Origin of the sequence: Paenibacillus sp. PAMC 26794, assembly GCF_000316035.1 — a bacterium.
In the GTDB taxonomy this organism is placed as follows: Bacteria; Bacillota; Bacilli; order Paenibacillales; family Paenibacillaceae; genus Paenibacillus.
On the sequence record NZ_ANHX01000022.1, the window covers coordinates 1 to 57671 of the forward strand.

At 47.1% G+C, this 57671-nt stretch carries 57 protein-coding genes (1 of these 57 running past the window's edge); 9 read left to right on the forward strand and 48 right to left on the reverse strand.

Annotation, left to right across the window (positions count from 1 at the left end):
• Nucleotides 1–229: 229 nt before the first annotated feature.
• The 8 genes from D829_RS0111540 to D829_RS0111575 all read right to left on the reverse strand — a co-directional run bounded on the left by D829_RS0111540 (nucleotide 230) and on the right by D829_RS0111575 (nucleotide 6956).
• Nucleotides 230–1021, reverse strand: a complete 792-nt coding sequence (locus tag D829_RS0111540) for a hypothetical protein (RefSeq protein WP_017689047.1) — start codon at nucleotides 1019–1021, stop codon at nucleotides 230–232.
• A gap of 170 nt (nucleotides 1022–1191) precedes the next feature.
• A complete protein-coding gene (locus D829_RS0111545; protein WP_017689048.1) occupies nucleotides 1192–1689 on the reverse strand; it encodes a hypothetical protein in 498 nt (165 codons plus the stop codon).
• A gap of 292 nt (nucleotides 1690–1981) precedes the next feature.
• Nucleotides 1982–3079: a Gfo/Idh/MocA family oxidoreductase gene (locus D829_RS0111550; RefSeq protein WP_017689049.1), complete on the reverse strand. Its 1098-nt coding sequence runs from the start codon at nucleotides 3077–3079 to the stop codon at nucleotides 1982–1984.
• Between the two features lie 58 nt (nucleotides 3080–3137).
• The gene (locus D829_RS0111555; protein ID WP_017689050.1) at nucleotides 3138–4310 is read right to left on the reverse strand and encodes a Gfo/Idh/MocA family oxidoreductase; all 1173 of its coding nucleotides are present in this window, start codon (nucleotides 4308–4310) and stop codon (nucleotides 3138–3140) included.
• Nucleotides 4307–5221 (reverse strand): sugar phosphate isomerase/epimerase family protein, encoded by a 915-nt coding sequence (locus D829_RS0111560; protein WP_026081132.1) that lies wholly within the window; start codon nucleotides 5219–5221, stop codon nucleotides 4307–4309. Before D829_RS0111560 ends, D829_RS0111555 begins: the two co-directional genes overlap by 4 nt.
• A 347-nt stretch (nucleotides 5222–5568) precedes the next feature.
• Complete coding sequence (locus tag D829_RS0111565; RefSeq protein ID WP_017689052.1) at nucleotides 5569–6066, reverse strand: metallophosphoesterase; 498 nt, start codon at nucleotides 6064–6066, stop codon at nucleotides 5569–5571.
• A gap of 35 nt (nucleotides 6067–6101) precedes the next feature.
• Entirely contained in the window at nucleotides 6102–6536 is a 435-nt protein-coding gene (locus D829_RS0111570; protein ID WP_017689053.1) for an Rrf2 family transcriptional regulator, read from the reverse strand.
• Between the two features lie 42 nt (nucleotides 6537–6578).
• Nucleotides 6579–6956 (reverse strand): DivIVA domain-containing protein, encoded by a 378-nt coding sequence (locus tag D829_RS0111575; RefSeq protein WP_017689054.1) that lies wholly within the window; start codon nucleotides 6954–6956, stop codon nucleotides 6579–6581.
• Between the two features lie 199 nt (nucleotides 6957–7155).
• On the opposite strand from D829_RS0111575, the gene D829_RS0111580 reads away from it, so the two are divergent.
• Nucleotides 7156–7722, forward strand: coding sequence for a TraR/DksA C4-type zinc finger protein (locus tag D829_RS0111580; RefSeq protein WP_017689055.1), 567 nt, complete (start codon nucleotides 7156–7158; stop codon nucleotides 7720–7722).
• Nucleotides 7723–7912: 190 nt separating this feature from the next.
• Here the strand turns inward: D829_RS0111580 and D829_RS30890 are convergent, their stop codons facing one another.
• The 7 genes from D829_RS30890 to D829_RS0111615 all read right to left on the reverse strand — a co-directional run bounded on the left by D829_RS30890 (nucleotide 7913) and on the right by D829_RS0111615 (nucleotide 14317).
• Nucleotides 7913–8605, reverse strand: a complete 693-nt coding sequence (locus D829_RS30890) for a helix-turn-helix domain-containing protein (RefSeq protein ID WP_017689056.1) — start codon at nucleotides 8603–8605, stop codon at nucleotides 7913–7915.
• 133 nt (nucleotides 8606–8738) lie between these two features.
• Nucleotides 8739–10028 (reverse strand): MFS transporter, encoded by a 1290-nt coding sequence (locus tag D829_RS0111590; protein WP_017689057.1) that lies wholly within the window; start codon nucleotides 10026–10028, stop codon nucleotides 8739–8741.
• 249 nt (nucleotides 10029–10277) lie between these two features.
• Nucleotides 10278–10553, reverse strand: a complete 276-nt coding sequence (locus D829_RS0111595) for a barstar family protein (RefSeq protein ID WP_017689058.1) — start codon at nucleotides 10551–10553, stop codon at nucleotides 10278–10280.
• Between the two features lie 14 nt (nucleotides 10554–10567).
• Nucleotides 10568–11008, reverse strand: a complete 441-nt coding sequence (locus D829_RS0111600) for a ribonuclease (RefSeq protein WP_017689059.1) — start codon at nucleotides 11006–11008, stop codon at nucleotides 10568–10570.
• Nucleotides 11009–11277: 269 nt separating this feature from the next.
• Nucleotides 11278–12285 (reverse strand): Gfo/Idh/MocA family oxidoreductase, encoded by a 1008-nt coding sequence (locus D829_RS0111605; RefSeq protein WP_017689060.1) that lies wholly within the window; start codon nucleotides 12283–12285, stop codon nucleotides 11278–11280.
• 2 nt (nucleotides 12286–12287) lie between these two features.
• A complete protein-coding gene (locus D829_RS0111610; protein WP_017689061.1) occupies nucleotides 12288–12662 on the reverse strand; it encodes a helix-turn-helix transcriptional regulator in 375 nt (124 codons plus the stop codon).
• Between the two features lie 506 nt (nucleotides 12663–13168).
• On the reverse strand, nucleotides 13169–14317 hold the full coding sequence (locus D829_RS0111615; RefSeq protein ID WP_017689062.1) for an acyltransferase: 1149 nt from the start codon (nucleotides 14315–14317) through the stop codon (nucleotides 13169–13171).
• Nucleotides 14318–14389: 72 nt separating this feature from the next.
• Here D829_RS0111615 and D829_RS0111620 point away from each other — a divergent pair, with 72 nt between their 5' ends.
• The gene (locus D829_RS0111620) at nucleotides 14390–14782 is read left to right on the forward strand and encodes a DUF202 domain-containing protein (RefSeq protein WP_017689063.1); all 393 of its coding nucleotides are present in this window, start codon (nucleotides 14390–14392) and stop codon (nucleotides 14780–14782) included.
• 177 nt (nucleotides 14783–14959) lie between these two features.
• Here the strand turns inward: D829_RS0111620 and D829_RS30895 are convergent, their stop codons facing one another.
• The 11 genes from D829_RS30895 to D829_RS0111680 form a co-directional block, all read right to left on the reverse strand.
• Nucleotides 14960–15565, reverse strand: coding sequence for a general stress protein (locus D829_RS30895; protein ID WP_017689064.1), 606 nt, complete (start codon nucleotides 15563–15565; stop codon nucleotides 14960–14962).
• An 863-nt stretch (nucleotides 15566–16428) separates the two neighbouring features.
• The gene (gene hrpB / locus D829_RS0111635; RefSeq protein ID WP_017689066.1) at nucleotides 16429–19032 is read right to left on the reverse strand and encodes an ATP-dependent helicase HrpB; all 2604 of its coding nucleotides are present in this window, start codon (nucleotides 19030–19032) and stop codon (nucleotides 16429–16431) included.
• Between the two features lie 153 nt (nucleotides 19033–19185).
• Nucleotides 19186–19992, reverse strand: coding sequence for an SDR family NAD(P)-dependent oxidoreductase (locus D829_RS0111640; RefSeq protein WP_017689067.1), 807 nt, complete (start codon nucleotides 19990–19992; stop codon nucleotides 19186–19188).
• A 373-nt stretch (nucleotides 19993–20365) separates the two neighbouring features.
• Nucleotides 20366–21208 (reverse strand): protein phosphatase 2C domain-containing protein, encoded by an 843-nt coding sequence (locus D829_RS0111645; RefSeq protein ID WP_017689068.1) that lies wholly within the window; start codon nucleotides 21206–21208, stop codon nucleotides 20366–20368.
• A 10-nt stretch (nucleotides 21209–21218) separates the two neighbouring features.
• Nucleotides 21219–21971, reverse strand: a complete 753-nt coding sequence (locus tag D829_RS0111650; RefSeq protein ID WP_017689069.1) for a vWA domain-containing protein — start codon at nucleotides 21969–21971, stop codon at nucleotides 21219–21221.
• A 33-nt stretch (nucleotides 21972–22004) separates the two neighbouring features.
• A complete protein-coding gene (locus D829_RS0111655; RefSeq protein WP_017689070.1) occupies nucleotides 22005–24083 on the reverse strand; it encodes a hypothetical protein in 2079 nt (692 codons plus the stop codon).
• Nucleotides 24084–24241: 158 nt separating this feature from the next.
• Complete coding sequence (locus D829_RS0111660; RefSeq protein WP_017689071.1) at nucleotides 24242–24517, reverse strand: WXG100 family type VII secretion target; 276 nt, start codon at nucleotides 24515–24517, stop codon at nucleotides 24242–24244.
• 186 nt (nucleotides 24518–24703) lie between these two features.
• The gene (locus D829_RS30900; RefSeq protein WP_017689072.1) at nucleotides 24704–25252 is read right to left on the reverse strand and encodes a WXG100 family type VII secretion target; all 549 of its coding nucleotides are present in this window, start codon (nucleotides 25250–25252) and stop codon (nucleotides 24704–24706) included.
• A 6-nt stretch (nucleotides 25253–25258) separates the two neighbouring features.
• Nucleotides 25259–26089, reverse strand: a complete 831-nt coding sequence (locus D829_RS0111670; RefSeq protein WP_017689073.1) for a hypothetical protein — start codon at nucleotides 26087–26089, stop codon at nucleotides 25259–25261.
• 16 nt (nucleotides 26090–26105) lie between these two features.
• Nucleotides 26106–30110 carry a type VII secretion protein EssC gene (gene essC / locus D829_RS0111675; protein ID WP_017689074.1) on the reverse strand — a complete coding sequence of 1335 codons (4005 nt, stop codon included), beginning with the start codon at nucleotides 30108–30110 and terminating at the stop codon, nucleotides 26106–26108.
• Between the two features lie 54 nt (nucleotides 30111–30164).
• Complete coding sequence (locus D829_RS0111680; RefSeq protein WP_017689075.1) at nucleotides 30165–30485, reverse strand: hypothetical protein; 321 nt, start codon at nucleotides 30483–30485, stop codon at nucleotides 30165–30167.
• Between the two features lie 422 nt (nucleotides 30486–30907).
• On the opposite strand from D829_RS0111680, the gene D829_RS34030 reads away from it, so the two are divergent.
• On the forward strand, nucleotides 30908–31147 hold the full coding sequence (locus D829_RS34030; RefSeq protein WP_074094612.1) for a hypothetical protein: 240 nt from the start codon (nucleotides 30908–30910) through the stop codon (nucleotides 31145–31147).
• Between the two features lie 122 nt (nucleotides 31148–31269).
• Here the strand turns inward: D829_RS34030 and D829_RS33695 are convergent, their stop codons facing one another.
• From D829_RS33695 to D829_RS0111710, 6 genes are all read right to left on the reverse strand, one after another.
• Entirely contained in the window at nucleotides 31270–31422 is a 153-nt protein-coding gene (locus tag D829_RS33695) for a hypothetical protein (protein WP_017689076.1), read from the reverse strand.
• A 242-nt stretch (nucleotides 31423–31664) separates the two neighbouring features.
• Nucleotides 31665–33140, reverse strand: coding sequence for an aldehyde dehydrogenase family protein (locus D829_RS0111690; RefSeq protein WP_017689077.1), 1476 nt, complete (start codon nucleotides 33138–33140; stop codon nucleotides 31665–31667).
• A 169-nt stretch (nucleotides 33141–33309) separates the two neighbouring features.
• Nucleotides 33310–33849, reverse strand: a complete 540-nt coding sequence (locus tag D829_RS0111695; protein ID WP_017689078.1) for a GNAT family N-acetyltransferase — start codon at nucleotides 33847–33849, stop codon at nucleotides 33310–33312.
• 162 nt (nucleotides 33850–34011) lie between these two features.
• Nucleotides 34012–34350: a L,D-transpeptidase gene (locus D829_RS0111700; RefSeq protein WP_017689079.1), complete on the reverse strand. Its 339-nt coding sequence runs from the start codon at nucleotides 34348–34350 to the stop codon at nucleotides 34012–34014.
• A 56-nt stretch (nucleotides 34351–34406) separates the two neighbouring features.
• Complete coding sequence (gene rsgA, locus D829_RS0111705; protein ID WP_017689080.1) at nucleotides 34407–35516, reverse strand: ribosome small subunit-dependent GTPase A; 1110 nt, start codon at nucleotides 35514–35516, stop codon at nucleotides 34407–34409.
• A gap of 446 nt (nucleotides 35517–35962) precedes the next feature.
• Nucleotides 35963–36556, reverse strand: coding sequence for a metalloregulator ArsR/SmtB family transcription factor (locus tag D829_RS0111710; protein WP_026081135.1), 594 nt, complete (start codon nucleotides 36554–36556; stop codon nucleotides 35963–35965).
• Between the two features lie 178 nt (nucleotides 36557–36734).
• Between D829_RS0111710 and D829_RS0111715 the strand changes: the two genes are divergently transcribed.
• The 3 genes from D829_RS0111715 (at nucleotide 36735) to D829_RS0111725 (ending at nucleotide 38888) form a co-directional block, all read left to right on the forward strand.
• The gene (locus D829_RS0111715) at nucleotides 36735–37733 is read left to right on the forward strand and encodes a YpdA family putative bacillithiol disulfide reductase (RefSeq protein ID WP_017689082.1); all 999 of its coding nucleotides are present in this window, start codon (nucleotides 36735–36737) and stop codon (nucleotides 37731–37733) included.
• A gap of 5 nt (nucleotides 37734–37738) precedes the next feature.
• A complete protein-coding gene (locus tag D829_RS0111720; RefSeq protein ID WP_017689083.1) occupies nucleotides 37739–38182 on the forward strand; it encodes a DUF441 domain-containing protein in 444 nt (147 codons plus the stop codon).
• Nucleotides 38183–38375: 193 nt separating this feature from the next.
• Entirely contained in the window at nucleotides 38376–38888 is a 513-nt protein-coding gene (locus tag D829_RS0111725; protein WP_017689084.1) for a hypothetical protein, read from the forward strand.
• 96 nt (nucleotides 38889–38984) lie between these two features.
• Here the strand turns inward: D829_RS0111725 and D829_RS0111730 are convergent, their stop codons facing one another.
• Nucleotides 38985–39434 carry an NUDIX domain-containing protein gene (locus D829_RS0111730; protein WP_017689085.1) on the reverse strand — a complete coding sequence of 150 codons (450 nt, stop codon included), beginning with the start codon at nucleotides 39432–39434 and terminating at the stop codon, nucleotides 38985–38987.
• A gap of 74 nt (nucleotides 39435–39508) precedes the next feature.
• Complete coding sequence (locus tag D829_RS0111735; RefSeq protein ID WP_017689086.1) at nucleotides 39509–39805, reverse strand: HesB/YadR/YfhF family protein; 297 nt, start codon at nucleotides 39803–39805, stop codon at nucleotides 39509–39511.
• A 486-nt stretch (nucleotides 39806–40291) separates the two neighbouring features.
• On the opposite strand from D829_RS0111735, the gene D829_RS0111740 reads away from it, so the two are divergent.
• On the forward strand, nucleotides 40292–42037 hold the full coding sequence (locus D829_RS0111740) for an ABC transporter transmembrane domain-containing protein (protein ID WP_017689087.1): 1746 nt from the start codon (nucleotides 40292–40294) through the stop codon (nucleotides 42035–42037).
• 12 nt (nucleotides 42038–42049) lie between these two features.
• Entirely contained in the window at nucleotides 42050–44140 is a 2091-nt protein-coding gene (locus tag D829_RS0111745) for an ABC transporter ATP-binding protein (RefSeq protein ID WP_017689088.1), read from the forward strand.
• Nucleotides 44141–44324: 184 nt separating this feature from the next.
• Here D829_RS0111745 and D829_RS30905 read toward each other — a convergent pair whose 3' ends face one another.
• From D829_RS30905 to D829_RS0111785, 8 genes are all read right to left on the reverse strand, one after another.
• Entirely contained in the window at nucleotides 44325–44951 is a 627-nt protein-coding gene (locus D829_RS30905) for a YdcF family protein (protein WP_017689089.1), read from the reverse strand.
• A complete protein-coding gene (locus D829_RS30910; protein ID WP_017689090.1) occupies nucleotides 44948–45493 on the reverse strand; it encodes a hypothetical protein in 546 nt (181 codons plus the stop codon). The genes D829_RS30905 and D829_RS30910 overlap by 4 nt, the downstream gene beginning before the upstream one ends.
• A gap of 99 nt (nucleotides 45494–45592) precedes the next feature.
• Nucleotides 45593–46303 (reverse strand): hypothetical protein, encoded by a 711-nt coding sequence (locus D829_RS0111760; protein WP_017689091.1) that lies wholly within the window; start codon nucleotides 46301–46303, stop codon nucleotides 45593–45595.
• Nucleotides 46300–47355: an ABC transporter ATP-binding protein gene (locus D829_RS32425; protein ID WP_017689092.1), complete on the reverse strand. Its 1056-nt coding sequence runs from the start codon at nucleotides 47353–47355 to the stop codon at nucleotides 46300–46302. Before D829_RS32425 ends, D829_RS0111760 begins: the two co-directional genes overlap by 4 nt.
• 5 nt (nucleotides 47356–47360) lie before the next feature.
• Entirely contained in the window at nucleotides 47361–49091 is a 1731-nt protein-coding gene (gene argS / locus D829_RS0111770; RefSeq protein WP_017689093.1) for an arginine--tRNA ligase, read from the reverse strand.
• Between the two features lie 279 nt (nucleotides 49092–49370).
• Nucleotides 49371–49505 (reverse strand): hypothetical protein, encoded by a 135-nt coding sequence (locus tag D829_RS34260; RefSeq protein ID WP_017689094.1) that lies wholly within the window; start codon nucleotides 49503–49505, stop codon nucleotides 49371–49373.
• Nucleotides 49506–49626: 121 nt separating this feature from the next.
• Entirely contained in the window at nucleotides 49627–49962 is a 336-nt protein-coding gene (locus tag D829_RS0111780) for a four-helix bundle copper-binding protein (RefSeq protein ID WP_017689095.1), read from the reverse strand.
• A 73-nt stretch (nucleotides 49963–50035) separates the two neighbouring features.
• Nucleotides 50036–51154 carry a GTP-binding protein gene (locus D829_RS0111785; protein WP_017689096.1) on the reverse strand — a complete coding sequence of 373 codons (1119 nt, stop codon included), beginning with the start codon at nucleotides 51152–51154 and terminating at the stop codon, nucleotides 50036–50038.
• A 171-nt stretch (nucleotides 51155–51325) separates the two neighbouring features.
• On the opposite strand from D829_RS0111785, the gene D829_RS0111790 reads away from it, so the two are divergent.
• The gene (locus D829_RS0111790) at nucleotides 51326–51844 is read left to right on the forward strand and encodes a molybdenum cofactor biosynthesis protein B (protein WP_017689097.1); all 519 of its coding nucleotides are present in this window, start codon (nucleotides 51326–51328) and stop codon (nucleotides 51842–51844) included.
• Nucleotides 51845–51912: 68 nt separating this feature from the next.
• Here the strand turns inward: D829_RS0111790 and D829_RS0111795 are convergent, their stop codons facing one another.
• The 6 genes from D829_RS0111795 to D829_RS0111820 all read right to left on the reverse strand — a co-directional run.
• The gene (locus D829_RS0111795) at nucleotides 51913–52467 is read right to left on the reverse strand and encodes a hypothetical protein (protein ID WP_017689098.1); all 555 of its coding nucleotides are present in this window, start codon (nucleotides 52465–52467) and stop codon (nucleotides 51913–51915) included.
• A 74-nt stretch (nucleotides 52468–52541) separates the two neighbouring features.
• The gene (locus tag D829_RS0111800; RefSeq protein ID WP_017689099.1) at nucleotides 52542–53561 is read right to left on the reverse strand and encodes an oxidoreductase; all 1020 of its coding nucleotides are present in this window, start codon (nucleotides 53559–53561) and stop codon (nucleotides 52542–52544) included.
• Nucleotides 53562–53672: 111 nt separating this feature from the next.
• On the reverse strand, nucleotides 53673–54323 hold the full coding sequence (locus D829_RS0111805) for a hypothetical protein (protein ID WP_017689100.1): 651 nt from the start codon (nucleotides 54321–54323) through the stop codon (nucleotides 53673–53675).
• A gap of 478 nt (nucleotides 54324–54801) precedes the next feature.
• Complete coding sequence (locus D829_RS0111810; RefSeq protein WP_017689101.1) at nucleotides 54802–56256, reverse strand: nicotinate phosphoribosyltransferase; 1455 nt, start codon at nucleotides 56254–56256, stop codon at nucleotides 54802–54804.
• A 197-nt stretch (nucleotides 56257–56453) separates the two neighbouring features.
• Entirely contained in the window at nucleotides 56454–57011 is a 558-nt protein-coding gene (locus D829_RS0111815) for an isochorismatase family cysteine hydrolase (protein ID WP_017689102.1), read from the reverse strand.
• A gap of 67 nt (nucleotides 57012–57078) precedes the next feature.
• Nucleotides 57079–57671, reverse strand: the 3' portion of a protein-coding gene (locus D829_RS0111820) for an NUDIX domain-containing protein (RefSeq protein WP_017689103.1). Its footprint extends 211 nt past the window's final position; only the last 593 of its 804 coding nucleotides appear in the window; its start codon lies beyond the right edge, outside the window — the gene reads right to left on this strand; it ends in the stop codon at nucleotides 57079–57081.

Consider the following 57671-nt stretch of genomic DNA (forward strand, 5'->3'; position numbering starts at 1 on the left):
GATTTTTATTATTTCTTCGATAATATTGCACCCATTTCGAGAAAGTGATATTCATTATTTGCTCCTAAAATGTAATAGGTTTATGTCAGATAACGTTCATGTATTCACGAACCCCGAAGGGGTTGTCTGCTGAAAAGCCTCTTCGAAATCCACCTCGCAGACCAAGGCTCCGAAGGGCCGCTGCTTGAATATTATGTTAGGCGATGCCAGCCTAAATTCCTCCTCACAATTAATTCCTTGTCCATGTTGCTCGGGTATATCCTATTCTCATACCCACTCTTTCCATATTCCGATGGCTTTGCGAGCCAAATGAGCACTGACTAACAATGAGATTACAATTGTTGTAGGTATCATGAATTCGTCTAAGTAATAAATTTGTTTGAAATCCTTTATTTCGATATTCAGGTAGTGTTGTCGCAAATGTTAATGAAGCAACATTGTTCTCTATATACATTACAGCTACTGCAACTGGATAGCCCTGATCCAACCCCAAATAATAGTGCCATCCAGGACGGGAAAACAGTACTCGGTTATTTGCAGCTACGTGTTCTTTCCCATCAAGTGATAATCCTGTACCTAAACAATGAATTCCTGCATATGTATCGAACTCATCTTCGAGTAGTTCACGAATTTCCAGTTTATGATGATCAAACGAATTTAGATTTCCAGGTTCACAAAAAAGCGTTGTATGAAAACCTGATTGATAAAAGCCTATATTATGGAGTTTTTTCATAACTTCTTGATTTATATTACCCGGGATGACTTGAATCTCAAAATTCCTTTCCCGCTCATTATAAAAGTCTAAGATATCTTCAATGACATCTTCAGAAATCCTTCCCTTTACATTATTAAAAAGACCCCATGGCATCGTTTTACTATAAAACGCCGTGCTCTCCCCGAATCGTTTTATTTCAATTCCCTCAGGGTTTCCTTCTCGTTCTCTAATTGCAGTCATTCGATCAACCATATAATTAATTTCAGATTTTTCTAAAATATCCGCTAGTTCCAAATTCAATATCATTCAATTTATCCCCTTCCTTGATCCGCATATAATTATACAATTACTCCTGAGTGGTTTCGTATAACGTTCCTGTATTCACGACCCAGCATATGCTGGGTGTCCGGCGAATGCCGGACCAAGGACGTATGTCCGCAGCGTGAATATTATGTTAGACGAAGTAGACTGTAGGCTCACATACTAAGAGCCTCCCTCATAAATTGGTTTGGAAATTTTTTTAGCTTTACTAAGGGAGTCGCGTTGTTCATTTTATTTAATTCGATGATGTTCATTTCTTGTATGGGTAAATAGTCTTCAATCATGAATTCAGTCATTTTAACCATGTCTATCATTGATCCAATGACGCTTCTATCATACGTTTTCATGAACTTAATGCTGTTTGCATGACTGATATAGTTGTTAATTAAAGGTTCAGAGATTCCTTCTGCTTTTAAATTTTCTATCAGTGCATGGAGAAATATCTCTTTAAAGTTTTTATAGTGCTCTTTTCTTATTCCAAACAAAATAAAGCAATACCTTGTCTTATTATTCATAATAATTAAATTATTCTTTTTAGCCATTCGAAATACATTGGCATGCCACTTGTAGAGTTCGTCCTCTAATTCGTTGTCTGGTTCTTCGACAAAAGAACTAGCATCAAATAGCTTCTTGGTACATGAGATTGTTATCATATATATATGCCCTTTCACAGTCTATTTCGTCTAACATTATATCTACGAACTTCGTAAACACCTCTCTTTTCAAACAATATCCGAACTACATATAATATAACCCAAATTAATCCATATGCGAAGTCACGAACATACTCAAAAAAAGCAGCCCCATTGCGAACTGCTCCATTTGTTAGAAAAGACTAACCTGTTGGATGCAGTTTAACATTTGGGCTGCTCTTTCTTCACTCAACAATAGAAGATTACCGATATCCTTCAGTGATCAACCTTTGCTCCCCTTCACCTAAAACATTTACTTCGCTCCGCTACTCCACACCACACGCTCACTCATGGCTTTGTGCTGTGCAATCAGACAGAGTTCTGCCGCTTTGAATGCATGTTCCTGTGTCATGGCGGTCTCGGTCCGGTCCAGACAATCGCGAATGAGCTGACCGAAGAACGGATAACCGACCTTCCCCTTCACGCTGTAGCGAAACTCGCCTTCATGGTTTACCAGATAGACCTGATCTCCTTCCGGTTCTCTCGCTACATCGATGTACTTCCGCAGCTCGATATAACCGTCCGTTCCCAGAATAACTGTACGCCCATCGCCCCATGTGCCCAGACCATCCGGTGTGAACCAGTCCACTCGGAAGTAACCGGACGCTCCGTTGTCCCCGATCAGAGAAGCTTCGCCGAAGTCTTCCAGTTCCGGGAACTGTGGGTGATTGAAGTTATGCACACGACTGAACCCTACCTCAGCGTCCGTACATGATGCAAACGTCAGAAATTGTTCGATCTGGTGACTCCCGATATCACAGAGAATACCGCCATACTGCTCATGTTTGAAGAACCAGTCGGGTCTTCCTCCAGCATTCAGGCGATGCGGGCCTGTGCCCATAACTTGCACTACTTTGCCGATTGCCCCTTGTTCGATGAGCTGCCCCGCATAGATCGCACTTTCTACATGCAGTCGTTCACTGTAATACACCATGTACTTTTTGCCTGTTCGCTTCACTTCTTCTCGTGCAAGCTTTAATTGCTCCAGCGTGGTAAATGGGGCTTTGTCTGTAAAATAATCCTTGCCTGCGGCCAGAACTCTCATGCCAAGCGGTGCACGATCTGAAGTGATCGCTGCACTTGCCACCAATAACACCTCATCATCGGCGAGCACTTCGGCTTCCGATCCAGCGACTTGAGCCTGTGGGAACTGCTTCTGAAATGCGGCTACCTTCGCCGGGTCTGGATCATATACCCACTTGAGGGTAGCTCCAGCCTCCAACAATCCCCCAACCATACCGTAGATGTGTCCATGATCCAGTGCAACAGCAGCAATCGTGAACTCACCCGGACCACATACGACCTCTTTTGTAACACTTTTCGGTGCATAAAACATCCCGTCTTTAGCCATGTCATCCCATCCTTATTATAAAATGTTGATTACAATGAACTCTTCTTATATGACATCTTCATTTAAACGTCTGACTCAGATCAGCAGGTTGACTGCCACTGAATGCCTTGTCTTTCTTCGTCGTTGAACCAGCAATGCGTTCCTGCAGATGCTCGTAGAACAGATCCTCATCGATCGGCAGATCCACCCAGTTATCCGTCCAGGTGGACAGCAACATAGCGTTCGATAACGTCAATCCGTGTATACCATCCTCACCGGGAGCAATAAGTGGTACGCCTGTACGAATCGCATCAACCCAGTTACGAATCAGACCCGGGTGACCCGTTTCCACACCTGTAATCGGAATCTCGCATTTCCAGCATTCTGGCTGTCCAAAACCTCCGGTAAACCGCTGATTGAATTCAGGCTCAGATTCCCGAAGTCGCCAGAACGTAAGTTTTCCGTCTTCGATCACAATTTTACCTCGGTCTCCGTTGACCTCAAATCGGTTCGTACCCGGTGCTTCACCAGTAGTCGTTACAAAGACACCTGTTGCTCCATTTTCATACTCCACATAACCTGTTACATCATCTTCCACTTCAATATTCCGATACTTGCCAAACGAACAGAAAGCACGCATTCGTACCGGCATCATGCCGATGGTCCACTGCCACAGATCCAGTTGATGCGGGTCCTGGTTAATCAGTACACCGCCACCTTCTCCTGCCCAAGTTGCCCGCCAGCCGCCGGAATCGTAGTAACTTTGGGATCGGTACCAGTTCGTAATAATCCAATTGGTACGCCGTACCTCTCCAAGCTCCCCTGAAGCAATCAAGTCTCTCAGTTTAATGTAGAGTGGGTTGGTCCGCTGGTTGTACATCATGGAAAAGACTTTGCCGCTGGCTGCGGCCGCTTCATTCATCTTGCGTACCTGTTTCGTATACACACCAGCCGGCTTCTCGATCATGACATGCAAGCCATGCTGGAAAGCCTGAATGGCCTGTTCCGGATGATCATAATGCGGCGTTGCAATAATGACTGCATCAATTGTACCCGAAGCCATCATCTGCTCAGCATCCTGCCAATAGGTTACCGTTTCCGGAAGATGACTGGATACCCAGCTCTCCATCTCTCTTCTTACATCACATACAGCGACCAGCTCTGCACCGGGTACTTCTCCAGCCACCAACGTTCTGGCATGTGCTGCTCCCATGTTTCCAATACCAATAACCGCTACTCGTACGATACTCATGACTGCTCCTCCTCGTCCACACGACGCTCAATTTCGGCGAAAACGTCTGCAAAATGCTGTAACATCGCCTTGGATTCCAAGGCACCACTAAAGTCCTCTATTCCGTAATATCCGTTATACCCGACGGCACGAAGATCCCGCACCATCTGTACCCAATCCACCATGCCTTCAGTCAGCGGCGTCCAGTGACATTTCCAGGCTGTATTCAGAGCCACTCCGCTGCTCTTCTCAGTCACATTAGCCTTTTGCGAATCTTTCCCTTTTGCTTCAAACCACCCGGCATTTTTCACATGTACATGAGCCAGATAAGGGCCCAGCAACTCAAGTCCCATTCGATGATTCTCATATCCTTCATGTACCATATTGCCTGGATCGTACAATACACCCACATGCTGCGGGTCGAGCGATTGCACAAGCCGATAGGCCAGCGATGCCGTCGGTGCTATCGTCTGATGATGCGTCTCTACAATCGCCTTGATGTTGTACTGTTTGGCCAAATCCTGTACTTCACTCAGATATTCAACGGCTTTACGATACAACTCAGGATAACTGGTCTTGCGATCATATCCAGGAACACCCACACGCATCATAGATGCTCCTAAACCAGCCGCAGCCTGAAACGCTTGCTTGGTGGCAGACAGATCTTCACAGTTCAGATACGGTACAAGTGCGATGGATTTTCTACCTTGCCCTAACGCTGCTTCACGAAAAACAGGAACCTGTTCCTCCCAGCGGCTCGGATCTACCGAGCATCGATTATTTCTCCAGTAAGAAGGCTCTTCAGATATAGCATCTTCAGGAATTCCACGGAATCTCCACTCAATTCCATCAATCCCCGCTGCTGCCGCAGCCGATGCCAATTCTTCTGCATTCAGATCAGGGGTAGCCACGGTGAATACAGACAGTTTCATCATGATCCATCTCCTCATGTAAACGTATTCATTTTATGTCGTAAAGGCATTGTATCACTCCACTGAACGTCACCATAGGGGAAAACGCCAACAGATGAATGACAGATAACGAACAGAGCACATTCCCCATTCAGAGATAACTTCCAAGAAGAATGATGTGATCAAAAGCAAAAAAGACATCGATGGAACAGATTTGAATTCTGCTCAAAGATGCCTTGTACAATAATCATATATATAAGATGAAATTTAAGGAAAAGGTTCCCTTTCAGTTATCCAGTCGCCACTTCAGTAGCTGGTTCTGGTTCTGGCTCTTGTACTCGTCCAACTTGCAACCAGCGCATATCTCTCTAATCCCGATCAAAGAATACGTGTTCAGCCTGTATTTTACCCTGATCTATTGTCATGATGCCAAATGAGTATTGCTTCTGAAAACGCCGATCCGTAGGCGACCCCGGATTAAATACCAGTGTGTTTTCGACGGTATGCATCACCGGGATGTGTGAGTGTCCGTAGATCACAGCATCCACATGCTGGCCTGCAAAGGTATGAATTGCATTCTGCTCCGTACCCTTTGATCCCAGATGACCGTGCACAAGCCCCAGACGAAGTCCTTCCACTTCAACAATACGGGAATATCCCAGTTTTTCAGCGATTTCGGACGGGTCCGTATTACCAGCTACACCTTCAACTGGTGCATACTCACTAAGCAATGGGTATACGCTCCAATCTGACCAGTCACCAGCATGAAGAATGAGATCGGCACTGGGCAGTACATCAAGAAGCCTAGCCGGTAATTTCCGTGATTTACGTGGACAATGCGTGTCGGAGATTACTACAATTTTCATATAACAACCCACCTTTCCTTCGTCCTTATTACAATCTACTCTGTCTGTGATGGAACAGCTTGCATCTGAGTACAGGAGCGTTCCATATCTTCAAGTGTAATGGATGCAAAGAACTGCTCCACCTTCGCCTCGGCAACCTGATACAGATTGGTCAGCAAGCTGTCTATATGCAAGCCCACTTCACAATCCGGGTTACAATTGCCGTGAATCGGGAACAATGGACCTTCATCCTTGGCAGCCTGATAGATCATAGCTAATGTGATTTCACTTGATGGCTTCGCTAAGTAGAAGCCTCTTGTTCCAGGAGAGGAGTTCACCAATCCTGCCTTTTTCAGCCCGCCCAGAATACGTCTGACGACGACAGGGTTGGTATTCACGCTACCTGCAATATGTGCAGACGTGATTCGTTCAGGCGCGCTGAGTGACAATAACAACAAACAATGCACACTGACCGAAAAATGAGTACTCATGATTAACCACCTTTATTTAATATAATCCAGGACATGCTGACGTTATTCAGAGAACAGATCCTTTTCGGGACGTGCTCTGATCTTGAGCTGTCGCACACTGTATTCCAGTTGTTTCACAATATCATCCAGTTGTTTGCGATCAATCTTGGTCGGATCTTCCACCGGTTTCGCGGACGACTTGAGATCGCGGATCGTTAACTGCTGTTCTTGCCATTTGTCCATCAGATCTGCAATATTGGCATAGAAACGTTCGTAATCTTTGATGACTAGGTCAAGATAAGCATCTACCTCATCCGGATCATAACCACGAAGTTTATAATTAAATTGTTTTTCATGTATCGATAACGCATCTAGCTGCACACCCAATTGTTTGAACAATTGTCTCTGTTTATCCAATCTTCGTTTCATATGTTCATCCATATTGACAACCTCCATTATAAGCCAAGCCGTGTTTCTATTTCCTGTGAAGAACATACGGCATTTTCTCTCTCTATTTTTTATAACACATAATCCGTCAGATATAAAACGATACAGCCCTATTCCTCACGAAAATGATTGCTTTTCATCCAATTCGGGTAAAGACTCACTACACCCCACAACGGGAAAGGAGCATGTCCTTATGAGTACATTAACTAAAGATCAACATCAAATACTGAAAAACGCCCTTTTGGAGCAACGTGAAAACTTGCAGCGTCATTTTGAATCCAGCATGGAAGACGGTGCTCCGGCCCAGTCGCTGAAAGATTCAACCGGTGAGCTGTCCTCCTATGATAATCATCCGGCAGATGCTGGTACAGAAACATTTGAACGCAGCCGTGATCTGGCGATTGACGATACATTAACAGGCGAATTCAATCAAGTGAACGACGCATTGGAACGTATGGAGCAAGGTACATATGGAACCTGTGTAACGTGCGGAGAAGATATTCCCTTCGAACGACTTGAGGCTATCCCTTATACCGCTTACTGTATTGACGACACACCTAATCGGGAGATCAGCAACGATCGACCCGTTGAAGAAGAAGTAATGACCATGCCTCCGAGTGGTGCTGGAGAAGGAAGACAGCAGCGGGCCGGCAAGTTCGACAACGCAGATGCCTGGGAAGCGGTCGAAGAATATGGTACATCTAATTCACCCGCAACCGCAGCCAAACGTGATGTGAAGGGCTACGATGAGAACATGTAACTTCGTTATGAACTGAAACGGTAAGCGTCAAAATTGAATTGGATTCAATAGGCTGCTCCACCATTTGCCTTCCTTATCACGCATTAAAAAGCCGCCATTGGGCGGCTTTTTCTAGTTTTCTCCAAAACGTCTCTCACGTCTGCCGTTACTTGCTTCCAGCGATAACGCTGAACCCATATATTCCGTTCGTTTATTCTTCCGACTCACTATCAGATGATGCAGATTCCTGCCGCTTAGACACAGATCGAGACGTTTTCGGAGTTGCTTTACCCTTACTGGAAGTAGCTTTCTTTTTCTCTTTTGCATCTGTCTTAGAAGCAGGTATTTTCACTATAGGTTTGGAGAGCGCTGAGAATAACTGAAAGACCTCATGTTCACCTTGTCGATTCTCTTTTGTTGTATAGGGTTCACAGAGTTTTATGATGTTTTTATACAACAGCTCTACTTCCTCACGGGTTGCATACAGCGTGATGTCCGAGAGAAACATCCGATCTTCATTTTTCGCATGATACATGAATCGCTGACGACTTTGTTCGAACATCTCATTTAATAATTTGAGCGTCTCAGATCGAAACACCTGCTTCAATGGTGAGTTTTCCTTGTCTTCATCTTCGTGACGGAGATGGATCTCTCCGGTGAATGGTTCGTAGTATTTTGCGATAATCCCATTAATCTCACGTGTGGAAACGATCGTCAGCAGACCAATTTTCTCCAGCTTTTTTACATGATAGTGAACTTTGGCTGGCACCTCACCCATCTGGTCGGCGATTTCTTTGACAGTGGATGGTCTACCCTGCTTGTTAAACATATTCATAATCTGTATCCGATACGGATCGGAGTAGATTTTAATTTCTTCAATTGTTGAAAGAACCTTGTGCTCCATCCCTGTATCCTCATTTCCGGGGTACCTGTTGTCCATCGATGTCTCTATTATACTGCTGCGTAAGGACTTCGGTCAAAACGAGCCAGAAATGACTTGATGCAGAAAATCGGCTAATGATCACATCTGAGTATCTTCACAGAGCACTTCTAAAACTTTTGCTAAATAACAGCATACCTGCTGACATGGCTAGCATAATACCGAAGACAATAAACAGAACAGGCATGGTCATCCAATCTGCAAGTGCTCCCGAAGCCAGACTCCCAAGGGGTGCAACACTCAAGACGAGCATACTCTGAAGGGCATACACTCTGCCCAGCATCTCCGAAGGGGTAACTTCCATAAGATAGGTGGCCAGCGGTGTTGTAGCCAGCGGAATCCCCATACCCATCAGTAGACAAAAGGCCGCTGCAACCGGCAGTTGGAAGGAAGTCATATAAGCGGGTAATGCCGTCATCGCATAACTGAGACCCAACATGACAATACCGCTGATGACCAGCACACTTTTACGATAATTCGCTCCCCTTTGTGTCAACCATACACCACTAAGCAACATACCTCCCACCATCAGCCCACTGAGCAGACTTAATCCCCCAGCGCCAGCATGCAGCGTTTCAATGACATAGGGTGTACGAAGAACATTAAACGGCATCAGGCAGAAATTAACGAAGGCAAACAGGATGGAGACAATTAACAGTAAGGCATGTTTACGGAGAAAATGAAAAGCTTCCGCCATTTCGGAAAATATGCTACTTTTGTCGGATGAAAGAGAATTCATTTCAGTTGATGTTTTATTTTCATTGTTAGCAGATGTTAAAACTTCAGGGTAGCCTACTCGGCTCATAATTAAAGCACTTAGCGCAAACAACCCCGCATCAATCAGGATCGTCCAGGCAATGCCTATTGTAGCAATAAGGGCACCAGCCACTGCAAGTCCTGCGAGTTCGGCCACTCTGGTTGCGGAAGAGGACATCGCATTACCTGAAAGCAGCATTGATGGGGGAAGCAATCGGGGGACACTGGACACTTCTGCAGGACTAGTGAAGCATTCCAGCAAAGAATTCAGAATCGTCATGACAAACAGATGCCAGACTTCAAGTTGGCCCAATCCAAACAGTAGAGCTGTAATACCCACCAACAACCCGCGACCCGTATTCGTAATCACAATCACTTTTTTGGGAGACATGCGATCAACCAAAGCCCCGGCGAACAGTCCCAGAAGGATATTGGGCAAAAAATTCACCGCCAGCAACGTACCCATCAACACTTTCGAACCGGTTAGAATGTATACCATCCAACTGTAAGCAATCGAATCAATCGAATCACCAAATCTGGATACAACTTTACTAAGCATAAATTGCATGTACGGTCTGATTCGTATTAACTCACCCATACCTTGCTTGCCAACCGCTGTGTTATCGCTCATCCCTTTTCACTCCTCAACGTTAAAATATTTTTCATGTTAATTTTATTTTAACGTAAGTTATGAAGAAATCAATACCTCCGTGAAAATAATTTTAACGACAAGTAAGTAAAGTAAAAAATCCGCTCTGCTTTCAGAAGATTCGTAATCAACACAAGGACTTTTTGAACAAGCTCCTATAACAAAAAAAAACAGACCACAAGTGGTCTGCTCGGCTGGACGGATTGTATTAGAACTGCCTTTATTTGCTGCCTACTTCTCAACACGCAATTGAAACGCAGACTGTTCAGCCTGTACCTCCAACATCAAATCACGTACCCGGACTGCTTCATTCCCTAGTCGTTCTTCGCTGATTTGAAAGTTGGTCCATTTTAACTCTAGTGGAAGTTCAATCGTACCCGTCAGGCAATCCCACAGAGCGTCGAGATTACCGCCATAAAAATCCGGCAGCTTCAGCTTGTCCTTTAATTGTTGATGAAGTTCAGCGCTACTAGCAAAGTCTTCTCCATCCAGAATCACGGTATTCATCGCTGCTCCTTCCTCTATTTCAAACGTGTAAATGATGCATAGTGATCTGTCGTTTTGTAGATGAGTCCATCATTGGAGTACACAATCCGATCCGAATTACGGAAGCCGGAAGTATAGTTAATATCCGCTTCGCGCCATGTACGTCCACTTGCTGAAGGCAGAAGCCCCTCGCGATTGCCAAATACGTCTCCGCCGATGCTTTTCCCAGGAGCGACGACAGCCAAGTTTCCTTGTGAAGCTACCCAGCCGAGTCCTGTTGCTTGTGATTTGGTAATAAAGTTACATGGCAACGTTCCGTTTGCACTCAAATAATTTGCTACACCCGTAAACGTATTGATGATGGTACATGTTGCAGCAGATGCCTTCTGCTGTCCGACTGGAGTGAACTGTGAACCTGTGAGGAAAACAAACGTTAACAACAATGCCAGTAATGCGGTGGATATCAACTTTTTCATCAATCCGGCCTCCCGATCCTTCAAAGTAGATGAACGTTGTCACGATATGCATTCTACAAGCTGAAACTCTCTAGTTGTACGTCCTGCTAGATTATAGTAAACAAGTCATCTCATGACTATTTATATCACATCATTTTGGTAGAAATATCAAATGAAGACGTTTAAATTGTAAAATATTATAATTATAACATTTTAAGATAGAAAAAAGACTCTCATCCCTGAAGATGGAGTCTGTATTTACTAGTATGTTTAAACTGACTTGATCTAATCTAATCGATCAGTTGCACACGTTGACGAGTTCGAGCCGATTCCAGGCACGCATCAATCACGCGCATGTTTTGAATGGTATTTTCCGGACTGAAAGGTAGAGCTGCTCCATCAAGCACAGCCGTTGCAAACGTCTCTACCTGAAGCACATAGGAATTCGATACCGATACACGCTCCTCACGGCTGACCGAATCAGTGTGTACAATAATCTGAGGTGGAATATCACTGTTCTCCCAGCCAAACACTTTTGGAAGTTCAATCCGCCCTTCCGTCCCGAGAATCTCCATCTCCGCTCGTCCTGAAGCCCACATGCCACAGTCAAACGTTAAGGCTACCGAATTCGGAAATTCTACCAGTCCCGACGCCATCATATCCACTCCATCATGCTCGTCCGAGAATAGAGCGTGTACGGTCACCGCTTCCGGTTCCTGTCCCAGATACATCCGGGCTGCCGAGATCGGATACACGCCAAGATCGAATAATGATCCGCCGCCCATCTCTCTTTTGAACCTTACATTTTCCTTGTCATCAGCGGTATTACAGGTAAAGTTACCATGGATGGCTCTGACAATGCCAATCTCTCCACTAGCTATAATCTCTTGCACACGTCTGTGCTTGGGATGATAACGATACATAATTGCTTCTGCAAAAAGAACACCATGCTGCTCACACGCCTCAATCATTTCTGCGGATTCATCTGCATTCAGGGCAGCTGGTTTCTCACACAACACGTGTTTGCCAGCCTGTGCCGCTTTGATGGTCCATTCTTTGTGCATATGGTTAGGCAAAGGAATATAGACGGCTTCAATGTCCGGATCAGCGATGAGCTCTTCATAACTGCCATATGATCTGGCAATGCCCAGTTCTTCGGCAAGGGTTTCCGCCTTTTCCTTGCTGCGGCTGGCAATCGCCAACACCTCACCACGTTCAGACTGCTGGATTGCCGGAATGACTGCATTTTTGGCAATGGTTGACGTACCGAGTACCCCCCACTGTAACTGTCTGTTCATGCTCATCTTCCTTTCATACCGTAATTGTCCTCTTCTGCCTTGTGTAACATGCCGAGACAACGATCCAGATCCGTTTTGACCTGTTTCTTGTATAACTCAGCTTTTTCCGCACCATCATCCGTGAAATGATATAAAACGATTTCCTGAAAATCGACCTTTGGATCATTACCTTTAAGTTTCTTCGTGCGATAAAAAACACCTTGCTGTACCAATTCATGCAGTGCCCGATATACCTCGCTCTGGGGTGGTACGTAACCGTAGTCTTTGAATTCCTGCTTCATCGCCTCCAGCATCTCGTAACCATACCCCCTGTGCTGTTCAACCATCGTAATCAGATACAGCTTGATAAATGCCCGCTGTGCAATCATAAAAGCCACGTTCATTCCCCTCCTGTCAGAACCTATATATCTAGTATTATAAAACTTATGTTCGGGTTCTGCCATCTTTCTCCGCTTTGCCTCCCTTTTATCCAACTTCAAAGAAGGTGAGAAAGAAATCGTGTGGATACGAAATAACCTGAGGAAGCACGGAAAAAGGTTTTCTGTTGTGAATTTTTCATGTAATGAAATTTTAATTTTTATTCAAAAGAATCAATTTCATAATACCTTTAGCTGCTTAAATCAAGGCTGGATATAGATCGAAACGGTTCAATTTGTCTATATCCAGTTACAGAAATCCATTTTTAGTGAGGTATGAAATTGATTCAAAAGTTTGTGTATTTCAGGGCTCAGGGAGTCGTGCGATCGAATTTTAATGACAAGAAAGTCTGTGCAAAAGCTGTAATACCTGTGCTCCTGTATCTTGTGTTCGTATACTCTCGTACTCCCGTACACTTCTGTGCGGCTGTGGTGATCTATTATGAATTTTTCATATGTTGATATATTCATTTGTCGCGGACAGACTTCGGTACGGTTCCCACAATCCATTTCCCCCAGCTCACGCGAGAGATAAGCCATGTCAGTACACAGGATAATGTGAGAGCCAACAACCAGGTAATAATCATTCGAACGACAGGGTTCCAACCCATAGCAACATAAAACAGTTCATCCGGAATGTAGCTATACCGCAGCATCAACATATGCATCAGATATCCGCCATACGATACACCACCAATCCATCCCAGCAATTGTGTAACCCTGAGGTTATGAAGTTTGCCAGCCAGCTGGTACATGACCATGATCGAAGCAATCAGAAAGAGCGCCATATCAGGCCGGATCAGGCTGACTGTGTAGAATGTAATTTTGATTCCTTCCGGCTTCTGAAACTCCAGCATTAATAAATAAGTAAACCGCAGACCCAGAACAATAAACACTGTCCAGTATATCCAGCGCAATCGATGAATCCATTCATTCCAGTGCTGGACGGATAACCCCGCGGCTGCACCTAGCACAAAATAAATAAAAAAATAGAGGAAATTGCGGTCTGCATACGTTGTAAAAGCATCTGTCAGCACCGGGATATTCAGCCGTTCCATGAATTTGGCGATGTTTCTTAATTGATCCGCAAGTACAAGATACACCACACCAGAAATCAATAATGCGATCAAGCGCCCCTTGGCCTCATATCGGTTATATACATAACGAATGGCACGCAAGAAGAGCGGAAATAACAGATAAAACTGAATCAACATAATGATGTACCAAAAGTGTGAAGTCGTTTTGCCCGTAAGCAACTTCAGGCCTAGGTCTGGAATGTCATTCCATCCGAATCCGGTCCAGCCCCGCGGTGCAAGTGTAAAGTATATGAGTGACCAGATGAGATAAGGCACGATCACGTCGTTTACTCTTTTTCTCATAAACTGGCCATAATGCAGCTTGTCTCCCGTGTTATAAAACAGCACCATACCTGTTATGAATATGAACAAAGGAACGGCAAATTTGGAGAGCATCAGCAGTATGGCCAGTAACACGCCATCCTCCAGTCTCGTTTCCGGGACCAGAGAGTAATGTGCGATGGAATGCTGGAGAACCACCGCTCCAAAGGCAATTCCCCTTAAGCTTTCTAATTCTGTAATTCGTTCTTTGCGAGGCATACCTTCAGCCATCCTTTCTTGGTTTTACGATAAAAACAAAGTACAATGAAACCGTATATTTAATGAACGGGGTTGATTCACATTTCTTTAACAGACAAAGACGTAACCACTACCGATTCCAAGTATGTCCAACAACATCTGGCTAACGAGCGAACTTTTCTGGCCTGGGTACGCACCGGTATTGCCATGGCGGGCATCGGCTTTCTTGCTGCCGGATTCGGTTTCAATTCGTCGGCATATGATCGACTTGCACATATTGCGGCGATTATTACGGGTATCACTTCTCTGATTGGCGGCATATCCATCATTGTGTATTCGGCAGCAGCGTATCATCGGAAGCGTACACAAATCAATGAACAGACGTTTCAGGCATCGACCGGATTAATCCGGTTTCTTACCATGATGCTACTGGTGATTGGACTCGCTTTGGCTGTACTGTTATATGTATTGTTATTCCCTGCTTGACTGGGTAAAAACACCATCCGACATTATTGACACCCACCCCTATGCAACACAGGGACAAAAGCCGGCTTCCCTTAAGGAAACCGGCTAATGACCATCTGGTGGATCATATATGTCATTCCATTTTACAGATATTAAGTCATTGGGTTCTATTTCATATCGATTATATTCGTGGCAAGATTACAGGAATGTATTGTTACCGAATCGCGCTGCTTTGTTTTGGGCTTCCAATCTGCGTTCTTCCATATCCAGATCCGGACGTTCGGCTGGCACATCTCCGCGATGAGCCGCTTCGGCTCTGTCTCGGTTAAGCTGGCTGTTGCCACTGAACACATCATACACATCGGAGTCCCGATCCGTAGAATCTACGAGCAGTAGGATTTTACCATTTTGTACATACTCCTCATACTGTTTAGCGTCCTCTTCCGGAATACCAAGGCCCACAAGTCCACCCACCAATCCGCCAGCTCCTGCGCCCACAGCTGCACCGGTGAATGCTGCTGCGATAGGGCCTGCGGCCAGAATCGGTCCTATGCCGGGTATGGCTAGTGCACCGATACCTGCGAGCAGACCGGCTACGCCACCAAGTACACCACCTGTTGCTGCACCAGCAGCCACGCCCTCAGGGGCTTTTGTACCTGTCTCTTCCCGAATTGCCTTCAGTTCATCCCGATCTTGTGTAACAACGGAGATTTCGTCTGAAGTGAATCCTTGTGCTTTCAGACCCTCGATAGCCTGCGATGCTTCACGTTCTGTATTAAACACACCTACGATTTTCTTCTGCATAGTGAATCCCTCCTCATATTATTGAGTGGTTCGCTATGTTATTACCCGCCTAAGTTTCTTTTAAACGCTTGCAAGTCAATATACTATGTGTTGATAGTAAATAAACGCTGAGGTTCATTCCTTTTTATTCCTCATCAGGGTGTGCCTTCAAACTCAGACATGTGATACGTTGTCAGGAATGCTCTACGTTGAAGGACGTCGGCGTCCAAAACATCTTGAAGTCTAGACTGGCTGATCCTGGCGGATTGTCCCAGACGATTTTCTAAGGAACCGAGGACGTCTTATTTAGCCTTCGGGTCTTCATTTTAGTTTGTAAGGAACATGAGACACGTTATTTACCAAAATCACCTGACAAATCCGTTGTAAACGGCTGGTTATTCATATATAAGGTGTTTCAGATTCCTTAGATTGCTGCGGGCGCTTCAAATCGCTGAATAAGACGTCACAGGTTCGTTAGCGCTCCGCTCTATGTTCAGCTCCATTTTCTGCTCCAGGCACGTTCCAGTTACGCTTCGGCTTCGGCAGGTTTGAAGATACGCTCTGGGGTGTATCTTCAACCTCGAAGGAAGTAGATTTTGCCGCATTCTCGTTCCATGCCGGAAGTTTTCGGCATGCGAGGCCGAGCACGTCAAGGGAAAGTGACGCAGCATGGGACGAAAAGGCAAAGTGACGTAACTTGGGCGAAAGATAGTAAAAGATGCACTTCAGCGAGCTTTGAGACACGTCCTGGTTAATGAGTGATGCTTTAAGGTAGAGAATTATCGAACAGCTACAAAACTGAAGGTTGTTCCAGCAAAGTCTAATCCTGATGCGCGGCCTTTGGGAGCCACATCGTTGATATCTGAAAAACCGAAATAATTCATCTATTTCCCCCGTGGTTTGGCCCGATTTGTGGCGACGGCTTCAAGTGGATTATCCGGCCAGTAATGCTTCGGATAACGACCTTTCAGGTCTTTTTTGACGTCAAAGTACGTCTCTCGCCAGAAATTCGCCAAGTCACGTGTGACCTGTACAGGTCGCTGAGCCGGTGATAATAGGTGGATCGTCAACGGGACTCGCCCACCCGCTATACGCGGTGTCTCCTGTTGTCCAAACATCTCCTGTAATCTTACCGCCAGCGCCGGGTCCTCTGGACGACTGTAGTCCACGGGAATACGCGAACCACTGGGCACCTGTATATGCGTCGGCGCTTCATCGTCCAGTTGTTGTCGTTGCGTCCAGCTCAATCCACCCAGTAATACATCCTGCATCGACAATCTCTTGAGGTCGGCTGCCGATCGCACGCCTGTCAGATAAGGTGTCAGATGTTCTGCCAACTCTTCGGTCAGATCATCTTCGATCAGGCCAGGCCACTCGGGAAGATGGAGATGCAGGAACCGCAGCCTGTCCGCAAGTTGTCTGGATGTTTTTGTCCAAGGCAGGCAATCCAGCCCTTCCATTCGTATTCCAGTTAATAGTGCTTCCAGCACCTGATCTTCAGGCGGCTGTGCAATACTGCTCTCTTTAATCACAAGGGCTCCAATACGAAGTCTCTTATGTGCGCGCACGCTGCGAGTGTTGGAATCCCAGGCGACTTGCACTTCATTGTGCAGCAGGTGCTGACCTGCCTGCAATAAGGTCTGCTCCTGCAACGGCGCAGCCAGCAGGATGCGTGCATCTGCGCCCTGGTCGTCTGCCTCGGCTGCGACCAGATACGCTGAACGGCTCAGCGATTCTGTCGCTGCGAGCCGTACGCCGCGGCCGCTGCTTAGCAGATAGCGGCCGTCCTCCCGGCGTTGCCCGATCCGGTCCGGATAGGCGAAGGACAGCAGCAATCCGCAGCTGTCCTCATCCGGCCGTACNNNGCCGTCCTCCCCGCGTTGCCCGATCCGGTCCGGAAAGGCGAAGGAAAGCAACAACCCCCAGCCGTCCTCATCCGGCCGTACCGGATCGGCCGCCGGGCCGAGCGCCGAGCGTAGCTGGCGGCTCTCCTGAAGCATGCGCCGCACGGCCGCGCCGTCTGCGACAGCCGCTGCCGCTTGCGGCGTGCCGCTGCTGTCCGCGGTCAGCAGCGCTTCTACGCGCGGGCGGAGGTCCGTGCCCGCGCCTGCACTGCCACTGCTGCGGAGGCCGGCAGGCTCCTGCAGCAGTGCCGCCAGCATGCTGGCGTAGCTGGCCAGCCCAAGCTCCGCCGCGCGGAGCAGCATGCTGGCCAGTCGCGGATGCACGCCAAGCGTGTTCATCCGCCGCCCGAAGGGCGTGATGCGGCCTGCGTCGTCCAGGCCGCCCAGCTGGCGCAGCAGCGCCTGTGCCTGGCCGTAGGCGGCGTCAGGCGGGGTGTCCAGCCATTGCAGCTCTGCTGGGGACTGGACACCCCAGACGGCAAGCTCCAGCGCCAGCGGCGCAAGATCCGCGGAGGTGATCTCCGGGCGAGCTGCCTCAGGCAGTCCCCCGTGAACCTCTTCGCTCCATAGCCGGTAACACACCCCCGGGGCAATTCGCCCTGCACGACCCCGCCGTTGATCGGCTGACGCCTTGGACACCGGCAGGGTGACAAGTCGGCTCATGCCCGTGCGCGGCGAAAATGCCGATGCTCGGCTCAGGCCCGCATCCACCACAATCTTGACTCCAGCGAGTGTAAGACTGGATTCAGCAATGGAAGTGGACAGCACAACTTTGCGCGACCCCTCAGCCGCCGGCCGTATGGCCTCATCCTGTTGTTCCATCGGCATACTGCCATACAGGGAATGAACTTTCACGTGCGCAGGAAGAGAACCGTTTAATAACTCTCGCTCTGTACGGTGTATCTCTCTTGCGCCAGGAAGGAAAACAAGCACGTCTCCCTCCTGTTCAGCTAATGCCCTGGTCACCGTCTGAGCCGTGAATTGTTCCAACTGCATAGCTGCCGCTCTCGGTACATATCGAGTTTCCACCGGAAACGTGCGTCCGGGACAGTGAATTGATCTTGTACCTTCGCCAAGTAATGCACAGACGGGAACAGGATCTAGGGTAGCCGACATCACCAGCAATTTTAGATCTGGACGTAACATCGCTCGCGATTCTAATGCTAGGGCCAAGCCCAAGTCCCCGTGTAGATGCCGCTCATGGAATTCATCAAATATAATCATCGCCGTATCCTCAAGACCCTGGTCCTGCTGCAACATCCGGGTCAATACCCCTTCCGTCACAACTTCAATACGCGTCGCCTGACTCACCCTGGTATCCATGCGTACACGATATCCTACGGTCTGACCCGCTTTTTCTCCAAGCGTAGCCGCCAGTCTCGATGCAGCCGAACGCGCAGCCAGCCTTCGGGGTTCCAGCATAATGATTTTCCGTCCAGCAATCCACGGCTCCTCCAGCAAAGCCAGCGGTACAACAGTCGTTTTTCCCGCTCCTGGCTCTGCAATTAACACACCTGTATCTTGATCCCGAAATAACTGTCTTAACTCAGGAATAACCTCTTGTATCGGTAACTCTATATGCATATAATCGCTCCTAATGAATGTACCCTACTGCTCTTCAGTATCTCTATTCGAATGTTAGCATTATAACAAAAAAAGCCGTTCCAGAGGAACGACTATCGCAGACACACCCTAAGACACGCCTTAGCAAAAATGAAATTTATCCAGAATACTCACTTAGCTGAGCAATGATTCGGCACCATCAATAACGATCTCTGCTCCGGTAATATGTCTGGATTCGGACGATGCGAGGAAACTTACCAGATCGGCAACATGTTCCGGCTGACCCGGCCCGTCCGCCAGCGGCTGCTGTCCTTCCGGGAACTCCATCGGAATAATGATCTGCTGTAGATCATCCGTTTTGACCGTACTTTGATCGATATTCGTCGCAATAGCTCCTGGGCAGATCACGTTCACACGTATCTTGAACTTCGCCAGCTCAAGCGCAGCCATCTTCGCAAAAGCAACCTGTCCTGCCTTGGACGTGCTGTATGCCGACATGCCAAAGCTTGAGAAGCGTTGATTGCCATTAATCGAACTCGTGATGATAATACTGCCGCCACCCCGTTTTTTCACGTGAGGCAATGCATATTTAATCGTGAAAAACGTACCATTCAGGTTGGTTGTAATAATCTGTTGCCAATCTTCAACCTGAATTTCCTCAATCGGTGCCGATACACCGTTAATGCCCGCATTGGCAAAAACAATATCCAAACCGCCGAATAACTCAACGGTTTCCAGTACAGCCTTTTCCACACGTGCCGGGTCGGAAATGTCTACATCAAATGCTCTTGCCGCACCGGGGTGCAGCGCATTAATCTCTGCTTCCGTTTCCGAGATCCGATCATTCACCAGATCAAACAACGCAACATGTGCACCCTCTTTAGCCAGCTTGACCGCAGTGGCTTTCCCAATCCCGGATCCTGCTCCGGTAATAATCGCAACCTTGCCTTGGAACCGTGACTTGCCGTTATGTTGTGTCATTATCCATCCCACTCCTTCATTTTAGCAATTATGTAAGAATGTACGTTCAAGCTCATCGTTAAAGAGGTTGTTCAAAAAGTCCGCTTTTGATTACGAAAGGTGCCTAACGGCACCATCAGCATCGAATATGGAATTCAGCCGAAATGTCCGTTGCTCACGTAGCTCTATCTACGCTCCGCTACTCCATTTCTAGCTTTATCCCATCTTCTTGGTACTGAAAAGCGATCTTTTTGAACACATACTTAAAGTCAATTCTTCACAAGATTACCCAAAAAGAGTGTCTTTTAAATCAACACCAACAAGTTTTTTCACCGTTGATCTACACCAATGTCACAGCAACATCAGGATCGGTCCATAACTTTATAACTGGCACTCACCATTCCAGCTCAATGAAAGCGGCATCATCTTCAAGCCCGCCGGTATGTGTAGCATCCAGCAGTACCTGAATGTGTTCATCGGGGACATAGGCCTGAATCGCATCCAAGTCGTTCAATCCATCCGTATATAACTGAAGACGCAGTGAATCGTTTACAGACCCTTTTGTCTCGTAGATGTGCGGCTTACCACCAACAGGTCCTTCAAGTGTAGACCAACGCTCATTTGTCTTGCAATGAGTCTGAAATAATTCAGACTGTTCCTGACCATTACGCCACAGGCGAATACGGGAATCTCCTTGCCACGCTAACCACACCCTACTTTTGCGGCCGCCTCCCGTAAGCTCAATCCGCCCACAGACATACATGGCCTGACTGCCCCGACTTCGCTTTTCCATCAACACTTCACGCAGCAACAAAGGGGAACTTTCCAGTGGCTGTAATTTCTCCAATTGCTCCGATGCGGTAAGGGTAAGATCATGGAGAAGACGCTCAACACCCTCTACCGTTGTGTGTTGCGTCGTTTCCAGCCAATCCAACAAAGCGTTCCCCAGAAAACGCGCTGCAAAATCGCCTAGGTAACTCATGCCTACGCCATCACACAAAACAAAATTGCAGATATTCCCTTTCATACGTACCGCAGCAAAGTCCTGTCCGGTATCTCCCTGATGTACCGTCTCAGCCGCTCTGCCATAACCATATCTGCACTTGAATGTGCCCTGATAGCGAGTTAGCGGCTGTTCCCCGGTCTGTACACTCACATAGCGAAAGTTGCCATGCTGTTGCTCGGCATGGCCCCCCTTATCTCCAGCAGACAATGTTGCCAAACGCATCGCTCTCATGATTCCCCTCCTATCTCACAGGCGTAGCAGCGGACATCTGGAACCCGATTGATACCAATTCTGCACATGTACCTGGCAGCATCATGAGTGCACCAGGTGCAAGCAGATAATCAGCTTCAACAAGCATCTCCCGATAACTTTCGGGCAGGACGGATGACATATTCCGCAGCTTCTCTCCATGCTCATCCTGTAGATTCGTTTCCGAAGAGATTCCCTTCCATCTTCTAGGTTCAGCAATTGGCCCTTCCAGCAAATGATCGGATATAAAAATATTCTCCACCAGTACATTGCCGTCAGGCACACTCATGCCCATGATTCTTTTTGCAATAGGCTCGGGATCTTCACCTGTGGCTACCCCATCCGTCATGTGGCATACAAGTGGCGCAGGACAGTCCTGCATATTCGGAATTTCGGCCTGTAGAATCTTTTCGGCCTGCAGGAAAGCCTTCGCAGAATCTGAAAACCGTCTCGGGGTCAGGTCAGGCAAAGAACCAACGGCAGCAATCTCGTCAATCCCTTTGATTCCGTTCAACAAGTCATATACATCATCGCTGTAAGCCAATATGGCTATACGATAGCGAGGTGTCAGACGATTTCCCTTGGTGGACCGAAATACCATTTGGCGGATCGCGAGAGATAGGGCATCATAGACGACGTCAATCCGTCGACGATTTTCCAGAACCATGTTCATGGAGGCGCTAATATCAATTAAATATATAATAAGTGCAGGTGTACGCTGTGATGCTTGAATCGTGTAGTTCATCTAGGGTGAGTCACCTCCATCATTCACGTTATTCTATAAGTTGGGCAACGTATAGCTGTTGTTGCTCAGGAATTTGTTAATGGCACTCATTCGAGCGGCCACTTTGCCAACACCTTTGAAATAGGAAGCATCGGTATTGTAAAGATTTTTGAAATCACGGGCATACGATTCCGCATTTTCAATTTTTCTGCCTTTTTGTGCGTTATACGTTTTATTGTAATGAGCAATCAGCGTGACCACATTCTGGGCGCGTTTTTTCTTGAGAGCTGCTTTCTGAGCGATCTGCTGCTGACGTTTAACTTCAGCTGCCGCTTTACGCTCCGCTTCCTGTTTTGCAAGCTTCGCATCATTCTCTTTTTTCCAGACCAGATAAGCTTCATATTTTGCCTGTTTATCGTATTTTTCCTGCTCCGCTTTCTTGGCAGCTTCTTTCTTCTGCTGCTCCTGCTTCACCAGAAAGGCCTCATATTTCGCCTGTTTGTCGTACTTGGCCTGTAACGCCTTACGTTCTTCTTCTTTTTTCTTTGCTTCAGCTGCCTTCTGCTTGGCTTCAGCAAGCTTTTTCTTTTCCTCTGCGTCCAGTTTTGCAGCATCTGCGGCCTTTTGCTTCTCTTGTTCTTCCTGCTGTTTGAGCGCAGCTGCCTTTGCTGCTTCAGCCTCTTCCGCAGCTTTGATCTCTGCCAGTCGTGTGGCTTCCTGCTGTTCTTTCTGTTTCACCTCTGCCTGATCGGCGAGTATTTTGACCGTTGGCACGCCACCTGCCAGCAATACAATAAGCACAGCGGAGGAAATCATGAACTTTTTGGATCTGTAGAATGGCACAGGCACAGGCTTGTCTGTGTCTTCTTTTGGATTAAGCTTTGCATCCAGTTCCTTAATTGCAGCCTCGACTTCCATCTGCATCGCGCTGTTATGAGGAATAAAATGATAAAGCGAGCGGTACACTTCCAGTGCTGCAGCCGGTTTATCTTCATCCTCCAGGGCTCTTGCTTGCAGGAACAGACGGTTCACAACCGCTTCCTGATCGGGAGAGTGCGGCGTTTGAGGACGGTTCCCGTCTTGCGTATTCAACGTTTCACTTGCAGGTTCTGAGTTCTTATTCAGATTCGCATTAACAACTTCCGGTTGATTAACGCCTTCTTCTTCCGCTGTCGCAGCAGCAACCGCATTAGCCTGATGAACGTCTACCGCAGCCAGTGCAACATACCACTCCCCAAACGTCGGACAACTGCTCAGATCGTGACTTTCCCAGGCGCGAATAAACAGCTCAGACAATTTGGAACCCCAACACTTCTCAAGGGACTCCCGCATCGCATAATACCGTTCACTCACCGTTTGCATTTCATGCTGGTCAAAATAGCTTTCGCCCCAGGCTTTCTCTACAATCACAGGGTCGGACCAGCTTAACATCTCAGCAATAATAACGGCTCCGGCAAATCGGTCGGCATATGCACTCCACAAACCACTGTGCACTGTTCGATGGGCCGCATAACCGGGTGACCCGGCAAGCAGGGCATCCGGACGATCCATCTTGGAACCGTACATCTGCTCGACATCCACCAGTTCTACCGCAGACGTCTTCCCCAGGTTCTCCACTTCGGAAAAAAACGGAATCATTACATTGGGAGCGGACATATCGCAATGAGCCAGTCCACGTTGCTCCATAGCCGAACCTGTTCCGGCAAGTGCTCTGGCCAGCTTCAGGCTCTCCTCTGCCGTCAGCTGTCTCTGATCGCTAATCACATCGAACCAGGTCTGACCTTGCACCCATGGCATCAACACCGCATATAACAGATCGGGATGTTTTCCAATGAGCGCTCCGTTTCTTTCCGGAGTGAGCACATCACGCTTGCATACTTGCAAACCTGGCAGTTCACTATAAGACTCCATATGCTCAGACTGATATACCATAGCCGGAATACGGAATTTAGGAAAAAAGACTTTTAGTGCTTTGGCCCCATAAATGGAACCATTACGGGGTATCAACTGATAAACAATCCCCTGCCTTCCGGCTTGGGCATAAGCCAGACCCGGCGCAGCCGGATGTTGCCCAATCGTATAGGCAATGTCGTTAATAACCACTTCATCCCCGGGATTTGGTTGAAAAGACATGCTTATCCCTCTCTCTGTCCTAGTGTCATAGTTGCAGCAAAAACCGGGTGTTGTGACAACGCCCGGTTTTTGCTGTAGTTGTACATCTTCAGCTTGCTATCCACCTATAATTCAGGACGAAATCAGACTTCACATCGGCCTGATCTATGTAAAGCAGATTAACGAGCTTGGTCAGCTGTACGGAATTTGTTAGCAATAGCTGTAAGTTCAGCACTGATACTGTTCAGTGTTTGAACGAATGATTGCATTTGTTTGCTAGCTTCTTGGAACTCCTGGAAGAAGCGTTGCTTTGTCATACCTTCCCATTGTCCTTCCATGCTTGTGATGGATTGAGTCAATGTAGATACGATTTGCTGACTTTGCTCACCGCTTTGTTTAAATTGGTTGGAAACCTGATCAAGCTGCTCTGGGGTAACTAAAATACGTCCTGCCATTGGTAAATTCCTCCTTGGTTTGTGCAATTAAATTTTTACTTGTTCAAATTGTACTATACCAGGATCGATCGGACAAAAGCCGAAGGACCTAATCCTATTTACCCCATTTTTAGCACTTGAAACTTCTCCTAACAGCCTATTTACAAAAAAAGATTCACTTTCTGCTGTTACTTGTATTCACCCTGTTCAGGAAACCACAGGCTCGGTCCCTCTTCTTCCCCGAAAGGAAGGATCTGTGAATCTCCATGCTACAGGCTCAGGCTGCATGGCCTGCACCAGTGTAGCCGGGGAGCCATCAGGCGGAGCGGCATCCTGTACACGATATACAGCCGCCATTGCGGAAAGGGGATCGGATACTACAGCTACAGTTGCAGAATGTGCAGGCATGATTTCTCCTGTACGATTGTTCTGAAGAACATTCAGCATATTGACCGCATTACCATAGGCTGTGTTCACATGACTCAGCACGGAACGATACTCCATGTCTGCCTGCTGGAATAACAACGCTTTGCGTCCCAGCTGTACGCTTAAGTCCATTAATCGACGAAGCGCATCCTCGCCCAGTCGTTTACTGTGATTCCATTCATTCATCACCGCTGCGCGGGATTCAACCTCCCACTCCAGCGAATGAATCGCCTGATCCAACACTGTCATCTTTTGCTGTATTTGCTCCGCTGCATACTGAATCTGCTTGCTCAGTGCCCGAAGCACATCCGGTTCCACACGAATGCGCATTTACCATCACCTTTCCTCTTCCCCTGCAGGCTGTTTAAGCCAGTCCAGCAGCATCTCGTGAAACTGTTCTCTAGTCGTTAGTGCTGCAACTAGCCAATCATCTGAAGCCGCAGTGCTCATCCGGAACAACCAGTTGGACACCGCACTCGCAGCAAATGCTGCCGACTGCGACTTCCACCCGTCTTCATTCCATACGAGCAACCTAAGCTCCCCGTCTGACTCCTTACCCACCAGACAGCGTGCCAGTGCAAGTGAGCCCTCAGGATCACTTGTCTCCTGTTCGAGTTCCTCTGCTACGGTCTGTACCCCGCTGTTTTCGAGCTCATTCATGACATCATAAAATTTTTTCTTGGAGCACATTAGGGCCGGTTTCTCCGCAGGAGAATGGCCGCTCCATTTCATCCGCCCTATCAGAACATCAATGGCTTCACGAACACTTCCCAGATCGCTGAGCCGGAACGAGTCCGGTACGTCGTCAACACGGGAAACTTCAACGACCCGCTCATCCGTGCAATGGATATAACTCTCATACGACTTGCCGTTGATCGTGTAGCGAATCCAACAAGCTCTATCGGACAATCCGGCAATGGCTACCCTGGAGAAAACGGTCGGTGTCATGATCAGCTCATCGGTATCCTGATCCCGAATCAGATATCCTTTGTCAAGCAGGGAGGTTTTGACACGCTCCCACTCCATCGCGATATCCTCAGCCATATAGCCGCGAAACGGATCTTCCACACCAAGCAGTCGGTCTGAACCGAGAATACCAGCCAGGAAAAAAAGTTCCTTTGTTTGCAACGTGACTACCTTTTGCTTAGAATCATGAACCGTCAACATTATGAGCCACCTCCCCTCAAACTACAACATGCCATCGGTCACGAATTTCAGAAATCCAATCGGTCATTTTCCAGCTGTCATCACATGGAACTGCACCTTTAACCCTGGAATATTTACGTTTTACATAATAACCTTGACCCGGAGGCAGTACCTTCAGCCCACCTGAACTACCTCCAGATTCGGAATAAGGTATACGGAAGAACGAGAGATCGTTAGGGTCTAAAGTCCCGAACAGCATTCCACTCTGGGAAGCCTTCACATCCGTTACCCAGTCAGAACCAAAGGTTGGGAAGTCTGCCGGAACCCCGGATAGAATCACGTGTACACCGCGATCCCTTCCTTGACGAACAATCGCTCCCAATTGATCTTTTACATTAAAATCGTTTAGCTGCTTGGACAGGGTGTCCGCATCGTCGATGACGAGCACAAGTTCCGGTCCACCGGAAATCTCGCCTCTTTTCAGAACTTCATCGTACAACTGTTGAATGACAGGTGCAAGCTGTTCTTCTCGCGATACATGTCCACGGACATGGGGCAAACTGCTGATTTCCCCCAGCCCACCTGAGCCATAACGCATATCTACTGTGTATATTTGCACATCTTCCGGAGAAGCATGATAAGCCAGTGATAACATCCATGTCAATAAAAATGTCGTTTTGCCGCCTTCCATCGGACTCGTTACCATGAAATGCGGACCTTCACGCAGATTAAGCTCGAATGGTTCCAGATCATCCGTAAGCAGTCCCACAGGGACAGTTACAGACGATGTATCCCAAGCCTGACCATATGATCCTGTCCGAATGAGCAGATCCTTCAGTTTGATTTCTTCCGGAAGTGGAGCAATCTGCGGAGCTTCTTCCCCTGTCCAGCCTTGGCGAATCTCAGCAATCGTACGGCGCAGTGCCGATGAACGCTTGCCCTCATCTGCCCCGGAAGAAGGTAATGCCGCCTGGAACATTAACGGAGGCACTTGCCCTTTGACCAGACCTCTTCCTGGCGGAAGTTGACTTGGCGCCTTGGAAGGTCTTCCCACGGCATAATAATAATCGCTTGGATCGGATAACTCAAATGAAACCGCATTAGGAATATTACTTCTGAATTTCTCAAATACATCTGTTACCCGATTGGCGGTGAGCACAAAGGTGATACCCAAACTTCCGCCTTCACGCAGGATCGTCTCCAGAAGTTCATTTTCTTCCGGATAGGCATTGCGGAATGAAAGATAACCATCGATAACGACCACAACCTGCGGGACAGCCGCGTGAGCTGTCCGGCGGTAGGCCGAAATCGTTTTAACCCCCGCCTCCGAGACGATATCTTTGCGTTGTGCTGACAGCTTAAGAATATAGCGGAATAACCGCTTGATCCGATCTTCCTCTTCAGCCATCATCACGCCCCCGATCTGAGGTAGTGCTGCAAAGTCCTTCATCATGCGGCCCATGTCGATAATGTAACCATGCCAAGGCTCAGTTCTGTGGGAACGCGCCAGGGACATAAGCAAGGTCTGAACAAATGTTGTTTTGCCCAGTCCTGGCATGCCGTACACGACCAGATGGCCTTGGTCCACAGGCAATGCGAGCGGTTGTTGGCGCTGATTCGGAAGATCATCCAGCAAACCAACCAGTGGTTTCAGACCACTCGCTCCGCCATCAAGCAGCAGATCCCGATGCTCTTCTTCCTGCCATTCCTGAAGACTTTCCCATTCCAGTGTCTCTGGTAAAGGTGGCAACCATGGTCCTGGCAAACGACGGATACCCGCATCTGCTGCAGACTGCGCAACATAATCAATAAATACCTGAAGCTGTTTCGGAACATCTTCACCTTTGAGAACGGCTCTGCGCTCTCCAGTTAACAGAGGCTCCCGCTTACCGTTCAGGCGCACTTCCATAACAGGCAATACCGTTGTTGAATCCTCCTGCTGGTTATAAGGTGCACCACTCCAGGCGAATTGCATTTCTTCAAACACTTCATCACTACCAACCTGGAAATAACCACGACCAGGCTTCGTAATCCAGGCAGCATTTGGAATCTTGATCATGTCCCTGCTGTCTCCCTCACTTTGTACGCGAAGGCAGATCCGGAAGCGCGAATTACTCCATATTTTATCGTCCACAACACCAGCTGGCTTTTGAGTTGCCAGAATTAGATGAACCCCAAGTGTCCGGCCAATGGCCGCGATACTGATCAATTCATCCATGAACTCCGGCTGATCTCGCTTCAATTGAGCAAACTCGTCAATGATAATAACCAAATGTGGAAGTGGCTGTTCATGTCTGGAGCGCAGAATCTTGTAATATTCATCAATGTGCTGGAGGTTTCCCGCATCATTTAATATTTTTTGCCTTCTGACCAGTTCGGCACGAAGTGAGACATTCGCTCGCTCAATCAGATTTCCATCCAGATTGGTGATCGTCCCTACCACATGAGGCAGATCAACAAATGTATTGGACATACCGCCACCTTTATAGTCAATCAACATGAAGGCCAGATCATGGGGATGAAATTCAGCAGCGAGTGAAGCTACGATAGACTGGATGACTTCGCTTTTACCTGAACCGGTTGTACCTGCAATCAGACCATGGGGACCATGACCCTGACGTTCAATTTTGTCATGCAGGTTAATCGCAATTTTTTTACCGCCTGCTCTTACGCCCATAGGTACGGGTAACGTGTCAGGATATCTCGTCTGTCCCCACCTGGACACCACATCCAGATCTTCCACACGTGATGTGCTCAGCATATCGAATAACGGAAGCACTTGCGGGATATCCGAAGCAGATGACCGCTTTAACCGGATCGGTGACATATAACGCGAAAGCGCCTCTGCCATCTCCTTCGAGATCACATCAGGCTTGTATGTTTGTTGAATAACATCCGCATCTTCCGTTTTTTTGATATACACCCCTTTGCCTTTCGAGGCATCCATAATCAACTGACAATGCATCGGTAGAGACTCTTTGCGATTAGCCAGTATGATGGTGCATACATCAATCTCGTGAGCAGACTCCAGCAGCAGCGGAAGCAACGGTTCTTCTTCAATTAATTGCGTATCGGAGAGAATTACAACGTAACATGGCGTTTGTACGCTTTTCTTGTAGCGGTCTTCCTTATTGTTACGACGTCGGTTCAACACGGAAAACAAGCTGTCCGCCAATTGATGCGCACCGCTGTGCCTGTCGGCCATATAGCGTTGTCCTTGGTCTTCATCCCAGATATGGGGCATCCAGCGAAGCCAGTCCCATTCCTTGCTGTCCTTTTCTTCATAGAAAGCAGCAAGCTTCAGTTCATCCGGGGAATGGCGTACCGTCAGTTGTGAGATGATGACTCGCAGGGAAGCAAGCACTTCCTCCCGATCACCGACAAGTCCCATAACCTTCGATTGGAACAAAGGCAATGTAATGGAAGCATCCGGTACCGTCTGGAATTCAGCCGCAAGTTCATGGGCCGCTTCAATCAGCTCATCCTTCTCGTAACCATCAATCCGCGGAACCTGAAGTTTGATGCGGAATGGAATCTCTCCCGTACCAATGCGTACCTGAAGGAAATCATCATCCTCTGGTGAACGCTCCCACAAGGAACTGTTCCGGTTCTTCACCACTTGAAGACACACACCCGGATCACCATGAATTTCGTACAGGCTCTTCACTTGCTCCGCCTGAGCTTCCTTCAGTTCTTCCCGGTGTTTGTCCAGTTGGGCAAGATACATTATTTTTCGTTCTTCCAATTTTTTGCGATATGATTTCTTGTTGCTCAGATACACGAAGAATGGAATGGTGTAAGAAGTAAGCATCATCATGACCGTCATCATCTGAAACATCATATAATTGCTGTTGCCCATTTTGCCGGTCATATTGATATATACGTAGAAACCAATGCTGACCATGGTCATCATGATCGGCACAATAATGGATATCATGGAAAACGTGGGTTTGCTCGGTTCTGTTGGAGGCCTGAGTATTTCGAGTCTCTCTTCCTTGAGAACCGGTGTCATTCTTGGAGAACGCTGATATAACACATTCACGAAGAGAAGACCTCCTTTAGTTCGTTCAATAATGAATGAATACGTTCAAAAGCCCTATTCGTTGCTGTCCTGTTGAAACAATGAACGTCTTCCATATACAGGCGCTTCTTCCGAAGTCGTTGAAAAAGCCCGCTGGACACGTACGCAACTGCCTTGTCGCAGTCCTGTTTCCATTAACTGCTGTGCGTTCTGCGGAGAGAACCACAGACCTTCCGGAAACTTGGCTTCAAGGATGTACTGAATGCCGTCTCCCGGTGCCTGTCCAAAAATGCGAACGCCGAGTAATGTCTTCAAATGTTCAATGGTAAATTCGTCCGGAACATCGATGTCGAACCATTCTCCTTCCTCGCGGCCGGAATACACGGTTAGAATCATCCGAATCCCTCCCATGGTCTCATATGTAAATTGTCCTAATGTCAGATTAAATCAAAAAAAAGAGAATGAATCGTTATATCAACCCTATTTTCTTACATAAACACCCTGTTTGCAATGTACCACCTGTAATTTCGTTACATATGACCCACGTATATATTAAAATATCGTACATTCGACTCAGAACTTTCGTGGCGGTTATGCATTTAAATATTGCGAGGATACGAAACTTATCGTTTTTTGTTCCATTTATATGGTAATTAAGTTACGTTTTTCAGGACTTTTATTCCTTCGCTCACAATTGAATTGTGAACACTTTTCAAACATTACCCACCTTTATGTTTTCATAAGCTGATTTTAAGGTAATTTTAAGCATTGGAATTTAATATTAGCTGTATGAAATAACAACCGTGAGGTGATTTCAAGTGAGAACCCTAATAACCTTTCAAAACAAATCAATCCCTGTATATTTTAATCAAGAAAACAAACAACCTATGCAGAAGACATTAAGATTGCTTAGCAGTGCTCTTGAGCATAAAATTAGCAACGGTAAACGCGCCATTCAAAAATGTCTGCATTCTTTAATTAGTATTGAGATTGTGAATGGAGAAGCCATTCTCCACAGTCGAAGTGAAAACGACTCCCTTGCTTTATCCTTATATTAAAAGGAGTCAAGCAAGCCACACTCAGTACAAGACATGAAAAAGGAAGCTGTCGTTACAGACAAGCTTCCTTTTTTGAGTGGTATACACGTTAACAGCGGATCGCAATCATGATCAGCCATCACTCAGTACAGTTTGCTCAGGACATAGGCGGCATCATGTTCTTCCGCAATCTCGGCTTTACGAATACGAATGACAAACAGCCGAATCAAATTGGCACGTGTATGTTCTTCCTGACAGGTATTCAGTTTCCTCAGAATAAAGCGGTCAATGGACATGAATTTAAGCCCCTTTGCCATTAAATTTACGGATCGATTCTTCCGTGTATCCATAAATAACCTGATAGCGTCAGCCCCAAACAGCTTTTCCTCCTATATTAAGCCGTATTTTGCTGAGGTGTAGAATTGTACAAAAAGTCCGTCCCACCAAGCTGGAGACGGACTTTCGCATGATTTGTCGATCTTTTTGTAACCCACTCTAATCATTCATAAATGCCCCTGCTAGTTTACTCTTTTTCGACTTATTTCACTCCCGGATATTCCCGATATTGGTGCTGAATGCTGATCCAACGAGTACGTGTAAACTTCTCAATTGCCCAATCCCCACCGAAACGTCCAATCCCTGAAGCTTTTTCACCGCCAAACATCACATGCGCTTCATCGTTCACAGACTGATCATTTACATGCACCATACCCGATTCAATGCGCTGGGCAACCTGATATCCTCGATTCAGATCTTTGGTGAATACGGAACCACTAAGTCCATACGGGGTATCATTCGCCAAACGTACAGCTTCCTGCTCATCATGAGCCTTCATGATCACTGCTACTGGACCAAACAATTCCTGCTGCACGATATCTTGTTCAGGTTTAACATCGGCAAGTACAGTAGGAGACAGCACACTGCCTTTACTGGTCCCCCCGAGCAATAACCGTGCACCTTCGGCCTTGGTTTTGTTCACAAGCTCCAGCAATCGTTCTACCTCTTTTTCCCGAATGAGAGGACCAACCAGTGTGTTAGCATCCGCTGGATCACCTGCCTGGACATTCTTCGTTTTGGCAACAAATGATTCGATGAATTGGTCGTAAATATCGGTATGCACAATGATACGATTCAGAGCCATACAGATCTGTCCCTGATGCAGAAACTTGCCAAAGACCGCCGCTTCAACAGTACGTTCAATGTCCGCATCTTCCAACACAACCATCGCGTTGTTGCCGCCAAGTTCCAGTGCCGTTTCTTTTAAATGTTCACCCGCCAGTTTACCGATCCCTTGTCCAACTTCGGTGGAACCCGTGAATGAAATTACTTTGGGAACCGGATGAGCGACAAAGTAATCCCCAATCTCGCTGCCACTTCCGGCGACGACATTCAGCACGCCCTCAGGCAGACCAGCTTGTTCAAACAAATCGGCAATGAGCCAGCCTGCCGTAATCGGAGTGTCCGATGCTGGTTTAATCACCACACCATTACCAAGAGCAATCGCTGGAGCTACAGATCGAAGGCATAGATGCAAAGGGAAGTTCCATGGCCCGATAACACCAATCACTCCCTTATGCTCACGAACCACACGGTTCTCTTTACCAGGGGTATTGGACGGGATGATCTCACCCTTCATGCGATAAGGAAAAGATGCTGCTTCATCCACAACACGTTTAGCCGCTGCAAACTCCGCCTCCGATTTGAATCGGGTACTCCCGGATTCCGTGATCAACAGTTGAATGATCTCCTCTTTTCGCTCTGCCATCAGGGATGAAACTTTACGCAATACCTCTTCTTTCACAGCAGGTAATGACTTCGCCCATTCAATCGAATTTTTCTGAGCTGACTCATAAGCCTTATCTATGTCTTCCTTATTGGAAGAGCGCCATGTGGCAATTACTTCTCCCGTATATGGATTGATATTCTCCATTGTTTTCTCACCGGAGCCATCTACCCATTTGCCATTAATATATTGTTTCGTCCATGTTGTATGTTCAGTGTCCATTAAAGTCATGTGAATACGCCTCCTGATCAAGATTAAATGTCACACCTGCACAACGGTGTAATACATCATTAACCTTGTTCAGAATTACGCAAACGTGAAGACCTGAATTAACTCTTCCATTCTTTAAGCTTAAGAAAACAATACAACCCACACTATTCTGTCGCCATCTGCACGTCTTTCATCCGCCGGGCAGGCTCTTCTCTCCAAAGAGGCTTAAGTCTTCCCATCCGTAGCCAACTTCGATCAGATCTTGACCACCAATGCGGATGGACTGTGTCTGGACTGGAGTGCCTCCCATCTTTTCATAGAAGCGGCAAGCTGAATTACGCTCCAAAGCCCATATGATCAAATGTTTCATATTGTGGGTCTGCAGATGATGAACGACATGTGTCGCGAGTTGCTGACCTATCCCCGTTTGTTGCACTTCCTTCAGCAGATATATAGCGTACAACTCTCCATCATAAGGTAATTTGCCTTCACGCTCCTTACCTCCACAAGCAAATCCGACAATGTTCCCATCATCCTGTTCAGCTACCACCAGGATCTGATCCTTTTCGCCAGAACGAATGGTCTTCTCCCACTGGGACAATCTTGATTCTATAGTCAAATGATCCAAAAAATCGTCGGGCACAATTCCCCGATACGTTGTTTTCCAGCTCTCTGTATGTACATGGGCTATCCCCTGTGCATCCCCTTCACGCGCCTGCCTGATCAGCATAGCTATCACTCACTTTCTCTCGTAACTGCCGTAGCTTTACCATATTATATGTTCTTCTTTCTATAATTCCAAATTCATCCACTTCAGTCCTGATGCCGCTAGGCATGATTCGTAATCAAAAGTGGACTTTTTGAACTACCTCTTATAAAGTAAAATCCGGCCCTACGGCCGGATCGTTACCCTAGTGCCTACAGATACCTTGGAAGACAGATCCAGTACATCCGAGTTGTACATGCGTATACAACCATGGGAGACGGATTTGCCAATAGACCAAGGCTCATTAGTACCGTGTATGCCATAATGGGGAGCAGACAACCCCATCCACAACACGCCAAATGGCCCACCTGGATTGGATTGTTTGTTAACAATAGTGAACTCCCCGTTTGGAGTCTGCGTGAGCATCTTGCCAGTACCCACGGGATAGCCCTTAATCACCTGATTGCCATCCAGAAGATACAACATGTGGTCAGACAGATCTACAATAATCCTGTAATCTGGCATAATGACATCCCTCCTGACCTATCTTATGCAAGATACCGGATGATGCCCGCCTGATTTCAGGCTTCCTCCCACTCTTTCACACTACGGGAGTGCTTGGGTTTGCGACTACTCGCCGGTTTACTGGAGGCTGTTCGCCTTCTAGTTGCTACCTCTTCTTTACGTTGCTGATATTGCAATTCCTTCTGCATTTTCAGATAATTATTCAGTCTTTTTTCATCCAATGAACCATCCTCTATGGCCTCTTTCACTGCACATCCAGCTTCCCGTGTATGACTGCAATCCAGAAATCTGCACGTGGCAGCAAGCTCTTCAATTTCTCCAAACGCTTGCGAAAGTCCGTCATTGCCTTCATCCCAGAGATTAAGCTCACGCATTCCTGGAGTATCGATCAATACGGCTCCCTGTGGAAGTACAAACATCTCCCGATGTGTTGTCGTATGTCTCCCACGGCTGTCTCCCTCACGGACGGATTGGGTAAGTTGTACGTCCTCGCCCATCATCCAGTTCACAAGTGTAGACTTACCACTACCAGAAGAACCCGTCAGCGCAATAGTCAACCCTGGTTGTAGATATCTTTCTAGTAGAGATTTACCTTGGTCCTCCACAGCGGATATCGCAAACACTTCGACACCTGGAGCAATTCCCTCTACACTTCGGATCTGCTCTTCCACATTCAGGCACAGATCACTTTTGCTCAAAACAATGACTGGCCTTACGCCACCATTCCAAGCCATCATCACGTATCTTTCCAGTCGTCTAAGGTTGAAATCATGATTAAGTGCAGCCACGATTAACAGTGTATCTACGTTTGCCGCGATTAATTGTTCCTTGGTCACTGGACCTGCCGCCTGTCTCGATACCCTGCTCCGACGTGGCACCAGATTGTGAATAATTGCTTCTTCACCTGCCTGACCTGTAATTGCCACCCAATCTCCAACCGCTGGTGCCAAGCTGGTCTCCAGACTATCATGACGCATTCGGCCCGAAATCCTTCCCCAGCATTCGCCCTCTTCTGTAATCAAACGTTGCAGATGTCCATGGTCTGCGATAATTCTGGCTGGCTTTCTCTCCTGCTCTTCCATCCCTGTCTCTTGCCACAGTTCCTGCCACTTTGCTGACCAGCCGTACTTCTCAATATGGTTATCTAAAATAAAAATTCCTCCCAAAATAAGTTGTCTACTTCGTTCAAGCCGAGTGAACAATCATCTCCGGTTCAGATCAAAACAAAAAACCACGAGTAGAAATACACCCGTGGCAATAAGTAGTTAGCCGAATCAAAGATCATCCCTTCTTGTAGATCTACCGGATAGAATACTTAACCCTCCGATATAAACCATTCAGGAACACCCTTTTATCGGCATACAAAAAAGCCACGGGTGCGTCACCCGTGGCTTCATCTGAGCATGCGATACTTTACGTTACTATGGATACTTCTATCCAGCTAACGCAAAATTACATGCTTTGATCCGTTCCGGAGACGCTGTTCATATTCAAATTAACGTATACTGCATTTAAGTTTGTCATAAACAATCGCCTCCCTTGTAGAATTATCCATTATGTTACACACTGAGCTTTGCAGTTGTCAAGCCCAAACTATTTTTACCCGTCTACTTTATTTGACCTGATCCCAGCGTGTCCACATTTCCTTCGGATTCAATTCATAGATCTCCTCTTCCCGATACATGAACTGATGCATGATAAATTCCCGCCGAATCGTGGCAAAGTCTTCATGGTATTGCTTTATAAATGTATTGATTTCTTTTTCCGTATACTTCCGACCAAATTCAAGCTGCTCGACCAGATGACCAAGTACAATCAGTTTTTTCTTGTATTGAGCCGGAATCTGACGCAGTCGTCCATCTTTGGAGAAAAAATTTCTCATGACCGACGCTTTCAATGTTTCGTTCACATCACTCATATCCGCAACCTCCTCTCGCTCAAAGATAAAATCAACCGAAGCCTGTGCATTCTCGCGGATAAACGAAGGATTGAGTGTGAAATACACTGTATTTTTCTCCCGTCGTTCCTTAATCAGCGCCGCCTCCCTAAGCTTGGATGCATGATGTGTCACGGTTGGCTGTGACAGATTCAGCCGCTCGGCAAGTGCCTGTCCGTGCAGTTCACCCTGTGCCAACAACAACAGCATGCGAAGCCGGGTCGGGTCAGCCAACGCTTTATGATAAGCCACAATTTTCTCCAGCTGCATCATCGTTCATCTCACTTTCATTTAGATATATATCTAATTTGATATTAGTCTTTTCTTCTCTGCGCGTCAACTCCTTTGGATTCAAGTAAGCTTGTCTGAGTTAAACTCACGCTTGAACTGGCATTGGCTCGTTATTTACGGTAGGATTATATTGCTTGAAATAAGGAGGATTAAGAACATGGAAGATGTCATTATTATCGGCGGAGGCCCATGCGGTCTATCTGCTGCCATTGAATGTGAGCGGCTGGGACTGTCCGCTGTGATCGTTGAGAAATACAATATCGTTCAATCTATTTATCTGTATCCAACCCATATGCAGTTTTTCAGCACAGCCGAGCTGCTTGAGATCGGAAACGTTCCGTTCAGCACACCTAATGATAAACCGTTTCGTTATGAAGCACTCGCCTATTATCGCAGGGTAGCCGAACATTTTGGTCTGCGTGTTCATAACTATGAGGAAGCCCGTGAAATTAAACGCAAGGATGATGGCACGTTTGAGGTACATACGCTCAATCGCCGCGGGGAGGCCATCGTACATGTTGGACGCAATGTAGTTGTAGCTACCGGTTATTTTGACCATCCTAACTATCTGGGCATCCCTGGAGAAGACAAAGATAAAGTAACCCACTACTTCCGGGAAGCCCACCCTTATACCCGTACACGTGTCGCCATTATTGGCGGAAGCAACTCAGCCGTGGATGCGGCCATGGAACTGGTTCGGGTCGGAGCACATATTGATATGGTTTATCGCGGCAGTGGTCTGTCCCAGCATATTAAACCATGGGTACGCCCGCTATTCGAGAGCATGGTGACAAAAGGTCGTATCACACTCCACTTGGAATCACGTGTGAATGAAATACTGGATGATTCGATTCGTCTGATACACACGGATGGTTCCACTCGGGAACTGGATAATGACTTCGTACTGGCAATGACCGGTTTCCGTCCAGATCGTCAACTACTCACGTCGGTAGGTGTGGAGATGTCTGATGATATGGATAAACCTCTATATGACGCACAAACGATGGAAAGCAGCGTCCCTGGTGTATATGTGGGCGGAGTCATCGCTTCGGGGCGTAATGCCAATGAAGTCTTTATTGAATCCGGACGCTGGCATGGACGGTACATTGCGGAACATATCGTTAGCAAACAACGTGGACAGACTGAAGGGAAATGAAAACAATGGATATGACTTCCCTGCTGTTGCTCGTATTTGCGGCTCTCGGGATTATCAGCAGCAACACACCTGTGACTGTAGCGATGGTATTTCTGTTGTTGCTACGAGTCCTGAACCTGAATCAGGCATTTCCATGGCTTGAAAAATACGGACTTACACTGGGCATTATCATTCTGACCATTGGCGTGATGGCACCTCTTGCCAGTGGCAAGATGAGTCTGCAGACGATCGGCGAATCTTTCCTGCACTGGAAATCACTACTCGCCATTGGCGTAGGATTACTGGTCGCATATCTCGGAGGACGTGGCGCTACGCTGATGGGTACACAGCCAACTATCGTTGCAGGACTGCTGATCGGAACGGTACTTGGGGTTGCCCTGTTCAAGGGTGTACCTGTGGGACCATTGATTGCGGCGGGAATTTTATCACTGCTACTGGGCAAATCCTGATAGGGGTTGCGATAGTTGTGACCTGACATGCTCTGCAGATTGGCTGTATTTCCCACCGTTGTGTGATATACTTCTATTCATGCAAATCATGTACACGAGTCTACAGCAGAATAATGCATATTGTGGTTATGCTGTTGCATAAACGTATAGATTCACTTTGCAACTATTAATGGCGCAGGAGGATTAAGGAACCATGTCACGTCAGTTTATTACAGAAGCCGTGATGGTGGCCATTTACGGTCAATTGCTAGCGCCGCCCGCGCCTGTTGAATATATTGTTCCTTATACCACCATCCTTGAGCTATATGAATTCCAGACCAGTCCTGATCCCATGATGGATAACCCGGCAGATGATCAGCATGTGAAATCCAAAATCAATGAAATGATTTCTTATTTCGAGGAACCGCTGAATAAGAAAAAAATAGAGCGTGCGTTACTTGTTCCATGGGCCAAAAGCCCCTCCATTTTATTTGGTGACCAAGTATCCATTGCCATTATCAACGCAATAGATACGGCACAGTACGGGGAGTATTTCGATCCCATTGAGACCGAACTGCTGCTGACATCTCAGCGCCTGAGTATACCGATTCTCACCGATCAGGTTGAACTGATTACACGCATAATTGAGTCTGAATCACCTGTGCAGGTATTCGATATTGATGATTTTGATTTTGCGATGGATGATGAACCTCTTGATCAGGTGTAATTCATGCTCTCAGCACATGATTCGGATTTTCAAAAAATGACCTTGCCACCAACTTTATCGTGGATGCCAAGGTCATTTTTTGCATTAACACTTATTTTATTCTGCAATATCCCGCGCTAACAGAATTCGGCTAATCTCATTCAGAGGTGGTAACGACTCCAGAGCAAAGAACTTCAGACCCGCATCACTATTTACACGCGACTCCACAAGGTCATCCTGAATGATCACTGTCCGGAACAGAGCAATGACATAATACTCTTCATCTCCGCTCGAATGCAAATACCGAAGGTCAGGCCCCGAATAGAGACCTTCCAGTGTCATGGTATCAGCAGTCCAACCTGTCTCTTCCCATAACTCCCGATGTGCAGCATCTTCAATAGCCTCACCCGGGCGCATCTCACCTGATGGCAACCGCCAGTGACCATGTTCAGCATGCTGAATCAGCAGTAATTCACCTTGTTCGTTCTCAGCCCGCACCGCCGCTTTTACAACAATATGAGAGCGTTTTGCGATATACTGGGCCAAATCTCGTGGTGGCAGATTCACTGCTTATCCCCTCCTCCTACTCGGAAGCCGGTGGCGACCTGAGATCCATCTATTGCTTAGCAATACTTCAAGAATTAGATTTCGGTATAACGATATTCGATATCCTGACCTTCATCAACGATATCCACATGCAGTTGGTGCCCTTTCAGATACCAATAATCGTGATCTTCCATAAAGAATTGAATCCCCGACACTTCGGTTTGATCCGCAGGATGTCTTGGTTTCTCCACAGCAATACCTAGCGAAAATCCAGGGTGAAGACCTCCGCCAGAGCTATAACGGGCAAAAAATCGAATGCTGTCTCCCTCGTTCAAATTCAGTTCTTCCTTGTACCAGCGAGCAGCTTGATCGGATACATGTATGGTACTCATTTGGTGTCAGCTCCTTCTGTATATATATGTTCCATCATATCTCGACAGGGACCTGAATACAAACCCGAGAGAGCATATGAAGACAAATTAAGTTGTGAAAAATGTTTGACAGATTGTAAAAGCTGGTGTTAAGATGCAAACATACGAGGTCTACATTGTATTTATTTCCAAAAAAAGAAAGGGTGATTACGGTGTTTAACAAACATATGATAGTTCAATTCAACACACAACTAAATACCGGAGCACACCCGAAATCATTATTCCGTTCATAAGTCGGCATGACAAGGCGTTCTTTCATTAGAACCTCTGTGATGTTTACTCACAATCGAACTTATATATGGTGACGGCTCTGTTCTCTGAGCCATGCTGCCGTATGATTATATGAAGACATACCGCCTGCGTGCGGTATGTCTTTTTTTGTGGGTACATTTCGGCATACATGAACGGAATCTGCATTTCTCGGACATCGAAAGGAAGGGATAACACTTGTTCTCTGTACTTAAAAACCTGGCCTGGTTCTTCCGGCTGGAACGCAAACGATACCTAACCGGTGTCATCTTGCTTATTCTGGTGGGCATTGCCGAACTGCTGCCTCCTCGTCTTCTTGGCAATGCCATTGACGAGATTGTGCGCGGTTCCATTACCGGCACCTCACTTACCCGTTATATCTTGCTTATTCTGGGAACGGTCATCATTATCTATCTGGTTACATACGTTTGGATGCACAAACTGTTTGGTGGTGCCAATCTGGTGGAGCGGCTGCTTCGTTCACGCTTTATGGACCACTTGTTACGGATGACTCCTCCCTTTTTTGAGAAAAACAGAACAGGAGATCTGATGGCTCGGGCCACCAATGATCTTCGTTCCATTGCCACTACAGCAGGCTTCGGCATGCTGACCTTAACAGACTCTACGGCCTTTCTGGCCACCGTACTATTCGCCATGGGTTTCCTCGTCAGTTGGAAACTGACCTTGGCGGCAATCCTGCCATTACCTTTTATCGCCATTGCCATGATGATCTATGGTAAAGCTGTACATCAACGTTACACCCTGGCACAGGATGCATTCGGAGATATGAACGACCAGGTGCTGGAATCCATCGCCGGTATTCGTGTCGTACGTGCCTATGTGCAGGAACGTCTGGACGAGAAACGGTTCGCCGACGTGACCGAGGATGTGTATCGCAAAAACCTGGCTGTTGCCAGAATGGATGCGCTATTCGAACCCACCATCCGGCTCTTCGTAGGACTCAGTTATGTGATTGCACTTGCCTACGGCATATATCTTGTATTTCATAATGAAATTACCCTGGGGGATCTCGTATCGTTTAACATGTACCTGGGGATGATGATCTGGCCCATGTTTGCCATCGGCGAATTAATTAACCTGATGCAACGTGGTAGCGCTTCGCTTGATCGGGTCAACGAGACTTTATCGGTAGAACCTGCCGTACAAGATGTGGAGCAACCTGCCCACGTTACGAATCCGGAAGAAATTGCGATGCAGGATGTTACATTCCGTTACCCAAGTTCCACTGTCGACAATCTCAGTCATATCAGCTTTTCGCTGCGACGGGGTCAAACATTGGGTATCGTGGGCCGTACGGGTAGCGGTAAGTCTACTTTGCTCAAACAACTGCTTCATGAATACCCTGCCGGTTCGGGCACATTAAGCATCTCGGGTCATCCGATTCAGGATATCGCCAAAGATGACTTGCACAGCTGGATCGGGTACGTACCACAGGAACAAGTTCTGTTCTCCAAATCAGTTCGTCAGAACATTCAATTCGGTCAACCTGGGGCCAGTGATGAAGTCATCATGGAAGCCATTCGTACCGCCGCTTTTGACGGTGATCTGGGAACATTGTCCGATGGACTGGATACACTTGTTGGTGAAAAAGGAATCTCTCTGTCCGGTGGACAGAAACAGCGGGTATCGCTGGCGCGTGCCTTTATTGCTAATCCTGATATTCTGATCCTGGATGATGCCTTATCTGCTGTTGATGCACGTACTGAAGCCAAAATCATTGAAAATATACGCAACAAACGCTCGGGCAAAACCACGCTGATCTCGACTCATCGCCTGTCTGCTATTGAACATGCTGACCGAATCATCGTACTGGAGCACGGGAAAATTACGGAAGAAGGCACTCACCAGGAATTGTTAGCCATGAACGGCTGGTACCGTGAACAGTATGAACGGCAACAGGTCGAGTCCAATCTGTCCACGTAGGAGGTCAATTCATTGAAGTCTAATACAGGCAAAAGGCTGCTTGATTACGCCTTGAAAGCCAAAGGAACATTTATCGCTGCATTAATTATGCTTACCATTGGTGTTGCGGCCGAGCTTGCCGGGCCGTTCATCGCCAAATCCATGATCGACAATCACTTGCTCGCGATTGAGCAGCCTTTCTATGAGACGACAGCTTCAGATGAAGCCGCAGTCTACAACGGTAAGAATTACAAACGCGAAGGCTTGTTCGAACCGGATGAAAACAAAGGTTCCGAAGTGCGGGTATTACAAGCCGGCAGAAGTTTTTATTTTGTAAACGAACCGGTAAGCGCACCTGACGGGGACCGCACATATACGGATGGAACCCTCACGGTTACACGCGCAGGTGAGGTAACAGGCCAATATGCGGCAACACCCCTGTCCGCTGGTGAACTGTTTGCTTTTTACAAACCGGAGATGCCCAGCATCTATCAATTAATTGTGTATTACATGATCTTCCTCGTGATCTCGGTCATTATGGAGTTTGGTAAAACTTTCTGGCTGCAATCCTCGGCCAACAAGGTCATTCAAAGACTGCGTAACGATGTGTATGCCCATATTCAGCGACTGCCGGTGCACTTTTTTGATAACCTGCCCGCAGGTAAAGTTGTATCTCGGGTCACAAACGATACAGAAGCCGTAAAAGATCTGTTCGTTGCTGTTCTTTCGAACTTTTTCTCAGGAATCATCACGATTACAGGTGTGTATGTTGCACTCTTCCTGCTTGATGTTCGCCTGGGTCTAATCTCATTATTCGTTGTGCCGATGCTCATTACATGGATTGTGCTCTATCGCAAATTCGCTACTCGCTACAACACGATCATTCGATCCCGACTGAGTGAGATCAATGCAATCATTAACGAGTCCATTCAGGGGATGTCCATTATCCGCGTATTCCGCCATCAGAAACAAACCAAACAGGAATTCGAAGATCTGAATGATGACTATATGAAACACCAGAACAAAATGCTGAACCTGAATGCCTTCACCTCACACAACCTAGTTAACGTATTACGGAATATCGCCTTTGCGGTTGTCCTGTGGTACTTCGGTTCCAGCGTGTTGGATGGCACAAGTATTATCTCTCTGGGTGTTCTGTATGCCTTCGTTGATGTCCTGGGCCGCTTGTTCCAGCCGATTACCGGCATGGTCAATCAGCTCGCCAACCTGGACTCCTCCCTCGTATCTGCTGGTCGCGTCTTTGAGCTGATGGATGAAAAGGGAGAAGCCGTAACCGATGGCTCTATGCCAAGATACAAAGGGAATGTTGTCTTCGATGATGTATCCTTTGCCTATAAAAAAGATTACGTGCTTCACAATATCTCATTCAAAGCATCCCAAGGTCAGACGGTCGCTCTGGTCGGTCATACCGGTTCGGGTAAAAGCTCAATCATCAACCTGCTATTCCGGTTCTATGACCCGCAAAAAGGCAAGATCACGATTGACGGTCAGAACGTCAAAGATCTGCCCAAACAGTGGATTCGCAAGCATATGGGGATTGTATTGCAGGACCCGTATCTGTTCACAGGCACCATTGCTTCCAACGTCAGTCTCGGCGATGAGAAGATCTCCCGTGAACGAATTGAACAGGCGCTGCGTGATGTAGGCGCGCAGCGTATCCTGGCTCATTTGCCTCAAGGCTTTGACGAACCTGTCATCGAAAAAGGAAGCACATTGTCTGCTGGACAGCGTCAGTTGATCTCCTTTGCTCGTGCACTGGCGTTTGATCCGGCCATCCTCATTTTGGATGAAGCGACAGCCAATATTGATACGGAAACGGAAGCATTGATTCAGAACGCACTCGAAGTCCTCAAAAAAGGACGTACCACCTTCATCATTGCTCACCGTCTGTCCACCATTCGTTCAGCAGATCAAATTCTGGTTCTGCATCGCGGGCGTATCGTTGAGCAAGGTGCACATGATGAACTGATGGAGCTTAAAGGCCGCTATTATAAAATGTATCAGCTCCAGCAAGGTGCGCCAGCAGCAGCGAGTGCAACCAGCGGGAATCCGTCGGGTGAGATCATTCCAACCTCAACCTCCTTTGCCGGAGGCAATGCATAACAGAGTAAAACAGAAAGCTCTTTAAGTAACCAATCAAAATGATGTACTCGACGGCAAAACAAAAACCGATCTACACAGCTACCTCAGGGTTTGCGGTGTAAATCGGTTTTTTTGTATTTTCATCTGGAGGCATGTTCCGTTACTGTTTATTTCGGCCGGACAAAAAAACAATCCGCGTGCAACCTCATGGCTGCTGCGGATTGTCTATCCATCCTTTGATCGTATATCCCATGTACATCACGGTCTCTCTTGCGAGAAAAGGAAACTTGCTGCGCCAGGTTCGATACGCCGTAGTTCGTGTCGGAGAGGGTACGGCATCCATGCCCAGTCCGGCAGCCAGCTTCATGGCCCGTTTCATATGTAATGGATCACTCACAATCGTATAGGTTTGATAACCGGCCTGTTCACCAATTGGAATTGAATTGACTAGATTCTCCTCGGTAATTCTGGATTTGGTCTCTATGCGAATGTCCGCAGGATCTACTCCATGTGCGATGGCATACTTCTGACCCACTTCAGCTTCCGTATGTTCTCCATCACCACTTGATCCACCTGTGAAAAGCAGATTACGAACTGTACCCTGACGATATAATTCAATCCCGTGTTCAATACGTTCGCGAAATACAGGTGAAGGGTTATCCCCCGCCACGGCTGCGCCCAGAATGATCGCTGCATCCGATATCCTGGATGAATCCTCATCCCTATATGCAGATATACGGATTGCGGTAACCATAGTCCACAGGATTCCAACCAATACTACAGCCAGAACCGTCATTAATATCCAGCGTTTCGTTATCCGTTTGCTTGTCATTCATCCTCTTCCAAAGCCCTTGCTTGCATACTCTCGGTATGCATACGCTCTAGCGTTTGCAGAGCTGCTGCGGATTCGGCATCCAGACCAAGCTCTGCAATCCATGCACCCGTATATTGCTGAAGACGGATCTCCAACTCCTGTGCACGGTCTTTGAAATCCTCCAATTCCTTAATCATACGTGATCGTCCTTCCGGACTGAATGTCTCGTGAATTCGTTCCTTGAAATAATGATGTACAATACGGTTACGTTGGTGCCATAATTCATTCAACTGGCGCGTCTCTTCCTCAGAGAATGTAAAATGATGGCGCACTTCGTGAATGAGTTGCCCTAGTGAACTGCTCATTTTTCGTTCGTACAGATCTTCCAGATCCTCTTCAGACACGGCTTTGCCCTGAGACATTTTCATTAATAAAATCAGATTGACCAGCTGCTGTTCAAGCGCCTGCCCGTAGTACACTGCCAATCCGTAATAGGCAAACAATTCCCTGGAGTGTTCGCTGTCCAGCATGTCACCATTCTGGATATCTGTATTTTGCATATGCGAGCGCCCCCTTCAACCGTACAATGTTAACCATTCCATGTCCCTCTATCCTAACCAAACCAAGAGCAACATTCAAGTTATCGGGAAGCACGTCTTCTAACTCCGCAGATCTCTTCTTCCGGACAGCCACACATGGATGATTAGTAACCCTAATGCATAGAGCACAGTCCACAGCATAACCGAAACAAAAGAGTCCATCTTCGATTCATCAAATAACATCATCTGACGAACCAGATAAAAGGCTGGTGGAAGAATGCGGCCAAGCCATTCTAACGATTCAGGCAAACGTTCACTTAAGGAACCTTGGATAAACGATAGTAATAATACAATAATGAGGGCAGGCATACTTCGACTAAGCAAGGGAATGTACGATTTTTGAAAGAATACACTGATGCTTAATCCCAGCAGTGATAACACCAGATGTCCTAACCAAGTCATCATCCACTCCTCACCTGTGGGTTGTCTCTCGAACATTCCCGCGAACACGGGATACAGCACAGTGATTGCGGTGAGCATGAATTGCATTATCCAGGCACAGATGAGTTGACTTGTTACAACCTTACGCCTGCTTCCTGCATGAAGGACGAGTAATTGATACTGCTTAGCAGGTTCGGTATTCATCACCATTACTCCGAGCCAAGCAGCTGCCAGAAATAACAGCATAGCCGTGACACTGTAACTGTCCGCAATAGGGTTGGGTTTGTAGGAATAGATCAGCAGCATGGCGATGATATAAAAGATAACCGGTGCAAAATATTTCTGTGAGCGAATGTGATGCCTTAACAAATATCGGGTCAGATAGATCATTCAGCTTCTCCCCCCGCATCATCCATGGAAGAGCTTAAGTCCACAGATTCTGTGACACCTCCACGACTCGAATGTACAGCTGGATGTTGTCCTTCCAGCAGACTTTCCATATGTAATTGACTTTCTTCCTGTTGTACAGACACAACCGAACCTCCGGATGCCAGAATCATTCTGAGGACATGATCTGTTGATTGTTGAACCACTTTCCAATCCCACAACCAAGAATTGGATATCCCTGAGCTTGTATTACGAACTAAAGACAGTACTCGCGGTTGTTGTACAATGGATGGATCGTTGGCCAGATCCTCTCCGGCTTCCGCCAGACTTTGAATACGTACAACGGGTTCGCCAGCTTGAAGTATATCTTCACGACTCCAGTAGCGGAGCACGCGGCCTTTTTTCAACACAATCACCTGGTCTGCCAAACGTTCAATAAGCAACGGTTCATGGCAAGCTGTAACGATGGATGTCCCTTCATCCTTCCATTGTCGCAATAAGGATACAATGCCCTCTTGAGCTGGAATATCCAAGCCTGATAAAGGTTCATCCAGCAGCAAAAGACCACCCGGTCCAGGTAACAGGGCCTGAATCAAATTTACTTTTTGCAGTGTGCCCTTCGATAATAAGGGTAACTTCTGATCAATCGCGGTATCCAGATATAAAAGTTCACTAAGTTCTCTAATCCGCCCACGCAGTACTTCGGGGCGAATGCCCCGAATTCGACCCATGTCCCACAAGTACTCTCCAGAGGTAAAGGGTAAACGTGGCAGGCCATCTACTGCATACCCATCAGAACCCTTCATTGTGCGCTGGATCGATCCTGTATCGGGTAACAAAATACCTGCCAACATACGTAGCAACGTGCTTTTGCCCGAGCCGTTTCTGCCAACAAGTACAGCACATTCTCCCTGCTTCACTTCCAGATTAATTTGATTCAGTACTTGAGTATTACCTAATCGTTTGCTCACTTGTTGAAGCAATATACCTCCATCTGATGAGTTTGGTGCAGCTTGATCAGATTTCTTGAGAAGTCCACGTGTACTCCATATCACTAGGATCACATCCGTTCCGGAGCCTGCACACCAAGCAAATACAGACTGTGCGCGAGGCGTTCGGCAGTTCGTTCGGCCAAGACCACCCTGAAAGATCTTTCTTCAGATGGCGCATCCGCAATCCGTTCTGCGTGATAGAAGCGGTTGAACGCCTGAGCGACATCTATTGTATATTTGGCAATGACCGAAGGCTCATTCCGATGAATTGCTTTTTCCAGATACTCGGGATATTCACCAAGCAGTTTCAGCAATGCCCATGCGGTATCTCCGATACTGGATGAAGAAGTCACTGTGTCATTCTCACCATCCGCAAGGCTGGGGTTAGGCAGAGGGTTTTCATTTTCCACGCGGATCGCCTCTTCTGCCTTGGCAAGCACACTTTGAATCCGGGCATGGGTATACTGCACATAAGGTCCGGTCTCTCCTTCAAAACTCACCGCATCTTCCAATGAGAAGTCCACGTCGTTAAGCCGATTATTACGCAGATCACCGAAGACAATGGCACCTACACCAACAGCCTCAGCCACCTTCTGAGGGTTCTCCAGATTCGGGTTTTTCTCCTGAATAATCTGGAGTGCACGAGCAACTGCCTCATCCAATACTTCCTGTAAAAAGATGACTTTACCGCGACGCGTAGACATTTTCCGCCCCTCAAAACGCATTAAGCCAAACGGGATATGTTCACACTTCGCAGACCATTCATGACCCATCCGGGATAGGACCGCAAATACCTGCCGGAAATGTAACTTCTGCTCGCCTCCGACCACGTATAACAACCGATCTGCCTTCATCACCTCATGACGATAGACTGCCGTAGCCAAATCCCGTGTAGGATAGATTGTTGTTCCATCTTTTTTGATAATCAGACACGGGGGCATGTTCTCATCTTCCAGACGTACCACGAGTGCTCCATCACTCTCTTCAAGTAAACCTTTCGCCTTTAGTTCTTCAACCACTGCACCCATCTTGTCATTGTAAAAGCTCTCCCCCAACGTATGGTCGAACTGTACATTCAGACGTTCATACATCCGGTTGAATTCCTTCATGCTCACTTCCACAAAGAACGCCCATAACCGCTGTGCTTCATCATCTCCTTGCTCCAGCTTGCGGAACCAGTCGCGTGCCTCAATCTCCAGTGAAGGATCGTTCTCCGCCTCATCGTGGAAGCGCACATACAATTCCAGTGAAGTACGGATCGGGTCTGCCTGCAAGGCTTCATCATTGCCCCACCGTTTGTACGCTGCGATCTGCTTGCCAAACTGGGTTCCCCAGTCTCCCAGATGATTCACACTTATAGAGGTATAACCCGCTTCGTTATACAACCGATACAGTGCTGCACCGATTACAGTAGAACGCAAATGCCCGATTCCGAAGGGTTTTGCGATGTTAGGGGAAGACATATCAATCACAACACGTGAACCTTGACCAAGCTGAAGCTTACCAAATGCGGCATTCCCCAGTTCTTTCAGTAGATTCGGCGCGAGCTTCTCCCGGTTGAAACGGATATTTACATACGGCCCGGCGGGAGTCGCTTCAAGTCCTGCTGTCCGCAATCCCGTTGCGAGCTCGGTCGCAATGACTGCTGGTGCTTTCTTTAATGACTTCGCCAATGCAAAACAAGGGAATGCTGCATCACCCATCTCCGCCTGTGGTGGGACTTCCAGTAATCTCAGAACCTCTTGTTCATTCAATCCCGTTAAAGGGGAAATATAGGCCGCAGCCTGCTTCATCAACATGTCGAACACTCCTTATCCATTCATTATTAGCTGAAAATAAACACAAAAAAGCTCTCGTCTCTAAATAAGAGACGAGAGCTGACTTAACAGTTCCCGCGGTACCACTCTAAGTGAACAGTTACTCCTGATGTGCATCAACATGCATGCCAGTAGAACCTGTTCCGCTCGATGCGTATAACGGTCGCAAACCGAATTACCCTCAGACAGATATCGTACATTCCTCCATCAGAATACATATATCTTTTCGGATAATCATCTCACGGGTGCGGTTCACTCAGGTCATGTCATACCGGCTTCCACCTCTCCCGGCTCGCTGTCATGTATGGATCTGGCTACTCTCCCGATCATCGATATTCTTCGTTTCAATTCATTGCCATCATTATACATACCATGATCAGACTTGGCAACCTGCATTAAAAATCCCCTACTGGAAAGGCAACACATAGGTACATCATCTCAGATGCCTGTGTTCTCTGCTTTCCTTAGGGGACCAACATATTATCCGTTTTAATTATATGTTCCAGAGAAATGATATTTACGCTACGACTGCCATCAACCGGCAAGCTTCTGCACATCTGCGGCACGCCTCTGCACACGCTTGGCAATGACTATGCTGGTGTTTACCACACTCTGCGGCACAAGCTTCACAAGCTTTCACACACAATTCGCATATTTCGGCAATGAAATCACTTCCACGTGTCATGGCTTGTGCAGCAAAACTGCAGATCTCCGCACATTCCCGATTCAAACGAATGCAATCACGCAACATCGCCAGATCATATTCTTTCAGACTCGATATGTAACATACGTTGCATGCATTCATGCACTCCAGGCAAGCATCGATACATTGTTGAACTTGTTGTTGTGTCATTTAAAGTTACCTCCCAGGCAAAGTTTGCTATGCATCTTAATACCCAGTTCGGAGGAATATTGAATCATCTAACCTACTTTATCGCTTCCAATTCCAGTAATTGGTCACGAATGACAGTTTGGTCAAAATGTTCACCTATAAACACAGCAACATTAGGGACATCTCCCTGAGGTGTGATCTTCATGTAATCCGATTCACGGTAGGCATACTGGAACCAGAAGCGACTCGCCGTGTCACTAAACGATAAAATGCCTTTTGCTCGATACACGTCCCGTGGCAAAGCAGAGACAAATTGTTCAAATGCTTCGCTGTTCACCGGATGACTGAAATAATGCGTATATACCATGACATGTTCGTGTGATGCATGAGGAGCGGAATGTTCGTGACTGTGGGCATGGACATGGCTATGAGATGCGTCAGTATTCGTAGCATCGCCTTGGATTGTATGATCTGTATGTTCATGACCATGACCGCAGCCATGTGTACCACAGGTTTCCGTATGCACATGATGCTCTTGGTGAGCCGGCTTGCCTGCTTCAGAAGCTGAATCACGTACATGCACGTCTGCCCCACTGCGAAGCAACAGATCCATCTCCACCTCACATTTGACCGTAGGGATTACAGGTGCGAAACCATTCCATTTTGCCAAAAGCTGCTCCAGATCCTTCAGTTCCTGTGCATTCACCCGATCCGTTTTGTTTAAGAGAAGCACAGACGCACAACGAATCTGCTCCTGCATTAGTTTGAACGTCTGCCCCTTCTGCTCCTGATACAGACCAGATAGATGCGCTGCATCCACAACGGTAATGAGGCTTTTCAGTTCCAATCGCATGTAAAGTGAAGTCTCTGTGACCGCATCCAGAATCTCCATGGGGTTTGCCGCACCTGTCGCTTCAATGATAATCACATCCGGTGATTCCTCTTGAACGAGATCAGCAAGTTGCAATCCCAAGTCACCACGTACGGTACAACAGATGCATCCACCTAACATCTCTGTCATCGGAACGGTAGAATCCACAATCTGACCATCCAGATTAACTTCGCCTAACTCATTCATAACCACTGCGGGACGCAAACCCTGCTGTTGCCAATGTTCGATCAACTGAACAAGCAGTGTTGTTTTGCCACTCCCCAAAAAACCTGACAGTATATATACAGGTATGGATTGTGCTTTTATAATCGTTTCATTCATGCGTATACACCTCTCTGATTGTCCTTCTTGTAACCTGATCTATCTATATCTAGCGAGTGTACACCATCCCGCATTCGTTGTGCAATAACGTTCAACTCTTCCACAGTACATTGCCTGATTCTACCGGATGGTCTATGCTATGAGGACATGTTGATTGAAGGAGGAAGTTTCATGACTAATTCAGTGGAACAACATCGCCAGGAAGCTCCAACCACGGTATCGTGCATGATTGTTACAGTGTCGGACACCCGCACCAAAGACACCGATACCAGTGGCCAGCTCATGCACCAGCTTTTGAATGAAGCGGGTTATCAGATTGTTGAATACATCATCACACTAGATGAGACGGAGAACATTCGAAGCATCCTGCAAAATGCAGCTGTTCGTGATGATATTGAAGCCGTGTTGCTTAGCGGTGGAACAGGGATTGCACCCCGAGATACAACTTATGAAGCAGTGTCCTCAATGCTCGACAAGGAACTCCCGGGTTTCGGTGAGATCTTCCGTTTTCTCAGTTACACCGAAGATATCGGTTCCGCTGCCATCCTGAGCAGAGCCGTCGCTGGAACGATTGGACGCACAGCGGTATTCTCCTTGCCGGGTTCCAAAGGAGCCGTCAAATTGGCCATGGAAAAACTCATTTTGCCCGAGCTGCGGCATGTGATGCGTGAAATATATAAACCCGTCTGAAAGATCAGACGGGTTTTTCGGGTTTATTTTCAGCTGTACGGTAAAGTACGAAGGGTACCTCGCTCTACTTACCTTAGTTGCCCCAGCACATGTTGGAACACCTGCAACACATCCTGTTCATACTTGTCCTTTTCCCCACCAGAAGCTGTATAAACGAGTGAGACGTACCCTTTGCTGCGAATCGTTGTCCGGCCAAGCGCATTCTCCACGACAGCCTCATCACGATCCTCACTATACATTTGTTTCATGCTGGCAGCCCGGGTTGTCGCATCACTGAAAATATGGACTTTCACGATGTGTCTGCCACTTCCATTCAACAAATACATATAAGAAATCCCACCATGGCCGTCATCGGCAGACATGTTATTCATCAGCTGAATGCCTTTTGCTTCAAAACTCTTACTGATCTCACTCACCAATTCACCGTTTAATCCGTGTCCTTGACTCTGTGCCCGCACATTTCCTTCATCTGTCGCTTCACGGGTGTAAACCTTCCGCTCCTGCTCAATGGATGATGCCGAACAAGCCACCAGGGACCAGACACTTGTGATCAACACTCCACTTACAAGTACCGACTTCATTGTTCTTCGAACCAGACTTCGACCTTTTCTACCAAACCACATGCCAATCCTTCCTTTCCAGCCACGTGTACTGTGACCCAATCAGGTAGAATTAGCATGTCTAAGGACTTAGAATCTTATGCGGATGGCAGGTCTGATATCGTATTGACCACCGTACGACCTACTGCCCCACCTTGGAGTATCGTCTCCAGCGTATGAGGCAGCTGGTCTAGAGAAATTTCCCGGATTCCCAGTTCCAGCGCGCGCTCCGGTTTCCATTCTCCGCCGAGCAGTTTCCACAATCGTTCCCGACGTTCCATCGGACAATATACAGAGTCTATACCAATAAGCTGAATGCCACGCAAAATAAACGGAAGTACCGTGGATTCAAAAGCTGTGCCTCCGGTTAACCCGGATACCGCTACCGCACCTCCGTATTGAATCTGTTTCAATCGCTCCGCAAGAGCTGGTCCTCCTGTTGGGTCAACAACTCCCGCCCATAGCTGTTTCCCCATGGCTCCTTTAGCTGGAGCATCAGCTTCTTCACGAGTAATAACCTCTGAGGCGCCCAAGTTTCGGAGCAATGACTCCTTCTGATCTTTCTTGCCTGTGCTGGCTGTTACTTCAAAACCAAGTTTCGCCAGAATCGCAACTGCCATACTGCCAACACCACCTGTTGCACCCGTAACCAGTATCTTGCCCATCTCCGGTGTCACTCCAGCCTGTAACAGCGCATCTACCGAAAGTGCAGCCGTGAATCCTGCGGTTCCAATTGCCATGGCTTCTTTCTCAGTGAGACCCGGTGGCAGAGGTACCAGCCATTCACTGCGCAGACGCGCATACTCGCTGTATCCTCCGTAATGGGATACACCAGGTTCAAATCCTGTACTGATCACCCGATCTCCTGGTGCAAAACGTCCACTGACCGACTCCTCTACCGTTCCGGCCAGATCAATTCCCGGTACCATCGGGTATTCACGAACGACACCGCCCTTTTCAAGGGTAGCGAGTCCGTCTTTATAATTGACACTGGAATACTGCACCTGTACCGTTACATCTCCATTTGGCAGATCTTCCTGCTTCAGTTGCTCTATAGCAGCTTTCACTCCGCCCTGTTCTTCTTTGCGGACAACATATGCGTTAAAATGGTTTTTCATCGCTAGCCACTCCTTCTTTGGATTTTATATATTTTTCCATTAAGCACATGAATTGTTCGCATTCAGGCTTAACGGCTACCTTTTACTTCTGGATTCTTCAGATATTGATGATCAAGCTCTGTCTCTCCTGAGCGTCAACAGATAGATTAGTGGACCCACAATAGGGATGATCCCCGCCGCGGCCCAAGCTGGTGAACGTCGACTCACTTCAGTATCCCTGTATAACGCAATCATGGAAAGTAAGGTCAGCAGTACAAAATCAATCGTCATGATATGTACAAAGGCAGATTGATTGAATGCTTCCATATATACATCCGGATGACCCTGCGTCACCGCATAGAATGCCGTCCCCAGCGTCAACAGCAGAAGGACTACATGCGTCAGCTTGTGGGCTGCTACCCGTCCAATTCCCGACTCCCGCTGACGACCAAAATGCAATCTTCCGTAACCCGAAGCTCTATTTGCGGACGATGACCATGCATAATAAGGAAGCAGGGCAAAAGCACCCAGCCCGAAAGAAAGTATGACAAAAGGCCAAGCCGGAACACGGCCTCGTCCTTTCACAGATGTTCTTAACAGCATACAGGCATACACTGCCGGGAAAATACCTAACCACGAAAACACAGTAAGTAACCAAGGCTCTTTGCTTTGCATTGTGATCAGTTCTTTGAATATCGGATCACTTCCAGGTGACTGCCCTGGTGCCAACAACAATGCATAGGCAATAAAAGCGATCCAGACCAGTCCTAATATCCATCTCATGTGTGCACCTCCTCTTACTTTCATCCCCTGCAGCTATGGGATTGAAACAATGCTCGACTCTCTTCCGTTTCAGAAGGACAGCCCTAATATGTCGAAGCAACACTCCGAAAGATGCAAGATTTGACGTCTCCTGCGCTTTCCCGAGAAATAATTACTGCATTTCCCCTTTAAATACGTGTACAAAAAGTCCACTTTTGAACAACCTCTTGAACTGAACAAGCTAAATTTAAGTATATCCTGCTACCCAGGCACTCTGTCCATGAGATTTCTTACATTCCCGGTCCATAACATCGGGAGCAGATAATAAAAACGCCTATCGACGTACTTTCACAGAAGACAGACCCCGTTTAGCTGAAGTTTTTCTTGCGATCATCGAATCGTTCAACTCCGCTAAAAACGTACATATTTTATGAGCATCAAAAAGGCATAAGCCAGTATGCCTCCCTGGTTATGCCTCTCTGTATTTCTTGTATGCAGATTATTCCTCTGTGAATTTCACATGTTCCGCAATGAGCTTCTGCTTCATATTCCATGCTGCAGGGCTGATGTTCACACGGTAGATCTCCGGGTTGAGCTTCCGCTGGTATTCAGGCCAGAAGAGGTTCATCTGTTCCCGGTGGTACGCCCGAATCTCATCCAGATTAGGCAGGTCATACACTTTGCGTCCGTTCACAAAGATTGGCTCCAGCATATTCACCGCTTCGTAGCGGGTAACGGTCTTTTTCAGGTAAGGGTGTAGCGGGTTGAACAACTTGAGCGGTCCGCCCTGTAGCGGCTGCTCTTCCTCTGGATAGCAGATATAATCTGCAATCGCCTTGCCATGCTTCGGATCAATGATCCGAAACACTTCCTTTTTACCTGGTGTAGACACCTTTTCAGGATTGGCAGATATCTTGATCGTAGGCAGCATAGCACCTTCTACTTCACGCTCCACCAACTTGTATACTCCACCCAAAGATGGCTGGTCAGAAGCAGTAATCAGCTGTGTGCCGACTCCCCATGTATCAATCCGCGCTCCTTGAGCTTTAAGGTCGAAAATCGTATTCTCATCCAGGTCATTGGATGCAACAATTTTCACATAATCTAAGCCAGCCTCATCCAACATCTGACGTGCCTGAATGGACAAGTACGCAAGGTCACCACTGTCCAGACGAATCGCATTCATCTTTTTGCCTTGACTCTCCAGCTTCTTAGCTGTTTTGATAGCGTGAGGTACTCCACTGTTCAACGTGTCAAAGGTATCTACCAACAGCGTAACCTGATCTGGCAATACTTTGGCATACACGTCAAAAGCCTCCTGCTCGGTCATAAAGCTCTGTACCCAGGAATGGGCATGCGTACCTGCTGTTGGAATCCCGAAGCGCTCTCCGGCCAGCATATTGGACGTTGCATTGAATCCTGCCACATACGAGGCACGTGCGCCCCAGATAGCAGCATCCGCTTCCTGTGCACGCCGTGTACCGAATTCTAGTAAGGTATCCTGCTGTGCTACCTGTTTGATCCGCGAAGCCTTGGTTGCAATCAACGTCTGATAATTCATGAAGTTAAGTATCGCCGTCTCCACCAATTGTGTCTCCATAATGGAGCCTTCTACCCGAATGAGCGGTTCGTCAGGGAAAACAATTGCACCCTCCCTCATGGAATGAATCGTCCCCAGAAATGAAAACTGGAGCAACTCTTCCAGAAAGACCGGATCGTAATTTTCCTCTTGTTTGGATAAAAATTTGATGTCGTCCACCGTAAACCGAAGCTGACTGATATAGTTCACAATACGTTCCAATCCGGCAAATACCGCATATCCGTTGCCAAAAGGAAGCTTACGGAAATAGGCTTCAAATACCGCCTTCCGCTTGTGAGTACCATTCACCCAATGCGCGTACATCATATTGATCTGATATTTATCCGTATGTAAAGCCAGGCTAGTTGTCTGCATTTGTCTCATCCTCTCTGACTTCCGCTCGTGCCCGCAGATTTCACCTACGGACACGGGTTAACATATGGAGACTTATTCTTCATGATTCTGTTCATCCGTATTAAACAAACAAGTCTCCCGTAATAAACTCTAAACACCATTCACCACATTCATCCGGTTCCTAACATGGAGTCAACCAAACATGACTATGGAGTAAATTAAGCCAAGACTGTCTCGCTCGCCTTAACCACCGAAGCACCAAGGCTGGAACGAAAATGTCCAAGTGCCCACTCATGCCCTGCCGGATTGAAGCTGGCAACGGCATCTTCATATACCGTAATATGAAAACCTTTATTGTAAGCATCCACTGCCGTATGCAATATACAAATATCCGTGCATACCCCAATCAGTGCAATATCCGTAATACCACGTGCACGCAGTCTGAGTTCCAGATCGGTCCCACAGAATGCACTATATCTCGTCTTATCCATCCACTGTATATCTGTTTTCCGTTCTTCCATCACTTGGGCAAGACGACCATACAACTGTCTTCCCTCCGTATCTCTGATGTTATGAGGTGGGAAAAGGGCAGTCTCCGGGTGATACGGGTCATTCTCTTCGTGCAGATCCACAGCCATGATTACCTCATGTTTGTTCTTACAATAGGCCTCGGTTACAGCTGCAATCGTCTCTCCGATCTCTACTGCCGGCTGACCTACAGGCAAAGAACCTGTCACAAAATCCTGCGTAAAATCAATGATAATCAGTGCTTTCATCGTCAACACTCCCTTAGCCCAGAAATGGTTGATCCTGATTCAATCAGATTGACACATCTACACATTATTACGTATAGATGGATAGACGTGGTACGAGTTCTGTAAAACGATATAGCTGCGCCGGACGCTGCGAGTACTGGTTGGAACTCACCAGGTTCCCCTCTTCATCTCTTACTTCTTCCACAATGCCTTTACGGCTGCGGGTAGACGTAATCTTGCGAATGAAGTTTGGTTCTTCAAAATCCGGTACAACACTTTGAATAACCTGATATAATTCACTTAATGTAAAATCAAGTGGCAAGAACTGACGAGCAATCGTCGTTTCCAGCATCTGTTGTTGAATACGTCGATAAGCATCTTCGATTATTGTTCTGTGATCAAAGGCCAGCTCCAGTTCCTGCAGCGCCTCCTGAATGGTAAACAATCCAACATCCTCAGCATCATCTGCTGCTTGGCGTTGATCCAGCATCCATTCTTCCACAAGCGCGAAAAATGCATGAGAGATAATCCAGCCCCTCGGGTCACGACCCGGCTGACTATATACATTCAAGTACTCCAGATGTCCACCGTCTACACCTGTCTCTTCCATCAGCTCACGCTTTGCTGCACCGTAGATGGATTCATTCTCCTGACAAAATCCACCGGGTAATGCCCATCTGC

Bases quoted from the DNA above. Each gene is read 5' to 3' on its own strand.
- D829_RS0111540 (WP_017689047.1), bottom strand. From the start codon at position 1,021: ATGATATTGAATTTGGAACTAGCGGATATTTTAGAAAAATCTGAAATT.
- D829_RS0111545 (WP_017689048.1), bottom strand. From the start codon at position 1,689: ATGATAACAATCTCATGTACCAAGAAGCTATTTGATGCTAGTTCTTTT.
- D829_RS0111550 (WP_017689049.1), bottom strand. From the start codon at position 3,079: ATGGCTAAAGACGGGATGTTTTATGCACCGAAAAGTGTTACAAAAGAG.
- D829_RS0111555 (WP_017689050.1), bottom strand. From the start codon at position 4,310: ATGAGTATCGTACGAGTAGCGGTTATTGGTATTGGAAACATGGGAGCA.
- D829_RS0111560 (WP_026081132.1), bottom strand. From the start codon at position 5,221: ATGAAACTGTCTGTATTCACCGTGGCTACCCCTGATCTGAATGCAGAA.
- D829_RS0111565 (WP_017689052.1), bottom strand. From the start codon at position 6,066: ATGAAAATTGTAGTAATCTCCGACACGCATTGTCCACGTAAATCACGG.
- D829_RS0111570 (WP_017689053.1), bottom strand. From the start codon at position 6,536: ATGAGTACTCATTTTTCGGTCAGTGTGCATTGTTTGTTGTTATTGTCA.
- D829_RS0111575 (WP_017689054.1), bottom strand. From the start codon at position 6,956: ATGGATGAACATATGAAACGAAGATTGGATAAACAGAGACAATTGTTC.
- D829_RS0111580 (WP_017689055.1), top strand. From the start codon at position 7,156: ATGAGTACATTAACTAAAGATCAACATCAAATACTGAAAAACGCCCTT.
- D829_RS30890 (WP_017689056.1), bottom strand. From the start codon at position 8,605: ATGGAGCACAAGGTTCTTTCAACAATTGAAGAAATTAAAATCTACTCC.
- D829_RS0111590 (WP_017689057.1), bottom strand. From the start codon at position 10,028: ATGAGCGATAACACAGCGGTTGGCAAGCAAGGTATGGGTGAGTTAATA.
- D829_RS0111595 (WP_017689058.1), bottom strand. From the start codon at position 10,553: ATGAATACCGTGATTCTGGATGGAGAAGACTTTGCTAGTAGCGCTGAA.
- D829_RS0111600 (WP_017689059.1), bottom strand. From the start codon at position 11,008: ATGAAAAAGTTGATATCCACCGCATTACTGGCATTGTTGTTAACGTTT.
- D829_RS0111605 (WP_017689060.1), bottom strand. From the start codon at position 12,285: ATGAACAGACAGTTACAGTGGGGGGTACTCGGTACGTCAACCATTGCC.
- D829_RS0111615 (WP_017689062.1), bottom strand. From the start codon at position 14,317: ATGCCTCGCAAAGAACGAATTACAGAATTAGAAAGCTTAAGGGGAATT.
- D829_RS30895 (WP_017689064.1), bottom strand. From the start codon at position 15,565: ATGCAGAAGAAAATCGTAGGTGTGTTTAATACAGAACGTGAAGCATCG.
- D829_RS0111640 (WP_017689067.1), bottom strand. From the start codon at position 19,992: ATGACACAACATAACGGCAAGTCACGGTTCCAAGGCAAGGTTGCGATT.
- D829_RS0111645 (WP_017689068.1), bottom strand. From the start codon at position 21,208: ATGAGAGCGATGCGTTTGGCAACATTGTCTGCTGGAGATAAGGGGGGC.
- D829_RS0111650 (WP_017689069.1), bottom strand. From the start codon at position 21,971: ATGAACTACACGATTCAAGCATCACAGCGTACACCTGCACTTATTATA.
- D829_RS0111655 (WP_017689070.1), bottom strand. From the start codon at position 24,083: ATGTCTTTTCAACCAAATCCCGGGGATGAAGTGGTTATTAACGACATT.
- D829_RS0111660 (WP_017689071.1), bottom strand. From the start codon at position 24,517: ATGGCAGGACGTATTTTAGTTACCCCAGAGCAGCTTGATCAGGTTTCC.
- D829_RS30900 (WP_017689072.1), bottom strand. From the start codon at position 25,252: ATGCGCATTCGTGTGGAACCGGATGTGCTTCGGGCACTGAGCAAGCAG.
- D829_RS0111670 (WP_017689073.1), bottom strand. From the start codon at position 26,089: ATGTTGACGGTTCATGATTCTAAGCAAAAGGTAGTCACGTTGCAAACA.
- D829_RS0111680 (WP_017689075.1), bottom strand. From the start codon at position 30,485: ATGATTCTAACCGTGTATTCCGGCCGCGAGGAAGGAGAATGGTTCGAC.
- D829_RS33695 (WP_017689076.1), bottom strand. From the start codon at position 31,422: ATGTCCATTGACCGCTTTATTCTGAGGAAACTGAATACCTGTCAGGAA.
- D829_RS0111690 (WP_017689077.1), bottom strand. From the start codon at position 33,140: ATGACTTTAATGGACACTGAACATACAACATGGACGAAACAATATATT.
- D829_RS0111695 (WP_017689078.1), bottom strand. From the start codon at position 33,849: ATGCTGATCAGGCAGGCGCGTGAAGGGGATGCACAGGGGATAGCCCAT.
- D829_RS0111700 (WP_017689079.1), bottom strand. From the start codon at position 34,350: ATGCCAGATTACAGGATTATTGTAGATCTGTCTGACCACATGTTGTAT.
- D829_RS0111710 (WP_026081135.1), bottom strand. From the start codon at position 36,556: ATGCAGCTGGAGAAAATTGTGGCTTATCATAAAGCGTTGGCTGACCCG.
- D829_RS0111715 (WP_017689082.1), top strand. From the start codon at position 36,735: ATGGAAGATGTCATTATTATCGGCGGAGGCCCATGCGGTCTATCTGCT.
- D829_RS0111720 (WP_017689083.1), top strand. From the start codon at position 37,739: ATGGATATGACTTCCCTGCTGTTGCTCGTATTTGCGGCTCTCGGGATT.
- D829_RS0111725 (WP_017689084.1), top strand. From the start codon at position 38,376: ATGTCACGTCAGTTTATTACAGAAGCCGTGATGGTGGCCATTTACGGT.
- D829_RS0111735 (WP_017689086.1), bottom strand. From the start codon at position 39,805: ATGAGTACCATACATGTATCCGATCAAGCTGCTCGCTGGTACAAGGAA.
- D829_RS30905 (WP_017689089.1), bottom strand. From the start codon at position 44,951: ATGACAAGCAAACGGATAACGAAACGCTGGATATTAATGACGGTTCTG.
- D829_RS30910 (WP_017689090.1), bottom strand. From the start codon at position 45,493: ATGCAAAATACAGATATCCAGAATGGTGACATGCTGGACAGCGAACAC.
- D829_RS0111760 (WP_017689091.1), bottom strand. From the start codon at position 46,303: ATGATCTATCTGACCCGATATTTGTTAAGGCATCACATTCGCTCACAG.
- argS (WP_017689093.1), bottom strand. From the start codon at position 49,091: ATGTTGATGAAGCAGGCTGCGGCCTATATTTCCCCTTTAACGGGATTG.
- D829_RS34260 (WP_017689094.1), bottom strand. From the start codon at position 49,505: ATGCAGGTTGCCAAGTCTGATCATGGTATGTATAATGATGGCAATGAA.
- D829_RS0111780 (WP_017689095.1), bottom strand. From the start codon at position 49,962: ATGACACAACAACAAGTTCAACAATGTATCGATGCTTGCCTGGAGTGC.
- D829_RS0111785 (WP_017689096.1), bottom strand. From the start codon at position 51,154: ATGAATGAAACGATTATAAAAGCACAATCCATACCTGTATATATACTG.
- D829_RS0111790 (WP_017689097.1), top strand. From the start codon at position 51,326: ATGACTAATTCAGTGGAACAACATCGCCAGGAAGCTCCAACCACGGTA.
- D829_RS0111795 (WP_017689098.1), bottom strand. From the start codon at position 52,467: ATGTGGTTTGGTAGAAAAGGTCGAAGTCTGGTTCGAAGAACAATGAAG.
- D829_RS0111800 (WP_017689099.1), bottom strand. From the start codon at position 53,561: ATGAAAAACCATTTTAACGCATATGTTGTCCGCAAAGAAGAACAGGGC.
- D829_RS0111805 (WP_017689100.1), bottom strand. From the start codon at position 54,323: ATGAGATGGATATTAGGACTGGTCTGGATCGCTTTTATTGCCTATGCA.
- D829_RS0111810 (WP_017689101.1), bottom strand. From the start codon at position 56,256: ATGCAGACAACTAGCCTGGCTTTACATACGGATAAATATCAGATCAAT.
- D829_RS0111815 (WP_017689102.1), bottom strand. From the start codon at position 57,011: ATGAAAGCACTGATTATCATTGATTTTACGCAGGATTTTGTGACAGGT.